The organism is Shewanella sp. 0m-8 (assembly GCF_052977265.1).
In genome coordinates, this window is record NZ_JBRIMB010000013.1 from 1 (window position 1) to 57671 (window position 57671).

At 43.0% G+C, this 57671-nt stretch carries 50 protein-coding genes and 1 other RNA gene; 21 read left to right on the forward strand and 30 right to left on the reverse strand.

Features of this window, described 5'->3' with window-relative positions:
- Window positions 1-321 precede the first annotated feature (321 nt).
- Window positions 322-1095 carry a TSUP family transporter gene (locus tag ACVBIO_RS08685; RefSeq protein ID WP_447164104.1) on the reverse strand — a complete coding sequence of 258 codons (774 nt, stop codon included), beginning with the start codon at window positions 1093-1095 and terminating at the stop codon, window positions 322-324.
- 120 nt (window positions 1096-1215) lie between these two features.
- Between ACVBIO_RS08685 and gcvA the strand changes: the two genes are divergently transcribed.
- Window positions 1216-2106, forward strand: coding sequence for a transcriptional regulator GcvA (gene gcvA / locus ACVBIO_RS08690; RefSeq protein WP_447164105.1), 891 nt, complete (start codon window positions 1216-1218; stop codon window positions 2104-2106).
- Window positions 2107-2129: 23 nt separating this feature from the next.
- Here gcvA and ACVBIO_RS08695 read toward each other — a convergent pair whose 3' ends face one another.
- The 6 genes from ACVBIO_RS08695 to ACVBIO_RS08720 form a co-directional block, all read right to left on the reverse strand.
- Window positions 2130-4106: an NERD domain-containing protein gene (locus tag ACVBIO_RS08695; RefSeq protein ID WP_447172419.1), complete on the reverse strand. Its 1977-nt coding sequence runs from the start codon at window positions 4104-4106 to the stop codon at window positions 2130-2132.
- Between the two features lie 117 nt (window positions 4107-4223).
- A complete protein-coding gene (locus ACVBIO_RS08700; protein WP_447161240.1) occupies window positions 4224-4610 on the reverse strand; it encodes a ribonuclease E inhibitor RraB in 387 nt (128 codons plus the stop codon).
- 19 nt (window positions 4611-4629) lie between these two features.
- Window positions 4630-4860, reverse strand: a complete 231-nt coding sequence (locus ACVBIO_RS08705) for an RNA-binding S4 domain-containing protein (RefSeq protein ID WP_447161239.1) — start codon at window positions 4858-4860, stop codon at window positions 4630-4632.
- A 78-nt stretch (window positions 4861-4938) separates the two neighbouring features.
- Window positions 4939-5472 carry a GNAT family N-acetyltransferase gene (locus ACVBIO_RS08710; protein ID WP_447172420.1) on the reverse strand — a complete coding sequence of 178 codons (534 nt, stop codon included), beginning with the start codon at window positions 5470-5472 and terminating at the stop codon, window positions 4939-4941.
- A gap of 31 nt (window positions 5473-5503) precedes the next feature.
- Window positions 5504-5782 carry a peptidylprolyl isomerase gene (locus ACVBIO_RS08715; protein WP_447161237.1) on the reverse strand — a complete coding sequence of 93 codons (279 nt, stop codon included), beginning with the start codon at window positions 5780-5782 and terminating at the stop codon, window positions 5504-5506.
- A 131-nt stretch (window positions 5783-5913) separates the two neighbouring features.
- A complete protein-coding gene (locus tag ACVBIO_RS08720) occupies window positions 5914-7746 on the reverse strand; it encodes a DUF885 domain-containing protein (RefSeq protein WP_447172421.1) in 1833 nt (610 codons plus the stop codon).
- 65 nt (window positions 7747-7811) lie between these two features.
- Here ACVBIO_RS08720 and ACVBIO_RS08725 point away from each other — a divergent pair, with 65 nt between their 5' ends.
- Window positions 7812-8318 (forward strand): GGDEF domain-containing protein, encoded by a 507-nt coding sequence (locus ACVBIO_RS08725; RefSeq protein WP_447161235.1) that lies wholly within the window; start codon window positions 7812-7814, stop codon window positions 8316-8318.
- 60 nt (window positions 8319-8378) lie between these two features.
- Here the strand turns inward: ACVBIO_RS08725 and ACVBIO_RS08730 are convergent, their stop codons facing one another.
- From ACVBIO_RS08730 to ACVBIO_RS08780, 11 genes are all read right to left on the reverse strand, one after another.
- Window positions 8379-9626, reverse strand: a complete 1248-nt coding sequence (locus ACVBIO_RS08730; RefSeq protein WP_447161234.1) for a tetratricopeptide repeat protein — start codon at window positions 9624-9626, stop codon at window positions 8379-8381.
- A 2-nt stretch (window positions 9627-9628) separates the two neighbouring features.
- Complete coding sequence (locus ACVBIO_RS08735) at window positions 9629-10249, reverse strand: energy transducer TonB (protein WP_447172422.1); 621 nt, start codon at window positions 10247-10249, stop codon at window positions 9629-9631.
- 1 nt (window position 10250) lies between these two features.
- On the reverse strand, window positions 10251-10655 hold the full coding sequence (locus ACVBIO_RS08740; RefSeq protein WP_220759443.1) for an ExbD/TolR family protein: 405 nt from the start codon (window positions 10653-10655) through the stop codon (window positions 10251-10253).
- Window positions 10656-10668: 13 nt separating this feature from the next.
- Window positions 10669-11193 (reverse strand): MotA/TolQ/ExbB proton channel family protein, encoded by a 525-nt coding sequence (locus tag ACVBIO_RS08745; RefSeq protein ID WP_447161232.1) that lies wholly within the window; start codon window positions 11191-11193, stop codon window positions 10669-10671.
- On the reverse strand, window positions 11193-12548 hold the full coding sequence (locus ACVBIO_RS08750; RefSeq protein WP_447161231.1) for a MotA/TolQ/ExbB proton channel family protein: 1356 nt from the start codon (window positions 12546-12548) through the stop codon (window positions 11193-11195). The genes ACVBIO_RS08745 and ACVBIO_RS08750 overlap by 1 nt, the downstream gene beginning before the upstream one ends.
- Complete coding sequence (locus tag ACVBIO_RS08755) at window positions 12548-13330, reverse strand: DUF3450 domain-containing protein (protein ID WP_447161230.1); 783 nt, start codon at window positions 13328-13330, stop codon at window positions 12548-12550. Before ACVBIO_RS08755 ends, ACVBIO_RS08750 begins: the two co-directional genes overlap by 1 nt.
- An 824-nt stretch (window positions 13331-14154) precedes the next feature.
- Window positions 14155-14685: a hypothetical protein gene (locus ACVBIO_RS08760; RefSeq protein ID WP_447161229.1), complete on the reverse strand. Its 531-nt coding sequence runs from the start codon at window positions 14683-14685 to the stop codon at window positions 14155-14157.
- Window positions 14618-15130: a TonB-dependent receptor gene (locus tag ACVBIO_RS08765; RefSeq protein ID WP_447161228.1), complete on the reverse strand. Its 513-nt coding sequence runs from the start codon at window positions 15128-15130 to the stop codon at window positions 14618-14620. The genes ACVBIO_RS08760 and ACVBIO_RS08765 overlap by 68 nt, the downstream gene beginning before the upstream one ends.
- 122 nt (window positions 15131-15252) lie before the next feature.
- The gene (locus ACVBIO_RS08770; protein ID WP_447161227.1) at window positions 15253-18222 is read right to left on the reverse strand and encodes a TonB-dependent receptor domain-containing protein; all 2970 of its coding nucleotides are present in this window, start codon (window positions 18220-18222) and stop codon (window positions 15253-15255) included.
- An 878-nt stretch (window positions 18223-19100) separates the two neighbouring features.
- Window positions 19101-20315: a porin gene (locus ACVBIO_RS08775; RefSeq protein WP_447161226.1), complete on the reverse strand. Its 1215-nt coding sequence runs from the start codon at window positions 20313-20315 to the stop codon at window positions 19101-19103.
- A gap of 234 nt (window positions 20316-20549) precedes the next feature.
- Window positions 20550-22985 carry a DNA polymerase II gene (locus tag ACVBIO_RS08780; RefSeq protein ID WP_447161225.1) on the reverse strand — a complete coding sequence of 812 codons (2436 nt, stop codon included), beginning with the start codon at window positions 22983-22985 and terminating at the stop codon, window positions 20550-20552.
- Between the two features lie 100 nt (window positions 22986-23085).
- Between ACVBIO_RS08780 and dinG the strand changes: the two genes are divergently transcribed.
- The 11 genes from dinG (at window position 23086) to ACVBIO_RS08835 (ending at window position 34726) form a co-directional block, all read left to right on the forward strand.
- Window positions 23086-25158: an ATP-dependent DNA helicase DinG gene (gene dinG, locus ACVBIO_RS08785; RefSeq protein ID WP_447164111.1), complete on the forward strand. Its 2073-nt coding sequence runs from the start codon at window positions 23086-23088 to the stop codon at window positions 25156-25158.
- An 8-nt stretch (window positions 25159-25166) separates the two neighbouring features.
- Window positions 25167-25940 carry a sulfite exporter TauE/SafE family protein gene (locus ACVBIO_RS08790; RefSeq protein ID WP_447161223.1) on the forward strand — a complete coding sequence of 258 codons (774 nt, stop codon included), beginning with the start codon at window positions 25167-25169 and terminating at the stop codon, window positions 25938-25940.
- The gene (locus tag ACVBIO_RS08795; protein ID WP_447161222.1) at window positions 25937-26599 is read left to right on the forward strand and encodes a primosomal replication protein; all 663 of its coding nucleotides are present in this window, start codon (window positions 25937-25939) and stop codon (window positions 26597-26599) included. Before ACVBIO_RS08790 ends, ACVBIO_RS08795 begins: the two co-directional genes overlap by 4 nt.
- Before the next feature lie 9 nt (window positions 26600-26608).
- Window positions 26609-27310: a DUF2057 domain-containing protein gene (locus ACVBIO_RS08800; protein ID WP_447161221.1), complete on the forward strand. Its 702-nt coding sequence runs from the start codon at window positions 26609-26611 to the stop codon at window positions 27308-27310.
- Window positions 27311-27335: 25 nt separating this feature from the next.
- A complete protein-coding gene (locus tag ACVBIO_RS08805; RefSeq protein WP_447161220.1) occupies window positions 27336-28238 on the forward strand; it encodes a histone deacetylase family protein in 903 nt (300 codons plus the stop codon).
- Window positions 28239-28285: 47 nt separating this feature from the next.
- The gene (locus ACVBIO_RS08810) at window positions 28286-28546 is read left to right on the forward strand and encodes a late competence development ComFB family protein (RefSeq protein ID WP_447161219.1); all 261 of its coding nucleotides are present in this window, start codon (window positions 28286-28288) and stop codon (window positions 28544-28546) included.
- Window positions 28547-29586: 1040 nt separating this feature from the next.
- Entirely contained in the window at window positions 29587-30426 is an 840-nt protein-coding gene (locus tag ACVBIO_RS08815) for a hypothetical protein (RefSeq protein WP_447172423.1), read from the forward strand.
- Window positions 30427-30750: 324 nt separating this feature from the next.
- The gene (locus tag ACVBIO_RS08820; protein WP_447164113.1) at window positions 30751-31302 is read left to right on the forward strand and encodes a recombinase family protein; all 552 of its coding nucleotides are present in this window, start codon (window positions 30751-30753) and stop codon (window positions 31300-31302) included.
- Between the two features lie 936 nt (window positions 31303-32238).
- Window positions 32239-33504 carry a DEAD/DEAH box helicase family protein gene (locus tag ACVBIO_RS08825; RefSeq protein WP_447172424.1) on the forward strand — a complete coding sequence of 422 codons (1266 nt, stop codon included), beginning with the start codon at window positions 32239-32241 and terminating at the stop codon, window positions 33502-33504.
- A 200-nt stretch (window positions 33505-33704) separates the two neighbouring features.
- Window positions 33705-34007: a hypothetical protein gene (locus tag ACVBIO_RS08830; RefSeq protein WP_447172425.1), complete on the forward strand. Its 303-nt coding sequence runs from the start codon at window positions 33705-33707 to the stop codon at window positions 34005-34007.
- Between the two features lie 53 nt (window positions 34008-34060).
- Window positions 34061-34726, forward strand: a complete 666-nt coding sequence (locus ACVBIO_RS08835) for a KilA-N domain-containing protein (protein ID WP_447172426.1) — start codon at window positions 34061-34063, stop codon at window positions 34724-34726.
- A gap of 13 nt (window positions 34727-34739) precedes the next feature.
- On the opposite strand, the gene ACVBIO_RS08840 is transcribed toward ACVBIO_RS08835, so the two are convergent.
- The 3 genes from ACVBIO_RS08840 to ACVBIO_RS08850 form a co-directional block, all read right to left on the reverse strand.
- Window positions 34740-35990 carry a tyrosine-type recombinase/integrase gene (locus tag ACVBIO_RS08840; RefSeq protein WP_447172427.1) on the reverse strand — a complete coding sequence of 417 codons (1251 nt, stop codon included), beginning with the start codon at window positions 35988-35990 and terminating at the stop codon, window positions 34740-34742.
- 73 nt (window positions 35991-36063) lie between these two features.
- Window positions 36064-36160, reverse strand: an RNA gene (ffs, locus tag ACVBIO_RS08845) — signal recognition particle sRNA small type.
- A 212-nt stretch (window positions 36161-36372) separates the two neighbouring features.
- Entirely contained in the window at window positions 36373-36687 is a 315-nt protein-coding gene (locus ACVBIO_RS08850) for a ComEA family DNA-binding protein (protein WP_447161218.1), read from the reverse strand.
- Window positions 36688-37074: 387 nt separating this feature from the next.
- On the opposite strand from ACVBIO_RS08850, the gene ACVBIO_RS08855 reads away from it, so the two are divergent.
- Entirely contained in the window at window positions 37075-38469 is a 1395-nt protein-coding gene (locus ACVBIO_RS08855) for an SLC13 family permease (protein WP_447161217.1), read from the forward strand.
- A gap of 86 nt (window positions 38470-38555) precedes the next feature.
- Here ACVBIO_RS08855 and ACVBIO_RS08860 read toward each other — a convergent pair whose 3' ends face one another.
- From ACVBIO_RS08860 to pspA, 6 genes are all read right to left on the reverse strand, one after another.
- Window positions 38556-39737 carry a trans-sulfuration enzyme family protein gene (locus ACVBIO_RS08860; protein WP_447164117.1) on the reverse strand — a complete coding sequence of 394 codons (1182 nt, stop codon included), beginning with the start codon at window positions 39735-39737 and terminating at the stop codon, window positions 38556-38558.
- Between the two features lie 351 nt (window positions 39738-40088).
- Window positions 40089-41204 carry a TIGR01620 family protein gene (locus tag ACVBIO_RS08865; protein ID WP_447161215.1) on the reverse strand — a complete coding sequence of 372 codons (1116 nt, stop codon included), beginning with the start codon at window positions 41202-41204 and terminating at the stop codon, window positions 40089-40091.
- 43 nt (window positions 41205-41247) lie between these two features.
- Window positions 41248-42693, reverse strand: a complete 1446-nt coding sequence (locus tag ACVBIO_RS08870) for a YcjX family protein (protein ID WP_447161214.1) — start codon at window positions 42691-42693, stop codon at window positions 41248-41250.
- A 105-nt stretch (window positions 42694-42798) separates the two neighbouring features.
- Window positions 42799-43191 (reverse strand): envelope stress response membrane protein PspC, encoded by a 393-nt coding sequence (pspC, locus tag ACVBIO_RS08875; RefSeq protein ID WP_447170344.1) that lies wholly within the window; start codon window positions 43189-43191, stop codon window positions 42799-42801.
- Window positions 43192-43256: 65 nt separating this feature from the next.
- The gene (gene pspB, locus ACVBIO_RS08880) at window positions 43257-43490 is read right to left on the reverse strand and encodes an envelope stress response membrane protein PspB (RefSeq protein WP_447161212.1); all 234 of its coding nucleotides are present in this window, start codon (window positions 43488-43490) and stop codon (window positions 43257-43259) included.
- Between the two features lie 21 nt (window positions 43491-43511).
- Window positions 43512-44189, reverse strand: coding sequence for a phage shock protein PspA (gene pspA, locus ACVBIO_RS08885; protein WP_447161211.1), 678 nt, complete (start codon window positions 44187-44189; stop codon window positions 43512-43514).
- A 177-nt stretch (window positions 44190-44366) separates the two neighbouring features.
- Between pspA and pspF the strand changes: the two genes are divergently transcribed.
- The 7 genes from pspF to fabV all read left to right on the forward strand — a co-directional run bounded on the left by pspF (window position 44367) and on the right by fabV (window position 52200).
- Complete coding sequence (gene pspF / locus ACVBIO_RS08890; protein WP_447161210.1) at window positions 44367-45440, forward strand: phage shock protein operon transcriptional activator; 1074 nt, start codon at window positions 44367-44369, stop codon at window positions 45438-45440.
- A gap of 64 nt (window positions 45441-45504) precedes the next feature.
- A complete protein-coding gene (locus ACVBIO_RS08895) occupies window positions 45505-47133 on the forward strand; it encodes an ABC transporter substrate-binding protein (protein WP_447161209.1) in 1629 nt (542 codons plus the stop codon).
- Window positions 47133-48164: an ABC transporter permease subunit gene (locus ACVBIO_RS08900; protein ID WP_447172428.1), complete on the forward strand. Its 1032-nt coding sequence runs from the start codon at window positions 47133-47135 to the stop codon at window positions 48162-48164. Before ACVBIO_RS08895 ends, ACVBIO_RS08900 begins: the two co-directional genes overlap by 1 nt.
- Window positions 48151-49041, forward strand: a complete 891-nt coding sequence (locus tag ACVBIO_RS08905; protein WP_447161207.1) for an ABC transporter permease subunit — start codon at window positions 48151-48153, stop codon at window positions 49039-49041. Before ACVBIO_RS08900 ends, ACVBIO_RS08905 begins: the two co-directional genes overlap by 14 nt.
- A 4-nt stretch (window positions 49042-49045) precedes the next feature.
- Entirely contained in the window at window positions 49046-50053 is a 1008-nt protein-coding gene (locus tag ACVBIO_RS08910; RefSeq protein WP_447161206.1) for a peptide ABC transporter ATP-binding protein, read from the forward strand.
- On the forward strand, window positions 50034-50819 hold the full coding sequence (locus tag ACVBIO_RS08915) for a peptide ABC transporter ATP-binding protein (protein WP_447161205.1): 786 nt from the start codon (window positions 50034-50036) through the stop codon (window positions 50817-50819). The genes ACVBIO_RS08910 and ACVBIO_RS08915 overlap by 20 nt, the downstream gene beginning before the upstream one ends.
- A 178-nt stretch (window positions 50820-50997) precedes the next feature.
- Window positions 50998-52200: an enoyl-ACP reductase FabV gene (gene fabV, locus ACVBIO_RS08920; protein WP_447172429.1), complete on the forward strand. Its 1203-nt coding sequence runs from the start codon at window positions 50998-51000 to the stop codon at window positions 52198-52200.
- Between the two features lie 492 nt (window positions 52201-52692).
- Here the strand turns inward: fabV and ACVBIO_RS08925 are convergent, their stop codons facing one another.
- From ACVBIO_RS08925 to lon, 3 genes are all read right to left on the reverse strand, one after another.
- Window positions 52693-54558, reverse strand: a complete 1866-nt coding sequence (locus tag ACVBIO_RS08925; protein ID WP_447172430.1) for a SurA N-terminal domain-containing protein — start codon at window positions 54556-54558, stop codon at window positions 52693-52695.
- A 214-nt stretch (window positions 54559-54772) separates the two neighbouring features.
- The gene (locus tag ACVBIO_RS08930; protein WP_447161596.1) at window positions 54773-55045 is read right to left on the reverse strand and encodes an HU family DNA-binding protein; all 273 of its coding nucleotides are present in this window, start codon (window positions 55043-55045) and stop codon (window positions 54773-54775) included.
- Window positions 55046-55301: 256 nt separating this feature from the next.
- Entirely contained in the window at window positions 55302-57659 is a 2358-nt protein-coding gene (gene lon / locus ACVBIO_RS08935) for an endopeptidase La (RefSeq protein WP_447172431.1), read from the reverse strand.
- Window positions 57660-57671 lie beyond the last annotated feature (12 nt).

Genomic DNA, 57671 nt, shown 5'->3' on the forward strand with positions numbered 1-57671 from the left:
TTTATTATTGAGTTTGAAGACAGACTTGTGAAACATATTAACTAAAACTGCAGTTACACAGAATCTGTTACACCCTCGAGCACCTATTGAGTATGGCTGGCATAACAACCTTTACTGCCAGCTTTTTTAAATCAAACCCCATTACACTTAGCAAACGTTTTTTCCTTAAGTTTCTCTTCTCTTACCACTTAGACAATACCACCTAGACCATACTATCTAGGCAACACCGCTCAAAACAATTACCATCGTGTGTCTTGTTACCGGGTCTCTTGTTGTCGGGTCTATAACTACCTTCTCTAGACCCATCTGAACCATCTAGAATCAGGCAAACCAGTCATACTGCGCCGATAACAGCTTAACGCTCATCGCTATCGACATCACTACCACGAGTGGCTTAATGATTTTGGTGCCTTTTGTTAATACTAAGCGAGAACCCAGTGTTGCTCCTATCGCTTGACCAATTAACATCACGCCGCCTAGCATCCAAAAGACTTTACCACCAATGGCGAAGAAAATAAGCGATGCGATGTTGGTAGAAAAGTTTAAAATTTTTGCATGCGCGGTGGCTTTTGCCAGCCCATAACCCGCGAGCGATACAAACGCTAGCGCAAAGAAGCTGCCTGTTCCTGGGCCAAAAAATCCGTCATAAAAACCGACACCTAAGGCTGCAGTAAAAGCAAATACACCCGGAGTGAGTACTTGCAACTTATCCTCTTCACTGATTTTTTTCGAAAATAGAAAGTAACCTCCGATGGCTAACATCAAGAAAGGTAAAAACACCTCTAAGAATGCGGGATCGATCATCTGAACTGCAATCGTGCCTAACGCTGCACCAACAAATGCAAACGCGATACTCAACTTCATATCACTGAGCTTCACCATGCCCTTGCGCACAAAGTAAAAGCTCGCAAAAAAACTACCACCACACGCTTGCAGTTTGTTGGTCGCCAATGCAACTGTAGGAGGCAAGCCCGCCCACATTAAAGCAGGTATGGTTAACAGCCCGCCTCCCCCCGCAATAGCGTCAATAAAGCCCGCCAACATAGCCACAAAAAATAACAGTGTAATAAGCTCAACAGTAAGATCTAGAGTCATGATTTAATAACAAATAATTAGAGTGGTGTTATTAGACGTGGTTTGCAGTTAAAACACAAAGGAGTTATTGTTCATTATAAGTGAGTTTATCTCACACTAAAGACAAATAAGGCCCACCTAATGTACCTACACCTTCCTCCTTTAAATGCACTTCGAGCCTTTGAAGCCTCAGCTCGGTTAATGAGTTTTACGCTGGCAGGCAAAGAGCTATTTGTTACACATGGTGCTATTAGCAAGCAGGTTAAACTACTGGAAGAGTTTGTGGGGATGCCGCTGTTTATTAGGCAACATAGAAGTCTTAAATTAACAGATGAAGGTGAACGCTACTTTATTAATGCACAAGCTGCCCTACAAACTATTAATAATGCAACTAGCGACTTAATGACTCAACCTCTTAGAACCCAAACCCTAGCGATTAATGTTTTACCTAGCCTGACTATCAGTTGGCTTATCCCAAGAATGGAAGAGTTTAAGTCACGCTATCCTCATCTCTATGTTGACTTATCAATCGGAGATTTTGAGGTCGACTTTAACAAGGCAAACTTTGACATAGCCATACGCAGTAGCACCACCGTGCCCAAAGCGGCCAATGTATTAACCTTGATGGATGAAGATTTGTGTCTAGTCTGCTCACCAGAGTTAGCCCTTACTCTCACCAACCTTAACGACATCAACAATATGACGCTGCTGCAGCATACGACTCGACCGGGTTTATGGCAGTTGTGGGCACAAAGTGTTGGTATTACCCTCACCACAGAAAAGAAATTTGGTGTGGAACATTTCTATATGCTGAGCCAAGCTGCTGCTAGTGGTATGGGAGTGGCTCTTATTCCACGCTTTTTTATTGAAGATGAGCTTAAAAGCGGCAAACTGGTGATCCCATTTAAAGCAGATTTCACCAGTCCTTATCGCTATTACTTATTAACGCCAAAATCGAGCAACCTGCCGTTAAAAGTACAATCTTTTATCGACTGGCTACTCGAGCTTTTTAGCCCTTACCGGCAGCACTAACCCTGTTTGATAATAACCTTAACCTATTGAGTAACATTATTTTCAGCTAAATCAAACATCTCTAAGTAATTCATACCGGCATGAACACTCAAGTCGAAGTTAAGCACTTTATGACAAACATCATACAGTGCTTCGCCAAACCACTGCCTATCAAACGCTTCCAGTGCTTTAATGATGCCAGCATGGCCTAAATCCCCTTTCAAACTCTCCGGTGCCATGGCATCAACAAAGCTTGCGACTAAGCCATAAAGATCTCTCTCAGCTTCGCCTTCAACTTCCCACAGCCTTGGGTCTGCATACTGAGATGCATAATGACTCGCCGCAATATCTAGGCCAATACCAAAATTAACCAATATCGCTTTATTTGGATTACAAATGATGTTCTTAGGACAGATTGCGCCGTGATAAATATCCATTTGATGCATGTATTGCAGACCAGTTAGCAACTGAGTAAACCACATTAAGGGTTGCCCAAGACGGATCTCTTCAAGCTCGTCGATAGATACGCCATATTCCCACGCACGGGCAATAAATAGGTTTTCACTTTGGGGCAATTGACCAAAGGCCAATACTTTTTCAATATGAGGGTGATAAACCTTAGCAAGTGTGCGATAGATATTGCTCAGCATCGGCCAGTTAGCTTGCACTTTACTGTAGATTGACACACCGCACTGATATTGGCCTTGCAGATGCGTGGCGCGCCAGAACTGACTGGTTTCTTTAGCCGTAATAAACTGCTCTAGCTTAAAGTGGTGATCAATAATCGCACCAGCAGTGATGTCAACTTTCTCAGGAACAGTGTCGCATACCCCATGATCGATCAATGCCGACAAGTCACTACGCAGGGCATCTAAGTCGGTTGTGCTGCCAGCTATTGCCTCGCGATACCATTGATAAATCCGAGGTTGTTGCGTTTGCTCTGCAATCGTAAGGAAACCTTCTGCATAGGCTTTAATGTCTTCGTTATTGCTAACATTATCTTTGATGTCGATAAACTCGACGTCCCCCATATCAGAGACAAAAATACAATTACTGGTCCAACCGCCTACGGTAAAGCCTCTGCGATGGATCTGTTGCAGTCCAGTTACGCTGCGCCGCAGTATTTCAAGTAATTGATAGGTGGTCATCTGCTCAGACTGGAGCACATTAAGTGGCACACCACGTGGCATACGGATAGGAAGCACTAACTGCTCACCGTCTTGGATCAGTGGTGCACAATAGGGAACACCACAACATCCAGATAGAGATTGCAGACGCAAGAACTCACTTCTGAGTTGTGCTTCATGCGCCTCTGATTGATTGCTGTCAGTAAATTGGGTGGGGATAAGCACTTTTAGTAACCAGGGGGCAGTCCATTCACCGGGATTATATTCAGCTTGCCAGACTTCGAGCCCACTTTGTATAAACAAGCATTTAAGTTTAGTGAAGTCGTGAATTTGATTATTACGTTTCTCTACCACTGCAACTTGGCCAATGGTTTCCAATACCAGCTCTTTTTGGGTATCGGTTACTTGATGCTTCCTTGGCGCAGTTAGCCCCCACTCCTTGGTTAACGCGTCGACAATTTGCTTAGGGGTATAAATACTGAGCGAGCCCTGCTGTTTTTCAAGCTCAATTTCTTCACCTTTACGGCCGGTGACAAATACCATGCCTTGGCACCAAGGCGCATATACGCCAACGGGAATTTTGTGCTTGACGTTACCCGCTAAAACACGTGCAACGTAGTTAGCTTTGGCTAAGCTGTTATCCACTTCTCGGCCATCTAATGACCATGCATGTAAACCGGCATCTAAACGGCCGATATAGCCCTTTACGTCGACCACATACACGCCCCACTCGCCAATCACCAGCGCATCAACTTCCATTGCTTGACCCGATTTGGCAGGGATCTCAACATTTGTCAGTAGGATATAATCTTCAGGGAGCTCATCAGCTAACAACGAAAAAGCCCAACGTTCCGCATCGTTAACTGGGGTTCCAAAACTTATCATTCTTGCCATTCTTGTCTCCTTCTGTGGCAATTATTTTATTTTTCTATTGGCTTCATTTTCATCTGATAGGCACAAAAAAGCCACTAATATAAGTGGCTTAATTTAAATTTGATTGTGCAGCTTGATTTAGTGTTTACAACCATCACCGCACTCATGTGCGTCATCGGCAAAATCGTCATCGCCTTCTTGATGTTGCATCACTCCCCAACCGTCGGTAATACCACCAAACTCTTGGGCAAATTCATGTAGATTCAACTCTTGCTCTACAATAGTGTCATAGGTTGGCACCATGTTTAGGCAAACGATCAGCTCCCACTTACCTGAATCATCATTCAGCAGTAGTTCAATTTCACCTTCAAGATCAGATTTACCTAGCTCTTCAAGTGCTGACTCTGCATCACGTTGATCTTCAAAAACTAAGAAGAAGTCGACATCAAGTGCTACCGATAAGTCGATACCGGCATCAGCCATGGCTTCAAGCATTTTGCCATTATCATCATCTGGAAATTGCATGTTATTCCTCTCTTGTCACTTACTCAGCGATAATTTTAACGCTTTCGCCGTTAAAACTCACAACTTCACCAGCAATCACTTTTTTACGCTTGCGGGTTTCAACTTCGCCATTTACTGTCACGAGTCCTTCAGAAATCACGTGCTTAGCTTCGCCGCCAGCACTTAACATTCCTTGAACTTTCAACACCTTGTATAATTCTATGTATTCTTCGCCTGACTTTAATGTCAACGTTGGAGTATCTGAACTCACGGTATTTCGCCTTAAATAATCAAAACTGTCAGCATTATAGCACCCTATTGAGATGCCTATGCATGCTTTCGAGTGTCGTTAAACTCTTTCTGCTGCTAAGAGTCCATAAACGCAATCATCAAACCATTGCTCACCGATTTTACAATTCTCTCGCAACAGGCCTTCACGCTTAAAGCCGCACTTTTCCAGTACCTTGATTGAAGCAATATTTTGCTCTATACAATAAGCGATAAACTTGTGGGGCCCGTAGGACAGACATGCCCAATCAACAATGGCTTTTAAGCTCTCACAGGCATAACCTCGCCCATGAGCACTTGGATGCATCATATACCCAACCTCTATTTGTCCCATTTCTGCATCACTATTATGCAGCCCAATGAAACCAATAAAGTCTTGTGTATGCACATCTTCGATAATAGTGAGTAACCACTCGCCTACATCGAAATCATTTGCTTTTAATACACGCTCGAACTTATCTCGTATAACGGCTTCAGCCTGAGGTTTACGAACATATTCATTTAGTTGTTCACTTGAATGAGTATATAAAAAACTATCCCAATCGCTTGAGATAACCGTTCTTAACCTGAGCCTATCGGTATACAGTTCGAGCATGCTAATTCCTCTAAAACAAGCTAAGCAGTATTTAGCCTCTGCTTGTTACTTCTAGAAGGTGGTAGCCAAACTGAGTCTTTACAGGGCCTTGAACTTCGTTCAATGGCGCGCTGAAAACCACTTCGTCAAACTCTTTTACCATCATGCCTGGGCCAAATGAGCCTAAGTCACCACCTTGGGCAGAAGATGGGCAAGAAGAGTTTGCTTTAGCTACATCACCAAAATCAGCACCATCAAGGATCTGTTGCTTAAGTTCTAAACATTGTGCTTCATTATCAACTAGTAGATGTCTTGCAGTCGCTTGTACCATGGTTTACTCCAATAAAATAAATGTCATTGCCATTTAGGCAAAATAAAACCCTGTCAGTATATACCATTATTTATAGCCAAACGACTTGCAAATAATGACCATACCAACAGGGTTATCGCATCAGTATTAACTTACTTTTGCGCAGCTATCCAATCGTTTACTTTTAGTTCCATCACTTCCATCGGCAAAGAACCTGAAGTGAGGATTTGGTCATGGTAAGCTTTTAAGTCAAACTTATCGCCAAGCTCTTTTTCTGCCTGTGCACGCAGTGACAAAATCTTTAACTGACCGACTTTGTAACTTAGTGCTTGACCTGGAATTGCCATATAACGCTCAACCTCAGCGATAATATCTGATTCCGCCATTGGCGAATTGTCTTTCATATACTGAATCGCTTGCTCACGAGTCCAGCCTTTAGCGTGCAGACCAGTATCAACCACTAAACGCATGGCTCGCAGCATTTCATCTGAAAGCTTACCAAAGTATTGGTACGGGTCATTAAACAGCCCCATCTCAATCCCTAAGTACTCAGCATAAAGTGCCCAGCCTTCTTCAAATGCCGTATAACCGCCAAAACGTTGAAATTCAGGTACACCGGTTAACTCTTGCTTGATAGCAATCTGGAAGTGGTGCCCTGGCGCCGCCTCATGCAATGATAGAGTGGTCATGCCCCACTTAGGCTGCGCCTTAAGGTTATAGGTATTAATATAAAATACACCTGGGCGAGAGCCATCAACCGCTGGCGCATCGTATGAGGCACCCGCTGCCGATTGCTCTCTAAACCTCTCCACTGGCTTAACCACATAATCAGCTTTAGGCATGACGTTGAAATACTCTGGCATCTGACGATTGATTTGCTCTTTTAGCTCCATATAGCCATCAATCAAACCTTGGCGTTCTGTAAAGAAGTACTGCGGCTCTGATGATAATGATGCAAAAAACTCAGTTAAGTCACCTTCGAAGCCAACTTGAACACGCACTTTATCCATTTCAGATAAAATTCGCGCCACCTCGTCTAAACCAATCTTATGGATTTCATCGACAGGCATAGTCGTTGTTGTGTGAGAGTTAGCAAGGTGTTGATACCACACTTTACCGTTTGGTAGCCCCCACCAACCGTCTGTTGCGCGAGATGATTTAATATAAGTATTTTGAAAGTAATCACGAAGCACTGTAAGCTCTGGCAACAGCTGCCCTGCAATTAACGCTGTATACTCTTGAGTCAGTGCTTGCTTGTCCGCATCTGAAAATGACTCTGGCATCAAAGTGATCGGTGTATAGAACAAGCTATCAGTCACGTTATCGACAAGCTGGGCGCTCAATTGCGGAATAATACGCTCAACCAGCACTCGTGGCAGTACTACTTTGCTCTCGATACCTTCATCCATACGCACTTGAGCAAGCTTAAGCCACTCAATAAAACCTTGAAGTCGTTTCTCCCAGTTGCGGTAGTCTTCTACAGTCTTAAAGGGCTGCGCACTTTCACCACTACCTAGCTGAACCATGCTAATCACAGTGCTATAAAACTGGTTCATCGGCATAAAGTGATTTGGGAATGTCTCATCGGCTAAAGCTACGTTACGATCATAATTAAACATGTCATAACTAAGCTTCAACTCGTTTGAGAGCTGACTGCGGTCTATTTTCTTTACCTCTTTTAAATAACGCGTATTGAGCTCGTGACGCTGCGTTAAATAGGCATCAGACAAACCATCGCCAAATTGTTCGTTATAGTCATTCACACCAACAAATGTGGCGTAGATAGGTTCGAGCTTCAACAAATCATTAAAGTAATTATCCACTAACAATAGATAAGCTTGTTCAGCTGACTGTATTTGAGCAGCCTGCTCTGCTGTTTTTTGTGCTGTAATCTCTGATTGCTGTGCCTGTTTACTTTCGCTTTCACCGCAGCCTGTTAAGCCTAAAATTGCGCCAATTGACAGCGCGAGTACCGCCTTCCTCATTTTTTATTCCTTTTTATTTATTGTTCTTTTCTATACTTAAACCAGAGGTACATAAGGAGTCTTCAATGATCTATTCATTTAGTAACTCTGGTTTTAGGGATCCTGAAACAGGTGTTTATAACCAAACCTATTTTATGGAAGTTTTCAATCGCGAATGGCATCGCCATATGCGCGACCGTCAAGGTCTTGCCTTATTGTATCTATGCCCACACATTCATGAAACTATTTCTCAACCACAATTGTTAGAATTATTCATGAAGCAAGTACAACAAGCTCTGCAACGAGCTACCGATTTAGTCGCTAGACTTGATAATCAGGCTTTTGCATTAGGTCTTTTTGAAGTGGATGCTACTGGTGCTAACGTGGTGATTAAGCGATTAGAGCTTGCAATCGCAGAGTTTAATCACAATTTGAAGTCGCAGCGCCATAATCAAATTGAGTATGAATTGGGTGGCTGTGTATGTCAGCCAAACAAAGATATTTATTTAGAAACTCTATTTAGCACTGTTGAAAAACACACCAAGCACATGAAAGAGTCCTTGGCTGATAAACATATCATTATTAACCTCTAAGAGTAGATAAGCTGAAAATAAAAAAGCCCCTAAAAAGGGGCTTTTATACAGAAGCTTAAATTAAAGAGCGACGTTATGAACGCGCGCTTTTTCTTTAATGTAAGAGATATAGCTCTTAGCTGAACGCGCAGTCTTCTTATCATTAGCAGCAAGCTTGGCATACTTATATGCTGTCTTGTACTGCTTTTGATTTAAGTAAGCAAGGGCAAGTTCGAACTGAACTTCACCAGGGCTTTTAACCCCCGCATCCAACGCTTTCTTAAGTGCTGTAATAGCAGCTTTATGCTGACCATCTAGCGACAAAATACGGCCTTGTCTGAGGTAAAGCTTACCAGCGTTATTGATTGCAGCCGCTTTACCATAAGTTTGAGCAGCATTTTTCAGCTCCTTAGCATTATGATAAAAACCAGCAAGAGTCGTTAAGCTCTTTTCATCTTCCTTAATTAACCCAGACTTCATATGCTTAGCGTAGATCTGCGATGCATTAAATGGCGCGCCATTTTGTGCAAGCAGTTGAGTCAAACGCGTAATATTACCCGCCGTCTCCAAAAATCCATTTTTATAAGCTAAGTCATATGTAGCAAGTGACTTAGTGAAGTCTTCGGTCATTAGATAAAACTGAGCTAACTGAACCCAAAGGCGCTTGTCGTCTGGAAATAATGGCACCATGACTTCAAGCACATTAACCGCTTGCTTATACTGCTTCTTGTTAAAGTAAGCAGTCAGCTTCATCTGATATAAGCCTTTATCAGGCTTATCAGACAGGGTTAAGCCTTTATCTGCAACCGCAATCACCTTGTCCCACTGCTTCTGCTCAGAATATGCAATACCTATACGCTTATAGACTTGTGCATCTTCTTTACAGGTAAACTCCATCCACTTGTAATACATTGGGATAGACTCTTTGAACTGCTTCTCTCCAATCAGGAGGTCTGCATAGAGTCTTAGAGTTTGCGCGTGATCCGTGCCGCCTAAGATATCAGCTTCAACCGCAGACTTAAGGTGCTTAGTCGCCCTACCCATCTGTCCTTTTTCCGCATAGAAGTTACCTAACATACGGTCGATATAAGCTTTATCAAAATCGTTATTAACATTGGCCTCTAGAAGAATGGCAATAGCTTCATCAAGATTACCTTCGGTATAGGCTTGAAAAGACTTTTGCACTTTCTTAGAGGCACTTTGGCCAACGGCTTTCGATTTACGCTTCTCAATCGGGCACTTCTCGGCAGCATAAGCAACCGGTGCTAGCGCGATACTTCCACCTAAACAAAGTAATAAAGCGGCAGCAATCGAATTAACTTTACGCATAATTATCTACCTCCTTTATCTAGAGTGAAATCAAGTTGGACCGTCATGCCAGTTTGTTTAAGGGCTTTACCGTCAACAATCTTTGGCTTGTACTTCCACTTTTTAAGTGCACGGCGCGCTTCTTTATCAAATAAACGCTTTGGCTCGGCTTTGATGACTTTAACGTCTTCAACACCACCTAGCTCATTAATGGTAAAGCTAAGTTGTACCCAACCTTCTTTTCCATCACGTGCTGCAGCAATTGGATACTGAGGCTCGATTCTCACGATAGGTGTAGCATCACCATCTCGTGTCATCATATTGCCTAGTTTAAATCCAGTGTTTGCACCACCGGCATCAACCCCACCCATGTTAAATGACATATTTGTATCAATGTCAGATGAACTATCTGGTGGCGTAGTATCCGGTTTTGGCGGCTGCTCTGGGGGTGTTGGCGGTTTAGGCTTAACCCTTGGCTTTTTCTGCGCTGATGCATCATCTTTGTTCATGGTGATTTCTATGACAGGTGTTTCTGTCGAGGAATCGTGGCGGGTTGGACCGCCACCTACCAAAAATGCCATGAAGACAAACAAAGCAAAAGTCACAGCAGCACCAATTATCAGTGATACTATTCCTCTCAGCATATTATTCGTTCCCCGCCGATACAGATATCTTATCGATACCCGCAGCTTTAACGTTATCAAGAACCTTAACCACTAAACCATGTCTAGCTTCTTGGTCTGCTTGAATCAATACTGCAGCCTCTGGTGCTTCTGCAAGCATACGCTCTACGTTTGCAGTTACACGTTCGATATCAACTTGACGGTTTTCCATCATGATGACACCCGTTTTGCTCACACCGATAAAGATGTTAGCTGAAGGCTTCTTCGTCGCTTGTGACGCTTCAGGCTTGTTATAGTCAAGGCCTGATGGCTTTACAAACGATGTTGTTACAATAAAGAAGATAAGCATGATGAACACGATGTCGAGCATCGGGGTCATATCAATCTCAGCTTCTTCTTCTACGCTTGAATGCTTTCTACGTGCCATGTTCAATCTCTCTCTAGTGGTGAGGCATGCTGTCTTTTAGCTTTGCTAAACTGATTTTCATTTTTGCATCAAGGCGAGTACTGAAGAATACTCCCGATAATGCTGCCACCATTCCCGCCATTGTCGGCATGGTCGCCATTGAAATACCAGCTGCCATCATACGAGCATTACTCGTCCCATGAACTGCCATCACATCGAATACTGAAATCATACCGGTTACGGTACCTAGTAGACCTATCATTGGACAGATTGCTACTAACGTTTTGATAATCAGCATACGTGCCGTTAAATCTTGCTTCGCTTGGGATACCCAAGCTTCACGGATGCGGTGTGCATACCAAGAGGTTGAATCCTCTCGTGCTTCCCATGCAGCAATGATTGCTTTGTGCTCTTTTGGTGATATCCAATTTAGATACCAGTAGCGTTCAAGCATCAATACCCACATAACAAACAATACAGCTGCCACTAACCAGAGGACGTCGCCTCCGGAGGCCATGAAGCCCCTGACGGAATCCCAGATATCCATCAGGAATAACATTAGGCTTTCCTCTTCTCAGCGTGTGAAGCAACAATACCCGCACTTTGCTCTTCAAGTACTTGAACAATTGTCTTGCTACGTGCAACTACGATTGCATGCATAAGCATTAGCGGTAGTGCAGCAACTAGACCTTGAACTGTCGTCATAAGTGCCATAGAGATACCACCAGCCATTAGCTTAGGATCGCCAGTACCGAATAACTGGATGCTTTGGAAGGTTGCAATCATACCGGTTACTGTACCTAGTAGACCCATCATAGGTGCAATAGCTGCTAGAACCTTGATGATAGAGATGCGAGTTTCTAACGCTGGTGTTTCTTTCAGAATTGCTTCGTCAAGTTTCAGCTCTAGTGTTTCAACGTCAACATCTTTGTTGTCTTGGTATGCTTTAAGTACGCGGCCAAGCGGGTTGTTACCTGGGTTATCTAGGTTCTTACGCTGCGCCTTAACTTTAGCACCAACAACTCCTAGCGTGATTAGACGCTCGATAGAGATGATTGCACCAAGAACAAGTAAAGCGATAATGATGTAACCGATAGTTCCACCCGCTTCAATACGCTCTTCAATCGTTGCTTTTTGCGTAAAGATGTTTAGAAGAACACCACGAACAGGGTCGATATAAAGATTAGCTGTACCTGACGTTGTATTTTCGAAAGCGGCAGCAGATTTAACTTGATAACCATCAGGTTGCTGTGACAGCTCCTGGATTAGGCCAAGATCGGCGTTGTAAACAACATACTGACCATCGGCAATAAGGTTATATGCACCAACTCGAGTAATAGTCGTGTCATTCACGCTACCGTCGATACCAGTAACAGTGCCTTCAAACTTAACAACCTTTCCAGATTCAGCCATTTCAAACAGCTGCTCTTCCCAGAAACGCTCTAGCTCGTCAATCTTTGGCAGTTGTTTGCGTGCACCAAGGTCTGCAATAAATACGTCACGACCAGGGTACTGTGCAGAGATATTAGAACCCGCTAGCTTACCAGCGAAATCACCCGCATCACCTTTAACAACACCAAACATCTCACCCAAGTCACCTTGAGCCGTTTTTAAGTCTTCTTCTAACTGACCGATTTTACGCTCGTTATCCAAAAACGCTTGGTTTAAGTCTTTACCGCGTTGGCGCTCTGCAGCTAAAGCATTTTTTTCACGCTTTAGTAGTTGAGCTTTATCGCCACGCTCATTTTTAAATTCTTGCTCACGCTTTACGTTAGTCTTAGATGCATTAGCACGATCAACTTTTACTTGATTAAGTAATTGGTCGATTGTTTTAGGCGCATCTGCAGCGCTAGCTATACCGGCCGTTAAAGACAGGCTCGCAGCAACGATTGCTGTAGTGATAAACTTCTTCATTATTGTGCAGCCTCCGCAGCAGGAATTGGTAACGAGAATAGATCCGGTGCACCCTGTTTACGTGCAATTCGAATACCTTTGGTTAGCTCACGAAGCGTACCATCTTCTAACTGATCCCAACCTTTAGTTTCATCGTTATACATCCAAGCTGTTTTACCGTCTAAGCTCATCGCATACAGTGAAACACGACCAAAGTTAAAGAAGTCTACTAACACTTCCTTGCCATCAAGATCTAGCTTGCCGGTTTTTACAGTTAATGTTGTACCGTATTCACGCTCGATTGAGTATGCATCTAAAATTAGACGATACTTTTCAGCAAGCGTTACTTCAGCACTGTTTAGGAGGTTCTTGAGGTTTTCAACGCGCTCTACACGAACTTCCTTATTAAATGGAAGATCTAAAGCCACAAACTGCTCTAATGCGTCAACCATCTTAAACATCAATGGCACTACGCCTTGACGTAATGAATCAACGCCGTTGATGTCATTCTGAATAGATTTCATAGTAGCTTCTTGGTCTGCAACCAGACCTGCTACGTAGTCGTTATAAGATTTTAGTGATTCACGTTCATCAGCAACTGAACCGTACTCGAACAACATGTCCTGAGCCTGGTCAAAATACTTATCAACTTTCTTCTGAGACGTTGCTGCTTCAGCGTGAATTTTAGCGTCAGCTTTCTGAACATCAGAAAGAGGATCGGCCATCACTAAGTTGCTGCCTGCTAAGGCTAGTGCGCCAATGAGCGCTGTAGCGATTTTTGTTTTATTGCTTACCTTGGACATAGTTCCCAACCAATTTGAAGTGATTAAAAAAGCTTTAACTTATCGACAACAGGGTGCGTGCGCTTATTTTGCTTTAGTTCCCTATTGCCTAAGCCCGTCTTTCTATTGTGATTGTTAATTATTATCTTCCCTTTTCTACATCTTCGAGGATGTAGACCCGCTGGCATCATTTCACAAAATGTTGACCTGTGTCAACATTTCGAAAGGCCTAAAACTGCTGGAAAACGAGCTTAGAAGATGGAAAACAATCAAAAGAGGCTTTTTCCATAAACGAGTGTTAAATATAATAATTTTAAAAAAATTGCAAATGCACAGGCACACCTGCAAATAGCTGATTAATAAGACTTATAACATTACCAGTAACGAGACCATAATTAACATTTTATTAACACACGCTAGTAAAACCTGTAAAAGATTTGCGTGAAATGGATGCAATATAAGCCTAGTCTTTCAAAACTAGCAGGTAAAAACGCTAGACTGGTAGTCAAATTATTAGATAGTAAGCCCTGTGGCAGGTTTTAAGTTATTAGCAATAACTTATAAGGTTATTGTATAAAGTTTGGCGCTAAGAGATAGATGGAACAAGTCTGTACACACTCAAATCGTGACTAAATTTACACTTCGGTGCTAAATAGAAAATCATTCAAAAAATAAAATTTGATACCAGGCAAAACTAGCTCATTAACTCGATATAGCCCCCCAATCAGCTGGCTTGCCATCAAGTAAAACAGGTGAAAACTAAATGTTATGGAAATAAAAAACCGCCAACAAGAGAACTTGTCAGCGGCTTTAGCTTAGAGAACTAACTTTACGTTAGCGAATCATTAGAACTTTTGCGTTAGACGCAATGAGTATGAACTACCAAACATACGGTATGTTGATGGATCAGTACTCGCGTTAAATCCATTATCGATATACGGTGGTTTTTCATTTGAAATATTAGTGAAATTCAAAGAAACACGTGTACCCGTCTCGAAAGAATATGCAAACGCTAAATCATGATATAGCTGAGAATCGATTTTCTGAAGGTAGCCTTCTTCCCAGAACGCTGTCGCAGCAGTTGTAGCACCAATGTACTCTGCGGCATAACTTACAGATAGATCATTCCAGTAATAATCTAGGTTGAAATTAACTTTATCTTCAGCAAACGTCTCACCAAGACTGAAGTCAAATGTTCCAACCATTTCACGAGCTTCTGCACCAACATAGTCTGTATCTTCACGCTTCAATAAGTGAGTCCAGCCAATAAATGCTTTGAAATCACCAATAGACGTATCAAAGTTATAACTAAACTCTGAGTCGATACCTGATGCAGTACGAGAAGCTAAGTTTCGGTTTGCAGCAAAAAATTGCATTAATCGTTCCATCAGGGTTACGAGTAATCTGCTGACATTCATTAGTATTTAAATCGTCATAACATAGGTTAAGAACGTTCGTTGCAGACAATGAGTCGATGACGTTGTCTAACTTAATATCCCAGTAATCAACAGTTACGTTGAAGCCTTCTAAAAACTCAGGTGAATATGAGATACCGACAGTAACAGTATCACCTTCTTCAGGTTTCAAGTCTGGGTTACCACCAACACGAGCACGCAACTGTGAATCAGATTGTGTTGCACCGCCAGCTGGAACAGCTTGTGCTAAACATAGCGCTTGGCCTTCTGCAGATAAATAACCAAAACCTTTAGTATTACAAGGGTCTTGATCTGTTGGGAAGCTGTCAGACTGACCAGCATATAGTTCGCCAACGGTTGGAGCACGATACACCACCAGGGACAACCGGTAAGCTGAAGTGCACATAAGATTAAACGTACGTTTTCGACATGCAATCGAGCAACTATATAAAGCTTAACTTTTTGTATGGAATAAATTAAGCCCTCTTAAGTTTTGGCTTAAGAGGGCTTTAGGTTATTGATTAATAATTAGAACTTCAACCTTACACCAGCATAATAACGACGTCCGACAGCATCGTATGTTCCTGCATCAGTCTCAGTACCTGTATTACTTCCAGGAAGACCTGTAATAATTGGAGGTGGTGCTTGGTCAAACAAGTTATTTACGCCAACATAGAATTCAGCCATATCCCAAGGTTGGTACGCAATATTCATGTCATGATAAGTAACAGACCCAATACCTACAGATTCAGGTGCTAAGTCATAACCAGATAGCCAATCATCATCTAGGTAAGACTCACCGATAAATGTAGTGCTCCAAGAAACGGTTAAATCTTCATAATTGTAACCAAGGGTTAAATACCACTTATTCTCAGGTGCACCAATTTCACCTTTGAATGTATCTTTATCAGAACCAGGAAGCGGATTTGTATAACCTTCGATTACATGAGTATAAGCCAGTCGAGCATTCACTTGCCCAGCTAGATTATAATCCTCGAAGTCTTTAGCATAACTAACAACTAAATCTACGCCTTCTGTAACGTAACCACCACTGTTTGTATCTCCTGAATCAATATACTCAAGAGAACCAGCACTATTCGAGCCAACATCTTGTGGGCGACGAGTCACAAAAGAACACAAAGATGCATCACCACCGTAACATTGGTCAAGGATGAATTGACGCGGAGTTGATACGATTGCATCTTCAATTTCAATATCAAAGTAATCTATATTGAAGTCAAAATCTTCAATAATTGCTAGACCTTCAGGTGAAATAGCGACACCGAATGTCGTAGATTTACCTTTTTCAGGGCCCAATTCTTGGTTGCCGCGGTTAAAGCCACTAACGCCCTGCAGATCTGCCTGGTTAAGAGTAAACTCTCCGTTTGCAGCAATGTTAGCCATAACACCAGCATCGGCTCGACATGCTTCTGCTTGCGCGCCACTCGTTGTTGCCGTAACCCCTAGACATGGGTCTGTGAGGCCTGTAGGGAAAGTCTGACTAGGTGGTGAGTATAATTCATTAATATTAGGCGCTCGAGTAGATATTGCTCTAATAGCTCTAAAGCGTACCTCTTCAATTGGAGCCCAATCTAGCGCCACATTCCAGCTATCTGTGTTACCTACAGTTGAGTAATCAGAGTAACGATATGCACCACGTAAATTTAGCTGCTCAGCCATAAATACGCCATCTAAAAGAGGAACGTTAACTTCAGCAAAGTATTCAATAACATCAAATTCACCTTCTGTACGAGGAATTGCGTTACCACCGTTCAAACCTGATTGCTGAAGCGCGTCGAACTCACTACGGGAGTACTCTTCACGATACTCTGTACCTACAGAAAGCCCCACGATACCAGCAGGCATTTCGAATAAGTCACCAGAAAGATTTAAACCAGCGGTTTTTTGCGATGTAAACGTTGCTAATAAACCTGGCGCTTGGATGTAGTTTGCACCTGCAGCAGTAATTGAGTTTGCACCAAATACGCTTACAGGCACACAACCTTCAGCACGGGCATCGGCGTCACGACAAACGATGTCGCCATTTTCATCCTCAACAGCCTCTAAAGCAGAACGGAAGTTTAATGAATTAAACTGACCGCTAGAAACTTGAGATTCTAATGTTTGTCCATACCCATAATGTGCATTGACATACCAACCTTCAGTCAACTCACCATCAACTCCAGCAACAATTTGGAATGTACCACGATCAGCGACATTTCCTCGTGCTGCGACATCGGCTAGACGACGAGTGAAGAAAATATCACGTAAACCGTCGCCATCTGTATCTGTTGCTGAATTGAAAATGGCATCTGGTACAAACGCATTTCTAACAATCGTACGCTCGTACTCACCAGGATTCATTGCACTTTCAATAAATGTTTCATATTCAAGTGGCATTTGTCCGCCAGAAGCAGAAAAAACATCATCTGAAGCCATTGGGAATGGTTCTAACTGGGTCGTAGCTTGAGTTGCCGCATAAGTTCCTTCTAGGAAGGCATTCCAGCCATCTGCAAACTCATATTTGCCAGTAGCGGCTAACAAGTAACGCTCTGTAGGGATTGCAATGGTACGGTATGCACTACGATTGAAACCATTAGCTTCTTGAGTATCGCTGCCGTTAGTCGACCAACCGTTAATTAAATTACCATTACTATCGTAAGTATACTCCTCATCGCCAGCCCAGAAGTGTCCTTGTGGCGCATAGCTAGAGTAGAATGGGCGGTTAGGGGTGAAAAAATCATCAGGATCACCAGTCCACCATGCACCTAGAGACGCCTGGTCGACAGCCGAGCGGTCACGGTCACGAGAATAAACAGCTCCTTGCTTAGTGTAAGCGCCATGAACCATGACGTTACCTTTACCATCGCTAGAGTTTGTTCCCATAGTAAATTGAATTTGATCTTCTTTTGAATCACTTTCTTGGCTTTGACCAGTCTGAACATCAAATTCAATGCCTTCAAAGTCTTTCTTGTAAATAATATTAACAACACCAGCTACCGCATCAGAACCATATACAGCTGATGCACCACCGGTCATGATTTCTATACGCTCAATAAATTGAGTCGGAATTGCATTTAAATCAACAGCCGATGAACCTGGTACACCAGAAACAAAGCGGCGGCCGTTAACAAGTACTAAAGTACGTGCACTCCCCAAATTTCTTAAGTCAACAGTCGCAACACCAGCACTAGCTGTGGAAAAATTTGAGTTAGTACGACTAATACCTGGAGTACCAAATGCCGGATTTTTAAGTAATAGTTCCTGAATATTTGCAACACTTGACGTATCAATTTCTGACGCATCAATAACCTGAACAGGTGTAAACCCTTGCATATCAGTTGTACGAAGTCGTGACCCTGTCACCTCAATTTTTTCAATTGTTTCTAATTCAGACTCTTCAGCTGCGAATACTGCTGGAGCGGTAAAAGCTGCTGTCATTGCACCACTAACTAGTGCTAAACGCACTGAGTTAGATAGAAAGTTATTCTTATACATTGTAAATCTCCCTGGACTCTCTTTTATTTTTTTAGCAATTCACATCAATTAACGAAAAGTTACGTAAATGAGAATTTGCACACAAATAAAAACACACTGGAAACATATTTACAACATCTGCATCTCATCAAGCTTTTTTCGATACAATTACAAAGAGATAACCTCTTAAACACTAAGCAGCTAAATTATCTTTAACGAATACTTACTGGATTACTTGATTGTTCTGAGAGGCTTTAAGTTTTACTCAACAGCCAGACCCTACTTTATAAAAATACAAATCAACTTACACAAATGACTGAAAGTCAAAGAAATAATAGAGGTGTGACATTTTTAAACAATGAAAAAACTTCACCCCGAACTGATTTTTTTTGGTTATTTTTAACGCAGGTAACACAAAAGTACTGCCCACCGATTTTGATTGCTTTGCAAATAAACCAGCAGTATTTAAAGGGGGGAATAACACTAAAGACAGTTGATACGCATTATGTGTAAACAATTCATTCCAGACAGTTCGACCATTACAAACACCGAGAGTGGAACGCAAAACCCTGATAAAAAAGAAATAAATTACTAGAAGGGGAAATTAAATCTATTGAAAAATAAAAAACATGGAAATGTGCTAACTGAGTGTTTTTCAGACAGAAAGAGAGCGCCTGCCGTTAACAATATGAATAATCATACTCATTACCTAGATTGACACCACCTCAAACCACTCCAAACCACTCCAAACCACTCCAAACCACTCCAAACCACTCCAAACACCGAACCGTAAAATACAACTTTTATAATATTTATAACTAAATAGCATAACCAGCCAATATTAAAGCAAAAAAAAGCGCCCTTAATAAGGCGCTTTGTTCACTTTCGTGTTTTACACATTAAAGCGTGTAACGGATACCTATTGCGATACCGTCATCTTCTGATTTAGCCATTGCTGCAGCATTTACACCAGTGAAGTCGCTATAGTCTTTACGACCTTCTAGATAAAGCACGGTATTGGTATCCCAAACATAGTGAACACCAGCAACCACAAACTGACGCTTAAATACATCACCATCATATGCCGCTTCGTATTCACTGCCCGCATCTAGGATGTTGTAAGAGATGAAAGTACGAATGCCGTTTTCAAACTTGTAAGATGCTAGAGACTCTAGACCCTTAGCTTCAGGCATCATACGGCCTAGGTTATCAGTATCGTGGTACTCTTGCTTGTTTACGTTAAATGCTGCGTAAACACCTTCTGCGTCCCAGTTACCCCAAGTTGCACCGACACCATAGATAGAATCAGTTTCAGTTAGACGCTTACCTGCTGAAGTAGTTGCTTCAAACTCGCCTAGGTTGAAACCTGCAGTCAACGTTAGCATATCAGTTACATTATACGTAGCTGCGCCACCGTAGGTGTAGTTGTACTCAACAGTTGTCACTGAGCTCTTAATATTTACACCAGCAGCTTTAACTGACATAAAATCAGCTGTAGGGAAAATTGGATTAGAAGCGTTTGGCACTTCATCCACTTCAAACGTATCTTGCTTTAGCTGTGCTTGCAAAGCGAAGCTGAAATCACCAAACGCATTACGGTATTGAACCGTTTTATCACCGCGACCAGTACCGTTAATCGCACCGTCTGCTTTATTATATGTGTAAGTACCTGATGCATTACCATCCCATACGAAACCGTAGTTAGTGTTGTAAACTACGTCGTACCATGCGCCCCACTGCTTACCGATAGTGATAGAACCGTAAGTATCGTGGCTAAGACCCACGTAACCTAAACGGTTATTAAGAAAATCACCACTTTCAGACTCAAAAGTACTGTTGCTATTGTAAACAATTTTACTGTCACCGAATGGGTTTACGCCCCACTCTAACTTGGTGTAGGCTTTCCAGCCATCGCTCATCTGACGGGTAAAACCGAAATTAATACGTGAAGCGCCGTTAACTACTTCCGTAGCACCCTGTGTATTGATGATGCGAGCATCGACAAAACCACCGATTTCTACTGCATTTTTATCATCTTTATAGATTTCAATCGCTGATGCTGTTGGCACAAATATAACTGCTGCCAAAGCTGATGCTACTAGAGTCTTTTTCATTTAATTTGCCTAACCTTAATGTTGTTCAGTCTGCTTCATTCAAATCGTCTTCCATTCCGTTGTTTTCTTTCTATCCTGATTACAAATGAGATTATCAAAAGATCTGCAACCACTCAAAGACGAACATCACACTATTCGCTAGATTTTGCACTTAATTAACTAGCAAACACAGAAACGACGAAGGAAAGAACCATTTGTTAACATTTTTTTAGCAGCCCATTAATGCAGTGCAAACTAAATTAACGACATTTGATTTGTGGTAACCTCAGTGAAACTGGTTTTCATAATTGAAAGTATTGGTTCAGCAATAGGCTCTAGTTGCCGAGAAAGGTAGTAATTATAATCAATTAATGCGGATGTATGTGACACTGGTTCAGCCCCATTTAATGTCATCACATATTCAATTCTGGCCCCACGCTTACCGTACTGAGGATCCCCTGTTGTTTCACATAGTTTACGTGCTGCTTTTAAATGGGGAGCAGACTTGGCGGTGTACTCGCTTAGATCTCGTCTAAGCTGTTTTGTAAAAATGAGCTCATTATCGAGTTCACCACGATTCAACTTCTCTGCAGTGTCTCTGAGGTAAGACTCGACAGCTTGTTGCTGAAATAGTCTCTCATAGAGTTCATATTGAACTCGCCTTGCCAACGGCGACCAATCACTACGGACCTGTTCCATTCCTTTAAATATCAACTCGGAATCACCTAAGCTGTTGCGCTTAGTGCCAACATAACGTTTTTTTGAGCCCTCTATGGAGCCCCTTAGTGTGGGCATAAAAAACTGTTCAAAATGAGTTTCAAACTCCAACTCTAGAAAACTCTCTAGCTCAAAATCACTGTTAAGCTTGCTGCTCCATAATTGATTCACTTTTTCTGCTAGCGATTTGCCGGTTTGTTGGACTTGTGCCAGTTCAAAGTCATTTCCCAGCCAAACAAAGGTAGAATCAGTATCACCGTAAATGACCTCATAGCCTTCAGCTTCGATCCAGAGCCGCGTTTGTTTCATGATTTCATGACCACGCATGGTAATTGAACTCGCAAGCCTTGCGTCGTGAAAAACACAGCCGCGCGAACCGAGCACACCATATAAAGAATTCATGATGATCTTTATCGCTTGTGACAAGGGGGCATTATTATGTAACTTTGCGTCTTCTCGTGCCGATGAAAGGTGCTCGATTAACCTAGGTAAAATGGGCTGCTCACGGCTAAACCATGCGCCTAAGAAGCCTTGAACGGCTTTGTCTTGCTGTTGATGACTTGCAAGATTTAGCCCCTCAACCAAGCCTTTAGGATCTATAAGGAAGGTGCGAATAATTGAAGGGTATAAGCTTTTAAAATCGAGCACTAAAATATGGCGGTACAGACCCGGTACCGAGTCCATCACATAACCACCAGGGCTTTCTATGCCATCACTAACAGGTTTACTCGGCGCAACAAAGCCCGATCTATGCAAATGAGGAAGGTATAGATTGTTAAATGCCGCGACAGATGCACCAACACGGCCAAGCTCTAAACCTGTAAGTTTGGCGCGCTCAATGACAAAATCAAATAACTGGGTCTTCTGAAAAATATCCCAAACTAAGCGGCTATCAGTTAGATTATAATGCGCCAACGCGGGCTTATCATTTAAAAATAGATCGTTGATTTCATCAATACGATTATCAACATTATGAATCGCTTTACCTTCATCCAGCAGTTGCTGCGCTACAAACTCCAATGAATAGCGATCAAATTGATAAAAAGCGGCCTTAAGCCAATCAATACCATCTAATACGACACGGCCAGGAAGCGACAAGGTTTCGGGTCTAAACTTATCTTCGACCTTCCAACTAAGAGTGTGGTTATCACGGCCAATATTAAGGGTGATGTTATGGTGTTTCGCTCGGCGATAAAGCAAGGCCAAATCAAAAGTGACCACTGACCAACCAATAATAATGTCGGGATCATATTCATTAAACCAGGCAATTAAGCGATGTATTAAATCGGCTTCAGTTTGTGCCCATTCAATATAATCTTGCTCACAAGCTTGGCTCTGTCCGACCATAATGACCTTTTGGTAGACGATACCCTCGACCGTTTGCCCATACAGACCAACTGAGTAGAGTTCGCCGCTAAAGCTGCACTCAAAATCTAAAGAAATTGCTTTGAGGCTTATGCTTGATTCAGTCTTACGCGCGCGGCTTGCAATAAACAGTGGTTGATGTTTAACCGGATCTAAGTCCTCAGCTGCAACTTGTTGTTTGTCTATAAAATGCTCTTGGAACTGTCCCTGAAACTCTGCATCTAATGCAATAAAGCGTTCAATTAAAAATCGATGTTCAGCTTTAACATCGGCTTCAAACAGCTCAATATCGAGATCTTTTGCAGCTCTCACTAACGTGCGTAACTGCCTAGCATCGCTACAATAAAGTCCTGATACGGGGATATTTTGAAAGCTCTTAAGTGAGAGTTCACGACGGCGGATCCCTCTGAGACCAGCGCAGTGTAATAAGCGAGATGCATCAGTCGAATGTATAAAGCAAACATGCTCCTGATGAGGGATTTCAACTGTTATAGGGCCCGTTTGGGTTTGAATAAAATACTGTAAAATAAGGCTGCCCTGCCGGTGGATGGCATGGCGAGTCAATACTCTACCTTTAATCACTTGCTGCATGCTCAACCTTGAATTCATACTTTATACTCAATTAAATACACTATTAATCACTAAACGCTTCTTAGGCTAAGTAATCACTGTTATTATGTACAGCACTATTTATTAGCTCAGTGCATTCATGTTATCCGCAGACGTTAAAACTCAAATTCGTACTATATATAAGGGCATTTCTGCATCCTTGCCTAACTTTCGTCCTCGTCGGGAGCAAAACTATATTGTTGCGGAAATATCAAAAACGCTTGCTGGAGAATATGACAAGAACCGCCGTATTATCGTGGTAGAAGCTGGCACGGGTATTGGTAAATCACTGGCTTATATTCTGGGCTCAATTCCACTGGCATTGGCCAGTAAGAAAAAGGTCTGTATTGCAACGGCGACAGTCGCACTGCAAGAGCAGCTGCTGCATAAAGACCTGCCTTTTTTTCTGCAACAATCAGGGCTCGACTTTACTTTTGGTTTAGTCAAAGGCCGTCAACGCTATGTATGTTTATCTAAGTTAGAAATGTTAGTTGGCCCAGATAACAGCACCCAAATGGCAATGTGGCAAACCAAGCCAGACCAAAGCCAAGTCGACATGTTAGAAGGTTTATTAAAAGACTATCAAGCAGGCACTTGGAATGGTGAACGCGATACGTTAACTAAGCCACTACCAGATCACCTATGGCAACAGATAGCATGCGATAAACATAGCTGTCATCGCCAACTTGCTAACCATAGAAACTGTCCTTTTCATAAGGCACGTGAAGATATCGATACGTGGGATGTGCTGATTGCTAACCATAGCTTGCTATTTGCTGATCTAGAGCTCGGTGGTGGCGTAATTTTGCCTGATCCCGAAGATCTATATTACATCATCGATGAAGCGCACCACCTACCTATTGTCGCCAGAGACTTTAGTAGCGCACAGTCGACCGTGCGCGGCGCAACTGACTGGCTTGATAAACTGAGCAAGACCACCAGCAAACTGCAAAACCAGATTAAAAGCAACTATATTATCGCGCCCGCGCAGTCGATGCTCGACCATATCGGTGATATTGCGGGTCTACTTAATCAAGTGGCGCAGTTTTGTGACGCGCAATCAGCAAAATTTGATAACCCAGAAAATCGCTTCCGGTTCGAACACGGTAAATTGCCTTCTGCATTATCGGTTCAAGCTGAAAATCTAGCAACGGCATCCAATTTGGCACTAAAGCAATTTAATAAAATGCTTAGCCTGCTAAACGAAGCAATAAAAGATGGCGAGATCCCCAAGCATCAATCAGAAGCATTACTATCTGAAACAGGCTTTATGCTGCAACGGCTTGAGAATTCACAAAAGCTGTGGAAGATGATGGCCAAAGAAGACAGCCCGAAAGGTGCACCTATGGCACGTTGGATTGAGCAACTAACGGGTAAGCAAGCCGATTACCTCTTTAGCGCCTCGCCAATAGAGGTCGGATTTATGCTAGAAAACCTGTTATGGAATAAGGCCGCTGGTGTCGTACTTTGTAGTGCCACATTGCGCGCGTTAAACAACTTCAATCACTTTACTCATCAAGTCGGGCTATCGATTAATGACGGCAGTCGCTATTTAGCTTTAGACTCGCCTTTTGATTTTGAGCAAAACGCGACCCTATTTTTACCTAGAATGGACTGCGAGCCAACGGATGACAAGTATACCGATGAGTTAGCCAAGCATATCATCGCACTGGTCGAAGACGAGATGGCAAGCTTAGTCTTGTTCGCCTCTTATTGGCAGATGGAAAAAGTCGCCGACTTAGTCGAAAGTAAAATTAAAACAGGACTACTGATCCAAGGAACCCTGCCAAGACAAGAAATTCTGAAGCAGCATAAGGCCCGATGTGATGAAGGCAAACCAAGCATTATATTTGGCACAGGCAGCTTTTCTGAGGGTCTCGATCTGCCAGGCGACTATTTAACTAACCTTATTATTACCAAGCTTCCTTTTGCCGTGCCGACCTCTCCCGTAGAGCAAGCACACTCAGAATACATCAAGATTAAGGGTGGTAACCCATTTCTGCAGCTTACGATCCCAGATGCTTCACGCAAACTGGTGCAAAGCTGTGGTAGATTGTTACGTAAAGAACAGGATTATGGCCGGATTTCAATCTTAGACAGACGTTTAGTGACTAAACGCTACGGAAAATCTCTGCTCGACGCCCTGCCACCTTTTCGCCGTGTAATTGAATAGGACGACCATTGGATTTATTTCTCGACCCAAGTAGTTGGGCCATACTCGCATTAGTCGGTTTTATTGCCGGGTTTATCGACGCTGTTTCAGGCGGCGGCGGACTGTTGTCGATCCCGGCATTGCTAACCATGGGCGTGTCACCCCATATGGCACTAGGTACCAATAAGCTAGCCGCGAGTTTTGGCTCCTCAATGGCAGCTTACACCTACTATAAGCAACGCCTATTTTCACCATCATTGTGGTATCACACTTTTATTGCCACCTTTATAGGCGCAGTAATCGGTACCTTTATCGTCTATTTAATAGATAATCAATGGCTTGAAAAATGGCTGCCTATCATGATTATCGCTATCGCGCTTTATACCCTATTTCAGCCTAATGCCATGGGCGATAACAACCACAAGATCCCGACTAAAGCTAAGAGTAAACTAAAACAATGGCTACAAGGCTTGCCATTAGGCTTTTACGATGGTTTTGCAGGTCCTGGTATTGGCGCTTTTTGGACAGTATCAAGCACTGGTCTGCACAAATTGCCTCTACTCTATAGCTGTGGACTCGCCAGAGCCATGACCTTTACCAGTAACCTCACCTCACTGATTATTTTTATTATGTTAGGCAAGGTTCACTTGGTCATAGGTTTATCTATGGGGCTGTGTATGATGGTAGGCTCATATATCGGCGCGCACTCAGCCATTAAATTTGGCCTGCCGTTTATCCGCCCTGTTTTTATCACCGTTATACTCTTAATAGCGGCGCAGTTAGTTTGGAGTGCTTGGTTATGACCACAGATGAGCTCATCAAAAAACTCAAGTTACAGCTAAAACAGTTGGAGCAAGAGGTATTACAGCATGATTCTCGCCTGCCACCAGGGCAGCGTAAAATGATGCAAGATATTGAACGTTTTAATAACGAACTATTTATTCAAGCGGGTGGCCAACTCCAGCCCTGTATCGATCAACTTTCAAAAAGCATTGCCCAACTTGAACAGCTATTAAAAGCGAAGCGCTCGCCTCAAACGATTGTCTCTAGCTGCGAGAAAATTCAAGATAGATTTAGTGCACTCAGACGTGCGCTATTAACAACCGGTATTAATGTTAAGTCAATTGAACAGCAAAAACGCAGCCGAAGAGCTTATGCCATTAAGCGAGGAATTCAGTCCCACAATCAAAGTGGCTTTAGCTGGATAGCCTCAAATGTGATGCAAAATAGCCATCAACTCTATGAAGAACTTAACAAACATTTGAACTGGGCTAAGATTATTGAACAAAAAATTGAAAATTTGCAATCTTCACTTGAAAACTGTCATAGTGCTGACAAAATCAAGCTGCAGAATGAGATCCTTTCGCTGCACAGTCGGCTAGGAAAATGTCGACAAGCTACGAGTTATATCGAAGATCGCATCCAATTATTCGAGCGACCTTTTAAGAGTCAAAATCGTTAAGGAACAAAAATGAAACCACGTCTAACCATTACCGCACTTCTTGCTCTCTGTGGTTCTTCAGCAGCTTTTGCCGCTGACTTCAACATCCCAATGGCTTTTGAATACATCGCAGTTGATGGACAAGAGATAAAGAGTAGCCTATTTAATCATAAGTCAGAGATTGAACTTGATAAAGGCACTCACAAAATCGCTATTCGCTATAACGACTTAGTTGAAGATGATTTTAGCGACAGTGAATCTAATATTAAATCAAATGCATTTATCGTCACGATTGATGTGGATGGTGATTACAGCTACCAATTAAAACCAGCCGATGGTGAGTTTGTTAAAAACCCAAAAAGCTTTGCGAAAGCGCCACAAGTCATTATTACTCGTGAAGACAAAGGCAATGTGAGTTACAAAGTCACTCAAACCGACATCACCGAAGAATCATTCGTGTCCCGATTTTTTAGTGGTAACGACGCCACAGACATAGACGCTGAAGCGGCGATAGTAACGAGTGCCGCGGTAGCCGTCGCATCAACACCTAGCGCCCCAGTTAGCAAACCATCTCCAGCTGCCACGGCAACAATGCCAGCAGTTGTAGGCGCTGCACCAGCGACTTCAGCAGAAGACGCCGCTAAAGCAGAGCAAATGCTACAATACTGGTGGCTACATGCTGATGAACAAACACGTAAAGAGTTCATGAGCTGGGCCATTAAACAGCTTTAACCTTGGTTTTGATCCTACATTGAGTATGATCCCATTGGTATATCACGCCAGCTACTCTAAGCTGGCGTTGCCATCACAGCATCAATTTCCTATTACCAAATACGGCGCTTTATACGAGTACCTACTCAATCAGGGAATTGCAGCACCAGCGCAATTTAACTCACCAACAAAAGCCGATTTCAAATATCTCACGCAATTACACCATCAAAGCTATGTTAAAGACTTTATTTCAGGTGAACTAGACAGCAAACTGATGCGTCGCATCGGCTTTCCGTGGAGCAATTCTTTAGTTGAACGCACCCTCTACTCCGTTGCAGGAACCGCACTTACTTGTAAGCTCGCGATAGAGCACGGCTGCGCAATACATCTAAGTGGAGGTTACCATCATGCCCACCAGCAATTTGGTAGTGGATACTGTATTTTTAATGATCTGACTTTAGCTGCTAATGCTAGCTTACAGCTGGACAATATTGAGACCGTGCTTATTTTTGACTGTGATGTGCACCAGGGTGATGGCACAGCCACTATGGCTCAATCATCAAGCCAGATAATCACTTGCTCTATTCACTGCCAAGAGAATTTTCCAGCACGCAAACAATCGTCCGACTATGACGTAGAGCTCCCCCGCGGCGCGCAAGATAAGCAATACCTAGAAACCGTCAACCAAACACTTGCTTACCTTATACGGCTACATAAACCCGATCTCATTATTTACGACGCTGGCGTTGATATACATAGTGATGACAATCTCGGCCATTTAAATATCAGCATCGATGGCATTTACGCGCGAGACAAAGAAGTTATTGCTCAAGCTAAAACAGCACAAATTCCCATTGCTTGTGTCATCGGTGGCGGCTACAGTAAAGAACCACAACAGCTTAACCTTCGTCATAGTCAGCTATTTATTGCCGCTAATACAATGTGGTAATGTCAGGGTTATCAAGATTCAAATCTGTTTAACACAAGGGGTGTTATATGCAATTAGAAATAAGAAACTACTATGAAGTCTTATTGCTCGAACTATTGTCAGATGAAGGTCTATTGGATGAACTCCCCGAAGATTATCTCGCCGATCTCTGCTGTATTACACTCAATCAACTTCCAGTACGTTATATCAGACACTTAGTCGATACCTACTTTTTTGAAGATTACAACGAACTACAACAGATGAAGGCTGAAATACAGCAAGCGCTAGAAAAGTCGCGGGTGTTTTTAAAAGAGTCTAATAAGCAGTAGTCGCTTCGCAGAGTTTAAGTCACGACTATTCGCACGTATCAAAATATCACAAAATTATCTGAGGTCTTTTAATAATAAGGCCTCAGCGAGTTTCCCCCCAGCCCCCTCAAATACAACACAAAGACAAACCTTTAGCTTTAGCCCTATTCCTTTAACCTGTGAACATAAACACTAAAGCAACCAAAGCCAAGCCCTAAGAATCATTAGGCTCATCAAACCACCGTTAGATGACACCATCGTAAGTGACCAGCCAGTATCAACAAATTACCCATTGGCTTTAGTAAGCCTCATTATCGTTCATGACGTTTTATAAAAGGCAGGCTATTACAGCTCAATAAGGAGCAGCTAGATATTGAACGAGCAAGACTCTGCAGCATGGATGCTGTTGTTAAGCCCTCAGGGATGAGTTCATGGCGTCTTGTGGAGTCAATATCCAGCAGCTAGAACATTCAGAGCCTAATCCAGATACAGGGTCAGGGTCAGGGTCAGGGTCAGGACAAGCTAATCCGATTTTTTACATGAGGTGGTACACACGAATTGTACAAGTAGGGAGTCTAATATAAAAAAGGCGCAATAGAACTGATAACGTTAGTTGGATTAGCACTAAAAAAAGTATGAAAACAAATAGTTATTTCTTAGGTGTTACAAAAAGCGGGGAGTTTTGGAGGCTCCCCTAGAGCCGCACTCCGGCACATGAGTCACTTGCTGCGGTTGCTCCCTTCCAGAGAGAGACCACTCACACAAGCCACCGTTGCAGGAGACACGAGGTAAGCATCCATTAACTAGTTCAGAAATGACCCAAGCTGGGTTAAGTCGTTAATGTCACACTTAGTGTATCACTGAATACACTCCACCAGCTAGCTGAAGTCACGCCAATAATATTCTCTCCACTATAAAGCTTCATCCCTACTAAATAACCGCAATGAAAGTCATTAGTTTTCATCTAAATAACTTTATACTTATCAATTTATAACTTCTGGCAAAACAGACTGTTATCACATAATATGCTTACTCAAGTTTAATACATTAAGACCGAGATTATGAGTTGGTTTAATTCCCTTTTCATTAGGAAGTTAAAAGAAGTTTTAGACAAGCCTAGCTTAACCCGAATACCTAGAAGTGGTCCTGAAGGTGAGAAAGTGGACTGCTTCTCTGTATATGTGACAGATAGGGATGGAAGCTACTTAGCTGAGAAGGTCGAGGGGAACTTCTTAATTGGCCAAAGATGGGATGAAGAAAAAAGAAGTCATGTAGCAAAGAACCCTAAGAAGATAGACCTAACTGACTTAGATAGTCTTAACTTTGACATAAGCCATTTCCATGGTCTTGTTACTTATAATTATAAGACGCCTTTGGGGTTCCTTTTAAATGAAGTCACTTCCTTCTATGTTGTCCGCTCGAAGTACATCTTATGGAAATATAACATCCCTAAGTTTTTCTACAACAAAAGAAGACTAAAAAGACCTGATAGACTAAAGGCTTTAGCTGCTACCATTAAGCTAACTGAAGATAACCATAATATGAAGTTCGATAGTATGCGTTTGGTCGGTAGCATGTTTGGTACATTTACAATACTCCACCCTCAATTCCCAACTCTAAAGCAAGGGACTCAATTAGTGTTAATGTCCTTAGCTGAATCAGGCGAGCTAGAAAAAGTTGACCCTTACAACTTTAGGATTACAGGTAAAGCACTCTCAAGTTATGAACACCTCCTTGAAGAGAAAAATAAGGAGAGACGCTCAAGGTGGCAGTCGCGTTCGATGTTGTCCCTAACAGTAGTGCTAGCCCTTACTGCTGCATTTCAATCCAAGTTGCTTAGAACTACCTATTACACAGATATTGACCCGTGGATTAAATTTGTTTTAGATAAATTTAGCTAGTCCTCACATTCCTCTAGAACACCTTGGATCTCCAAAGTCTAAAACATCACAAAATTGTCTGAGGTCTTTTAATAAGAAGGCCTCAGCTAGATTCCCCCCTACCCCCCCTCATTACCTAACCTCTAGTCTCATCAGCCAAAGCATTAGACAACTTATGGGCAAGCGAACTCAGCGTTCTCTCTAAGCACATGCTTTTACTTCTCCTTAGGGTAATCTCTAAAGAGAAACCAGACTGACATCTCATTTCTTTCTCGTTAGGGTGGTATTTAAATGAGAAACACATATTCTCATTGGTTCTAGAGTCTAACGAGAGCCAGAAGTCCCATGACCACATACATTTATGCTCGTGTTTCTACCAATGAACAGAATGTCCACCAGCAAGTAGACTACTTACAGGCTAAGTACCCTAAGACAGACTTTGTGGTAACAGAGAAAGCTAGCGGCAAGACCCTAGATCGTCCTGAATATAAGAAGTTGGTTGCTCATTTAGTCGAAGGAGACACGCTCATTGTCAAGTCTGTTGACCGTCTTGGGCGTGATGCTTTGGCAGTACAGCAACAGGCTGATGAACTGTGCAAACGTGGGGTTAACGTAGTCGTTAGTGACTTGGATGGTACAAACCTGAATAGCACCGCAGGCAGAATCATTCTAGCAGTCATGGCACAGATAGCTCAGGCTGAGAGGGAAACACTTTTGGAACGCCAAAGGATTGGTATTGATAGAGCCAAGGCCGAGGGCAAGTACAAAGGAAGAACCGCGACCCCTGATGCCACGGTAGCAAGAGCAAAGGAGTTGAGAACCAAAGGATTGTCTATGGCTGAGACTGCCAAGACTATTGGTGTCGGGGTATCCACACTGTATAGGCTACTGAAATGAGGCCCTACAACCCCTCTAAATAATCCGTAGAGGCACGTTAGACCTAGCTTAGTAAATGGTAGCCATGAGGCATATGAGCAGCTCTAGATCATTCAAGAGTCTTAAAGCTTATCTGTCTCTGACTACCTGTTTTAGTCGACCGCCAATAAAGATGACTTAACCACAGCATTGGTAAGACAATCAAATCTACACTCTCAAAGCGGACTATAGAACTAAGCAGCTACTCATTGCAGCCCTCACAACTTAAGGCTAACCTGAATCTCTTCTGTAGACACAATCTTGAAACCCAAACCTATCAGATTTTCCTTGTCACGGTCTCCCTTCTACAAGACTTCTCAGAGCAATGCCTCAGTAATGATGCCTACTTAGATAATGATATTTTATCCACCTAAGTCACTTAAGAGTGAAACCTAAAGCAGTCATAAGCTTTAACCTTAAGGATTTGAGTCGTAAATGAGGTCGTTACTTATATTGTCTTTACTCTTGTATGCCTATTAATTTTCAAAACAAGCATAAGGATGATGTAACTAACTGTTTTATAGTAACTAAAAGACTTCTATCGTTAAGAGAGCTTGAGACTTAGGTCAGACATCTTAGGATATGACTTAGCGGAGCTGTCAATATTAGAATCCTCTAATCAACTTTCATCATCCTAGAGATAAAGTAAATATCGAGATACAAAAACCGCCCCTCAAAGCGGACTAATGGAATGAAAGTCGTTCTGCCTCAATCTGAGTCAATTTAATCCCTGTTGTCGTGCCCTCAAACCATGGCAACTTCAACCAACACCAAGGTCACCCAAGGCCTATAACCCAAACAGCATTTAATTAAGCGCATTCACTCGAGACCACACTTAGGAAGTATCCTTTGCTGTTTGGCCTTTGTGTGGATGGGACTTGATGAGTGCCCTTACTTAAACTCAATGGATACAACCATATGAAAACTAATACAACACAATATAAAGTTAACTTAAAAGTCGTCGATGCGATGATGGGAGCAGGAAAGAGCACCGCCATTCAGCAATATATGAAGGATAACGCGCCAAACTCAAAGTTTGTGTATGTCTCCCCTCTTCTATCTGAACTCGAACGCTTTCAACAAGATTGCCCCGAGTTAAACTTTCAGCAGCCCACATCTATGGGTCGAAGCAAAAAGGACTCGTTCATGGATCTAATCCTTAACGGGTACAATATTGTCACTACACACGCAACACTCCAGAACCTCAATCATTCTGATGCTAACGAGATTAATGCTGCTGGATACGTCCTAATCATTGATGAAGCAGTGGAGGCAATCAAAGTCCCCCCACCTCTTGGACGCCATCGACTTAGAACCTTGATAGAGTCGGAAGCCTTATCTGTAGCAGCTGACGGCCTTATAACTTGGAACTGTGCGAGCTTCCCTATTGCAGCTATTGATGACGCAAGAGAGAAAGCACTTGCAGAGGACTGTTGTAACCAAAGCTTGTACTTGATCGGTGGTGAAACCCTCATACACCAGTATCCAATCAGTATCCTATCTTCCTTTGAAGAAGTTATCTGTATGACCTACCTATGGGAAGGCACCATCTTTTCCCATTACTGTCGTATTCATGACATCAAGCCACTGGATATTACCCATGAGCTTGCCTTAATGCGCAATGAGACTGAACTCAAGCAGATAGCCCGTGACAACATCAAACTGTTTGAACCCAAAAAGGACACTCGAGCTTCTTTAACTCAAGTTTGGTGGAGTAAAGCTAGACCAGCAGTCATCAAGCCACTTTCCGCTCTGATTACAAGCTTCGTGACCAACAGAAAGCTAACGTCTGAAAATATTCTCATTACTTGCCCAAAGGCAAACTGGGATTATAAGGATGAAAATGGTCAGCGTATCAAGTCAGGAAAAGCACAAGCCAAAGGAGCAAAGTACACCAACGCACTTTGGGTCGCTTCAACTTGCCGAGCAACTAACAAGCATGCCGACAAGACAGCTGTGGTCTATGCGCTTAGCAAGTTTGAGAACCCTGCTATTTACAACCACTGTAAGAACAAAGGAGTGACATTCAACAAAGACAAGTATGCCTTAGCTGAAATGCTCCAGCTTATATGGCGTGGCAGTGTTCGAAAAGGTGACCCCATGCACTTGTTTATTGTATGCCCTCGTATGCGTAAGCTGTTTAAAGCATGGCTGCATGAAAGGCAAACTCGACAGCTTGCGTAAACCACAACCGATCAAGTACTACGCACCTATTCCCTTAGGGCATTACAAAACGTTCAAAACCAATCCCCACTAACCGTAGCTCTACCCAGTCTTGTTACAAGGCTCGTGTTGAGATGCTTACACAAATACCGACAGGCTTTAAAACAATCAACAAGCCTGACTTCAAACACAAAACATCACGTAATTTAAGGAACATTAATATGCAAAACACTATTCAATTAACTTTCAATCAGGTCACTGCAACTATCACTTCTAACGAGGACGGCATGTTTGACCTTAACAATGTATGGCGCACATTTGGGCTAACCGAGGATCTTCGCCCAAGCGAGTGGCTAAAAGAAACTCCAGAAGCTGCAGAGTACTTCAACATCGAGACTGAGACAGGCGTATTCGGTCCTCAAAAAGCACTTCATGCCTATGCAATGTGGTTCGATGTGGATTATTGCTTACAGGCAATCGCAGAGTTCACCGCACTAGTCAACGGCCAATATGGGAAGCACTAAGACTCTCTCTACTCAACTTTTAAACATTAAGTAATTCACACGAGAAAACACTCATGAAAACTATCCAACTAACTTTCAATCAGGTCACAGCGACTATCACTTCTAATGAAGACGGCATGTACGACCTTAACGACATCCACAGAGCCTTTGGTCTAGCCGAGAAACAACGTCCTAGCGAGTGGCGTAATACCAATCGTGCACATTATGAACAAACCGCAAAATTGCGGGTTGCCAATAAAGGACGCTTACGTCAGACACTAGCGACTCAATCAGCACTTTATGCCTATGCCATGTGGTGTGACGTTGAGTTCTATGAAGCAGTGGTCGAAGCATTCACAGCAGTAACCAATGGTGACATCCCCAAGGCTATCTCTATAGCTCGTTCTGTAGCTGACGTCCAAGGTGAACGTGCCTCTGAGTTATACGGTAAGTGCTGCAAAGGCGGCTTCGCAATGCGTACAGCTCTGGAGTCTTTAGACCACGACATGGCCGCAATGAAAGACCTGATTGATGAAGTCGCATCGACCCTCCTGATTAAGAAAGCTCGAGACGCCTACTGGACATCAGTCATCCGTATCATCGAAGAGCTGCATGACGAGTTCGCCAAGACAAATGGTCGCCGTATGAACCTACGCACCTACGAGGGCTACACAGACCTGACGTTACACTGTATCAAGCGACAGAAACGTATCGCTCAAACCCGTTTAACCCGTTTGTAAAACTCTATTTGAGCTATTCCCAATCCAGCGCCTTAACTAACTTCAACATGTTCTCTATCTTGTACTCTTTGCCATAGCGGTCAAAGGTTATCGAGCCATGAGAATGACCAAGCAAACCTGCGACCATATCTGAGCTGTACTCTTTATGTTTGAGCTGAGTAGCCACTGCATGACGAATGCCATGTAAGGTGTCTCGCTCACCCCAACCTAACTTAGGCTTAAAGGTGTAGAACCATTTAGAGACCTGATGTGAATAACCACGAGTCGATATCTTCCTAAGTTCTGGGAATAGTCGCTCGTGGCCGCAGGCCTGTTGCTTATCGACAAACTTAAGGAAACCCATAGCGATTAGCTTAGGGTGAATAGGGATGACACGTTCACTGGTCGCGGTCTTGATAGACTGATCTGGATGTGTCGCTCTAATGTGAATGCAGGGGTAACCATCAATAACGGTAAAGTCATCTATATATAGTTGAGCTAACTCCCCTAACCTCGCGCCAGTATAAGCAGCAAGCCTTGGCAACCATGCACGATAAGGCATCTTATGTTCAGTAGTCGGTGGAATTTCCCTAAATAGCTGTTTGATTTTGGTCTCGCTCAAGGCATCTCGTGCCTTAGAGGCTTTAACCTTTGCCGACACCTTAATACTTAAGCCTGTCATAGGGTTGCTAGTGCCGTAATGGAGAGCTGCCCACTGTAATAGTGAAGAGACTCGGGTCAGTCGCTTATTAACTGTTGATACAGCAAGGTCTGCTTTGGATGAGAAGTGTCGTTTGTATTCTAATGCTTTAGCTAAGGTGAACTGTTCAAGACGTATATCGCCTATAAGACTAATCATGTCTTTAAAGGTCTGGCGGTTAACCTGCTCACTGTGTGGTGACCATGCGCCTTGCTTGCGTTTCTCTTGGCAAAACTCTTCTACAACTTGGCTGAGTCTTGGGAGCTTAGGATGACTGTTGTTGCTTTGGGCGGTAATAGTGGGAGCAGAGACATTGGCTGGTCTTAAGGCCTCTTGCGTACAGGCTTGAGTATGAACCGCCTCAGTAGTGCCTTGAGTATCACCATCAGCAACACTGCGTAACTGGCTCAACACTTGCCAAGACTTACGAACGGCTTCAAGACGGTCTCTAGTCGCTAAGGACTTTCTGATTTCACGTTTACCAAGGGAGCTTTGCTGAGCTTCGGGTACGACTATTCGCGCATACCAAATGCCATGACGAGATTGAAACAAATATGGGGGAGTTTTAGCTAAACTATTTCTCATCGAGTGTACCACCAAGTGTATCACCTGAGGTATTTCTGAGATAAGCCTTTGATTAGACTTTAGTTTGGAGGCTCCCCTAGAGCCGCACTCCGGCACATGAGTCACTTGCTGCGGTTGCTCCCTTCCAGGCCTGGCCGAGTTCACAAGTTATCATTGCGGAGGGACCCTAGGGTCACCATCGATTTCTTTAAGAGCGTTACTCCAAAGAACGGCTGCATTATCTATCATGCATCACCAGCAATCAAGTGATTATCACCCAAGTTTACCCAATTTGGGTTTAATCGACGATTCTATAAACAAAAGCCCTTAAATAAGGGCTTTTTCACACTATAAACTAGAGCTTATCGCGTAAGGGGTTGGTTATCAGTTTAACTGTAGGTAGCTATAAACTAAGTTTGCTGCGGTTTTTCTCGATTAGCTTTTCACCAATCCCTTTCACTTCGGTGAGTTGTTCAATTGAATTAAAATTTCCATGCTGTTGACGATACTCAACAATTGCAGCGGCTTTAGCCTCACCGATACCACTTAATGCGGATAGCTGAGCAATTGTTGCGCTATTAATTTTAATCAACTCGGATTTAGCTTTAGATTGTTTTGCTTGCTGTGACGTGGGTGCTTCTGCAACTTTCGTTGCCGATACTGCAGGAAATATTAATAAACTCGATAGGCATAAAATAGACAAAATGACTTTATACATAGAAAACTCCTTTTATTTATCCATAAATGTGTGGCCGCAATCCTTTTTCCATCGCCACAACTAAAAGATAGATCACTGTCTCGAATTTAGCCAGTCAGCGCGCACCGTCACACCAACGCCAACACGAAAGAGATCTCGATCACGCTAAAGGTATAATGGCTAACTTTCAGTAACTTGTATTGCACATACAAAAAATGCCTGTTTGATGAATAAATGTCGAATTAACAGAACAACTTTAAGTGACAGTAATCTCAAATACGCTATTTTCGTGAGAGCTCACACGCTTTTTATATGCCAAATCTGTAAGTTTTTAACGCCATGCCAGATTTTGAACTTAGCTAAAGCTGAACTAGAGTGAGTCAACCTAAAATAATAATGGACATGACAATGTCATTTGAATCAACAAAAGTACCCGATAATACCGATGGCATGATGTCAAAACAGCAGAAAAAGTTAATCATTTTGGCTGCTGATATCATACTGTTATTTTTGATGTATAACTTCCTTCCCTTCGAACAAGGCGTTAATACGGGTTTAGCCTTGCTGGTATTTACAGCAATTCTGTGGTTAACAGAAGCCATTCATATCAGTGTCACAGCAATTCTAATTCCAATTTTGGCCGTTCTATTTGGTGTGTTCGAAACACAATCGGCAATGAGTCACTTTGCGAACCCTATCATTTATCTATTCTTTGGTGGTTTTGTGCTAGCTGCTGCGTTAAACCACCAAGGTATTGATAGGTTGATTGCCCAGAAAGTGCTTGGCGCTTCGAAAGGTCGCCTTTCAGTAGCCTGTGTGATGCTATTTGGGATCACCGCGGGTCTATCTATGTGGATCAGTAATACCGCCACAACCGCAATGATGTTACCTCTTGCTCTTGGTATTTTGCATCAAATCGATATCGCTAAACATAAAAGCACCTACCTGTTTGTGTTGCTAGGTATCGCCTACTCGGCCAACATCGGCGGGATAGGTACCTTAGTGGGCAGCCCGCCTAATGCGATTGCGGCTGCTCAAGTAGGACTATCTTTTGCCGATTGGCTTGAGTTTGGTCTTATTACTGTCGCAATTATGCTGCCAATGATGCTGATTGCACTTTATTTGTACTTAAAGCCCGATCTTTCGATGATCTGTGAAGTGAAAGCCGAGCAGCAGTCATTGAACTTCCAAGGTAAATTAACCCTACTTATTTTCATTTCAACAGTGTGCTGCTGGATTTTCAGTAAACCTCTTTCACAAGCCTTAGGCGGCATCGCTAAATTCGATACAATTGTAGCCCTGAGTGCGGTTGTACTATTGGCAGGTCTTGGGTTAGTCCAATGGAAAAAAATTGAAACCACAACAGATTGGGGCGTACTTATCCTATTCGGTGGCGGCTTAACCTTAAGTGCTGTACTTAAAGCAACGGGCACAAGTGTATTTCTAGCCCATTGGATCACCGATATTTTTGGTAATACCCACATGGCGCTATTTACATTTGCAGTAATAGCCTTTGTGGTCATGTTAACTGAATTTGCCAGTAATACGGCCAGTGCAGCATTATTGGTTCCGGTGTTTGCTGCCATAGCCGAAGCTTTAGGGCTGTCACCTGTTATGCTGTCAGTATTAATTGGTATCGCTGCATCTTGTGCCTTTATGCTACCTGTTGCCACACCACCAAACGCTATCGTTTATGGCTCCGGTTATATTAAGCAGTCTGAAATGATGAAGGCTGGTGTGATTATCAACTTTATCAGTATGGTAGTGCTTTATATCATCGCGCATACTTTCTGGGATATTTAACCCAACACAAAAGAGCCCAACCTTAGGTCGGGCTCTTATTATTCATTGTAAAAATCAGCAAGTATTAACCTCACACGAATTGGTTATTACCCCAGCTTATCTAAGCCCGCCTCAAGTGCCTGAATAATATCTTCTACCGATTCTAGTCCCACCGAGATCCGCAGCAAATTATCCGTGATCCCCGCTCGACTTCGCTCTTCATCTGTATAAGGAGAATGTGTCATTGAAGCTGGGTGCTGGATAAGCGATTCAGCATCGCCAAGACTGACCGCAATAGAAAATAACGGCAACTGATTAATAAAGCTTATCGATTCCTCAAGGCTGGCATCAAGCTCAAACGCTATTACGCCGCCCGCTCTTCGCATCTGCGTTCCAAGCAATTTATGACCAGGATGGCTTTTAAGTGCTGGGTAGTACACCTTAGATATTTTCGGGTGGTACTCAAGGTAACTAGCGATTTTTTCAGCATTATCACAATGCCTTTCAAGGCGAACATCTAAGGTTTTTAATCCTCGCAGGATGAGCCATGCATCATGGGGAGAAAGCACTGCGCCAACATCTTTGAGCACTTCATATTTAATCACCTCCATCTGCTGATGACTCGCGCAGATCAGCCCGGCAATAACATCACCATGACCATTGAGGTATTTAGTGGCGCTGTGAATAACAATATCGATCCCATGCTTGATGGGTTGCTGCAATAAAGGCGTCATAAAGGTGTTGTCCACCACACTCACCAAATTGTGCTGCTTAGCGATACCAGCTATCAAATCCAGGTTATACACATCTAAATGTGGATTTACCGGTGTCTCGCAAAAAATTACTTTGGTATTAGGCTTTACTGCGGCCTTAATTTCCGCTTCGTCATTGAAATTAACTAATGATACTTCAATGCCGAACCTCACTAACAGCGAAGTCATTAACGAAAAAGTACATCCATAAACTGCATTAGATGCGACTAAATGATCACCATGACTTAAGTTTGCCAATAATGCTGCCGATACCGCCGCCATGCCAGAAGCCGTCGCAGCCGCCGCTTCGCTGCCTTCTAGTGCAGCAATTTTGCGCTCAAGCTCTGCTGTCGTCGGGTTTCCTAAACGCGTGTAAATATAACCTTGTTCAGCTCCCGAAAATCTCGCTCCGCCCTGCTCTGCGCTATCAAACACAAAAGTAGCACTTTGGCATAATGGCGTCACCAGCGCACCGACGGGGTTACTCTCACGTCCAGCATGGATTACTTTTGTGGCGAGTTTCCATCTATCTTGCATATTGCTCTCCCAACTAATTTACACTGACTTTTTAATCGTTGTGAATGTCAGTTAACTCTCTTCAAGCTCAAATGAATTTACCAACCCATTAAATCTAAAAATCAAACAACAGGGCTAACTCTTATGCGCTCAACATGAACTACTCAGGCTAAAGATCATACTATTTGGGAGGAATTTGACTTAAGCAGCATGTAAATTGAATGTTACAGCCAACGGAAAATGTGAGGAGGCAAGTGGGATTATCAACGATGTTTTAGTGAGTGGCTAACTTATAAGTGTTTGCTAAATAGCACTTATAAGTTAGCGCGAAGCCTCAGTCGCGAGCATCATCAAATCGTTTAACATAACAAACTAGTCTTTATGGACCGTTGTCTTCTCTGCTTTAACGCTTTTAGACAATACGCTCGCCGATAGCTCTTTTAGACTGAGTAGCAGTTCTTTATGGATCCCTGAAAGCTTAGGCTTAGATTGCGCAGTAAACTCAAGCGGACGACATAATGCCATTGCTTGGTAACCGAGCCTTGCCGTTAGCAGTCCGCCACCTAGCCCTTGAGCGAGTCTGGCAGATAATTTACCTGACATCTCTACCGACAACAATTGAGTGCCTAAGTCGGTAATAATCTCGCTCGAGCCGGCGTAGATAATATTGCCTATAATGCTGCGGATCAGTTTTATGCGACTCCAATAACCCAGCTCAACGCCATAACAAGCTGCAAGCTTATTAATCATGCTCTGGTTACGCCAAAGAATAATCGCCATATCTAACATCGCTAAAGGACTCGCAGCCAGTAATAAAGCCGATTCTTGAGCAAAACGTCGCACAATTTTTTTAGCGGCTAAATCACGCTCACTCAATACCAGTGAATCGAACAATATGAGTTTTTCAGCGTCGTTATGTTCCGCTGTAACACTTTGCTGATATCGACTAACCTGCACGGTTTTAGGGAGTTTCTCAATGATCTCATCAATAAATGGATCGGCCTCTCCCATCTGCATGCTGTGCACTAAACGGTTACCAACACTTTGACTGTCTTCGATAGCCTTTAAGGCTTTTAGCTTTCGCCATTCAACAAAGGTCATCTTACCAGCCCATAATGTCACAAGAACGGTGACACTGGCATAAAGGCCAAATAACCAACTACTCTGTAAAAAAGCCGCTTGTAGGCTAAGAACGGCTTCTACAACCACGACCACAGCGATACCGACTAGGCACAACCTCCCCAACCAACTGCGTTTACGCGTTAAGTGCGGATCTTTTGTCGTTTCTTGCGCTAACGGATCAAACGCCGCTAAACGCTCGTCAACTAGGGTTTCAAGCTCTGACTCTGAGAAGCTAGCGGTTTCGATAAACTCGAGCTGTGGATCAAAGCTAGTCGCTGCAGCTAGCTTTATATCTGTCTCATTGCTATCAGAGTCACTATTGTCGAATCGTTGTTGTTTTTTAATGGAATTATCACCTTGTGACATACACACTCACTCGTCTAACGTTTACCTAAAGACTGATCTAGTATTATTTCAACTTGTCACCGAGCAAATACTGTAAAACATGATCTAAACGTATGTGCTCAAAATCGGCGTTACTGCGCTGCGGATGTTGATTCACTGCTGGCGCAAAATTGACAAACTCAAAGCCCTGATTATCCCAAAAATCAGCAGAGGGTAAAGACTTAGGCACCTCTCCTGGAAACAGGGTCACAGGCTCTTGCTCGCTAAGCTCGGTGCCACGTACCACTTCTATTTCGCGTCCATCTTGTTTGACCATGCCATGGCTAGTTGATTTAATCGCACTGATCGCCATGGTTTCAACCTCACAACCCTCAAACTTAGCGTGTTGCTGACTTTGATGAACCAATTGAGTCAATAAAGATAAAACATTGCCTTGCTGATCACGAGTAACATGGTCAACTTTACTGGCTGCAAACAACAGTTTATCTATTTTTGGCGAGAAAAGTCTTTTGAGTAAGCTCGACTGGCCAAATTGAAAGCTTTCCATCACCGCATGGATTGCTGATTTCATGTCATCAAATTGAGCACGGCCACGGTTTAGTGGGGTAAAGCAATCGACAAGTAATAGCTGCCTATCAAATTTGGCAAAGTAATCATGATAAAAAGGTTTAACGACCCGACTGACATACTCTTTATAGCGCTGCTTTAGCGTGTGATAAAAGCTGTTAGAGGCCGATTGCTCAAGTGTTTGAAAGCCTAACTCATCAATATCAAGCAGCGGAAACAATGCCAAAACAGGCGTGCCATCTAACTCACCCGGTAACAATAATCGCCCCGGCTGAGCATAATAAAATCCATGATTCGTCACGCAGTCTTGCAGTAGCTTTTGGTAACTGTCTGCAATTTGCTGCAGCTTAAGTTCATCAGCTTCGCTGGCCAAATCAATGCTATTAAGTAATTGAGTAAATTCAGCATAATAAGTCGAACACTGAAAAACGGCCTTTCTTTCTACTTGCGTATTTGACCACTGCTGAAATGACAGTTTTAGCATGGGCAGATCGAGTAGCCATTCACCCGGATAGTCGACAATATCTAAATATAAGGTGGCACTATCGGTAAGCTTTGACAGTAAACCTTTAGCTGGACGATATTTTATGGCGAGTCTGAGCTCGCTGATACTACGGGTAGATATTGGCCAGACCCGAGGTTCAGTCGTTAACGACTTCATCGCCCCGTCATAATTAAAACTTGGAATAGTTAAATCAGGTTGCATATCGCGTTTTACGCCATACAAGCGACCATCACGCGCGACTTGCCATAAGGGTAAGTGTGAGCTTGTTTCTGCAATACCGGAATGCAGCAGTTGATTAACAAGGCCAGTAATAAACGCTGTTTTACCCGCCCCAGCCAAGCCTGTAACCGCTAGGCGTAGATTTCTATCGGTTGTTCTAAGCGCAACGGCTTGGGTATTCTTAGTGAGCTTTTTGAGAGAGCGTTTAAGACTTGCCATAAAATGAAGTAAAACTCGTTTTGAGAAAGTTCTAGGGCAGTATAGCCTGCCCCGTCATTGAACTATAGATCATTGCTTATAGATCATTGGCTACAGATGATTCATCTATAAATTATTGATTTGATCTTTAAGATCGTAATTGTCAGAAGTGACGTGACGTTCTAGATTTTGTAGCCTCACTTCTAAAGTTCTAAACTGGCTATTCACATCCCTTAGGGCCATTTTAGCTGGCTCTCCTGATTGCCAAAACTTTTTCTTCAATTCAATCTCTTTGCTTGCAAACTCGTTCTTTCCTGTGCCAGGTTTAATATCCAAGATCATCCAAAGCAACACGTAGATGATCAGCACAATCCCTGAGCCACCCAACAAGAAGATTGAAGCGGCAAGTACTCTAACTAACCAAGTTTCAAAATTGAAGTAATCAGCAATACCGGCACACACACCCGCTATTTTACCTGACTGAGGAATCCGATATAACGTTCGTTTACCATCGTTCATCCTGACTTCCTCCTTGTTATTTAATTAAATAGTGGCGCAGTTCTACAGTAATGAGTCGAGGTTGTTTAATCATTTCGACTCCTCCACTGTGGTGCCTCACTGTCTAAGATTGCTTCTAACGTTTCAATGCGGTGTGACATTTTGTCAGCTTTGGCAATCAGCTCATTAAGCTGGTTAAACTCTTCTTCAGTAAGGCCTTGGCTAACCTGTCTCTTACTGCGGTAATGCAGTATTAACCATATTGGAGCCACGACTACCATAAAAATAATAATCGGGGCCATTAAAATATCCGGGTCCATAACTCACCTCCTTTTAGGTTATTACTTAGTTTTAGTTTTACTGCCCTTCATTTTCGCTTTAAGCGCTTCAAGCTCGGCGTTAACTGAATCTTCAGCTTCTAGCGCAGCGAATTCATCGTTCAGCGTGCGCTTATTACCCAAATCGTATGAATCAACTTGAGATTCTAAATTTTCTACACGACGCTCATATTGATCAAACTTACTCATGGCATTATCAATTTTACTTGAATCAAGCTGCTTCTTTACTTCTAAGCGTGATGAAGCTGTCTGCTTGCGCATGATGATAGTCTTTTGACGTGCTTTAGCATCGGCTAGCTTATCTTGTAGCAAGTTAACTTCTTCTTTAAGACGCAAGATATGCTCTTCAACAACCACTAATTCAGCAGCAAGTGTTTGCGCTAGGTCATTCGCTTTTTGTTTTTCAACTAAAGCCGCTTTCGCAAGATCTTCACGGTCTTTCGATAAAGCAAGTTCAGCCTTATTTTCCCAATCTTGTACCTGCTCTTGTACTTTAGCGATGCGGCGAATGATCTCTTTTTTCTCAGCCAATACTTTGGCAGAGGTAGAGCGCACTTCAACTAACGTGTCTTCCATCTCCTGAATGATAAGACGAACCATTTTCTCTGGATCTTCAGCCTTATCAAGTAATGAACTGATATTCGAGTTTATGATGTCTGCAAAGCGTGAAAAGATTCCCATAATAATTTCCTCTAATTAACGTTGGATTCGATAAATATAATCCACATTCCGTGCCAACTTTCTATTTGCCCAACAATACAACGACTTAAACAATTATTTAACTTTTACTTTCATTTATAAACTGACCGTCATATTATTATTTTCACCACTTATTAGCGTGAAAGACTAAAAATTACTGTGAGAAAGCAATTTCAGCAAGATAACCTGATCGGACAATCCAATGCTTTACTGGAAGTCCTTGAACATATTTCACAAGTAGCGCCTTTATCTAAGCCGGTACTCATTATTGGTGAACGCGGTACAGGTAAAGAGCTTATCGCTGAGCGTTTGCACTATTTATCAAAACGCTGGGATCAAAGCTTTATCAAGCTCAACTGCTCATCGTTAAGTGAAAACTTACTCGAAAGTGAGTTGTTTGGCCATGACTCCGGTGCATTTACCGGAGCGAATAAAAAACATGAAGGCCGTTTTGAACGCGCCGATGGCGGCACCTTGTTTTTAGATGAGCTTGCCAATACTTCAGGGCTAATTCAAGAAAAGTTATTACGCGTAATTGAATACGGCGAATTTGAACGCGTCGGTGGAAGCAAAACGGTACAAACCGATGTGCGCCTTATTTGTGCCGCCAACGAAGATCTTCCCTCTCTTGCTGAAGCGGGTGAATTTAGACCAGATCTACTCGACAGACTCGCTTTTGATGTGATCACTTTGCCCCCCTTAAGACACAGAACAGAAGATATCATGCCACTTGCAGAGTATTTTGCGGTCGGTATGGCAAGACAGTTAAAGCTTGAGCTATTTGAAGGCTTTAGCCCAAATGCAACTAAGCAGCTTATGGAGTATCAGTGGCCTGGTAATATTCGCGAGCTTAAAAACGTTGTTGAACGTAGCGTTTATCGCAATGCCGATACCAACATCGCCATTGATCAGATCATTATTGACCCCTTTGCTTCCCCCTATCGACCAACAAAGCGCGTTAAAACAAAAGAGCGTCAGCAAAGTGTGTCTCCTGAAAACGTTAATTTCACTAACAATGGCACAGAAGTAAGTGCTAACCCAATAACAAAGGTCGACAATACGGTTAACTTCCCTATCGACTTCAAAACACACTGTGAGCAAAACGAAGTAGCTATTCTTAAACTCGCGTTAGAAGCGGGCCAATTTAACCAAAAGAAGACCGCTGAATTGCTCGACCTTAGTTACCATCAACTTCGCGGGATCTTAAAGAAATACAACTTGCTGGATAAATAATTGCTGTTAGCTAGCGGGCACTGTTAAAATGGCTGACAATGTTCAGCTAAAAAATGATTGCTTAATGAAACAGCTGCTAAAGAGAATAAAGTTGATCACCGGGATCGTTGCGATTAACTTGTTACTCATCGCCTGTGGGCCACAGCAAGTTCCCGCGGGTTTAGTCTACTGCTCGGAAGGCAACCCTGAGACGTTTAATCCTCAGTTAGTGACCTCAGGAACGACAATTGACGCCACTTCACAACAAATTTACGACAGTTTAGTCGATTATGACCCGATTTCGGGTGAAATAGTGCCTTCTCTTGCGACCTCATGGGACACCTCTGAAGATGGGCTAAGCTATCGCTTTAAGTTACGATCAGGTGTCAAATTTCATCATACCCCTTGGTTTACACCGACTCGCGAATTAAACGCCGATGATGTGCTGTTTTCTTTTAATCGCATCATAGATAGCAGCAACCCTTACCATCAAGTATCAAAAAGTGGTTACCCTTTCTTTCAAAGTATCGGTTTTAATCAAACTGTCGCCAATATAGAAAAAGTGGCTGATGACGAAGTGATTTTTCACCTGAATCAAAGTGATGCATCATTTCTTGCCAATTTAGCAACCGGTTTCTCTGTTATTTTGTCTAAAGAGTACGCCGATAACCTCATCAACCAAGGAACCCCTGAGCTGCTGGACAGAAACCCTGTCGGTACGGGTCCGTTTAAGTTGGTCAAATATGTCAAAAATGAGCTTATTCGTTACCACCGAAATGATGATTTTTGGCGCACTTTACCTGAATTGGAACAGCTTGTTTTTAATATTACCCCACAAAGTAGTGCCAGATTAACCAAGCTCATCACGGGTGATTGTAGTGTATCTGCGCTCCCTAAAGCTGGCGAGCTACCTGTGATTAAGCGCCACCCTAGCCTTGAGCTTGATACCCAACTTGGTTTCAATGTCGCATTTTGGGCTTTCAACACCCAAAAGAAACCTTTTGATGATGTTCGTGTTCGTCAGGCATTGGCCTACGCCGTCGATAAAAACAACATCCTAAGGGTGGTTTACCAAGAAACAGCGATAAAAGCGACGGGAATGCTGCCCCCCCAGTCTTGGGCCTACCATTACAATAAGAGCCGCTATCAATATAATCCTGAAAAGGCACGCGCCTTGTTAAAGGATGCTGGAATAACCAACCTAAGCATTGATATCTGGGCGATGCCCGTTGCACGTATTTATAACCCTAATGCGCTTAAAACAGCCGAACTAATCCAGGCCGACTTGGCCAATATCGGTGTTAAGGTCAATATTGTCACTTACGATTGGAGTGTATTTAATCAAAAACTTAATCGTAACGACTATGACTCAGTGTTAATTGGTTGGAATGCTGATAATAGCGATCCTGATAATTTCTTTTCACCTATTATGAGTTGTGACTCTCTCGACTCGTCGAGTAACCGTGCCCAATGGTGTAATTTAGAAATGGATAGCATCTTAGCAAAGGCCAAAGCCACGACATCAGAACCCGAACGAAAAATACTTTATCAGCAAGCTGAAGCGTTATTTATCGAACATGTGCCTATGATGACATTTGCCCACGCTACCCAGTTGACCTTTAAAAACAGAAACGTCAAACAAACACAGCTTACTCCTTTTGGCGGGATTTCATTTGAACGAGCCAAAAATATAGCGCCTGAGGGAGACTTATAATGGGTCGATATCTTTTACGCAGATTAAACCTATTTTTTGCCACAACGCTTGTATTAGTTGGCGTGTTGTTTGTGACGACTGAAAATTTCCCCGTTAATAAGGCATTTGCTTTAAGCGGAATAGCGGCCCCGAACGCAGAGCAATTACAGCAAATAGAAGAGACTTATCAGTTAAACGGCAATCAACTAGAGCAGTTTATTGCCTATGCAAAGACGCGTTTGAGTGGCGATTTAGGCTTATCTATCACCTCTCAACGTCCAGTTATTGAAGAATTAACCCAAGCATTGCCTGCTTCATTTGAGCTAGCAACGGTTGCAGGGCTAATTGCAGTACTACTGGGCGTTCCATTAGGGATATTCGCCTCATTAAGTAAGAATAAAATCACCCAACACAGTATTATGGCGATCACCTTAACCGGTTATTCAATTCCGGTATTTTGGTTAGGCCTCACCTTATCACTCTGGTTTGGTGTCGAACTTGGTTGGCTTCCAGTATCAGGGCGGATTAACCTATTATATGAAATCGAGCCAAAGACCGGATTTATGCTAATCGATACCCTCTTCTCTGACTCGGTATACCGTTTCTCCGCATTTAAAGATGCCCTGTTTCATATTATATTACCCTCGATAACCCTAGCCGTATTGCCTTTTACAGTGGTGGTACGAATTACCCGCGCCGCCATGTTAAACATTATGGACCAACCTTACATTAAGGCAGCTGAAGCTCGCGGATTACATACTGGAACAATTGTGCTACGCCATGCGCTGCCAAATGCGCTTATTCCCGTGCTAAAAAACTTGGGGTTAATGCTGGGGACTTTTGCAAGTTACGCCATGATTGTTGAAGTTATCTTCTCCTGGCCCGGAGTCGGCAACTGGTTAGTATCGGGTATTTATCAGCGTGATTACACAGTGATCCAAGGTGGCGTGTTAGGCGTTGCACTTATCATCATTTTTTTAAGCATCTTAATTGAAGTACTTCATAACGCTTATAATCCGCTAAGCAGGAAAGAACTTTATGCCGCGAATTAGAATTTATCAAGAAGACCATATCCCTTCGCCAATGCAAAAGGTGTGGCAGGCATTTGCTGATAACCCGTTCGCATTAATAGGGCTTTGGGCTGTATGTTGTTTACTTATAGTGGCAATTTTTGGCCCATGGATAGCGCCATTTTCACCAGAGCAACAGGATCCATTGGCACTGCTTTTACCGCCGTCTTGGGATGCGAGTGGCACGGTTGAGCACTTTCTCGGGACCGATGATTTAGGCCGAGATATCTTTAGTCGCTTGCTTCACGGTGCGCACCTTACGTTTGGCATGGCGCTGGCTATTGTACTGGCGTCCTTGTTAGTCGGTTTCATCATTGGCTCAATTTCTGGCATGATGAAGGGGCTAAAATCATCAATTTTAAGCCACCTTCTCGACGCGCTGTTATCCATTCCATCTTTATTAATGGCAATATTGGTTGTAGCGGTTATGGGGCCAGGATTAGATAACGTATTTTGGGCTGTGGGTATAGCCCTAACGCCACAGTTTGTAAGGGCAATTCACCAAGCTGTGCACGAAGAACTGCAAAAAGATTACGTGACAGCGGCCAAGTTAGACGGCGCTAACTCAGTACAGGTTTTTTGGTATGTCATTATGCCAAACGTATGGGAAACCGTGATAATCCAAACGACGCTGGCCATTTCAGCTGCGATTTTGGATATTGCAGCACTGGGATTCTTAAACCTTGGAGCGCAAGCCCCAAGCCCTGAATGGGGCGCTATGGTGTCTCAAGGATTAGATAACTTATTGACCGCACCTTGGACTGTAACCATCCCAGGTGTTGCTATTTTATGTAGCGTGCTTGCTATTAACTTAGTCGGTGATGGTTTGAGATCGGCGTTATCGCCCATCAGAAATTAATACTATGCCTTTACTTGATATACGTAACCTCACCATTGAACTTGATACGCCTCAAGGGCGAGTCAAGGCTCTGGAGCGCGTTAGCTTAACCATAAACCCCGGCGAATTACACGGCCTTGTGGGTGAGTCAGGCTCAGGTCGTACTCTACTCGCTCGCGCGATTTTAGGGGTGCCTGGCCATAACTGGACCATTACTGCTGATCGTATGATGTGGGATGGCCAAAACCTAATGGACATGTCTACCAAGCAGCGCCGCAATTTAATGGGCAGTGAAATCGCAGTCATATTCCAAGATCCTACAGGTAGCCTAGATCCAGCGATTACAGTGGGTAGTCAGCTCGTTGAAGCCATGCCTCAAGATAAACAAGTTTCATTTTGGAAACGCAATAAAGCGCGTAAAGCAACGGCGCAAAAATGGTTGCATAAGGTTGGTATTAAAAACACTGAAGAGGTCATGAGCAGTTATGCTTGGGAGCTCTCTGCAGGTGAGTGTCAGAAAGTGATGATAGCAATGGCCATTGCCAATCAGCCACGCCTATTGATTGCAGATGAGCCCACAGACTCGATGGAGATCAGCACTCAAGCGCAGATATTTAGACTTTTAAGTAAACTTAATCAACTACACAATGTATCCATTTTACTTATCAGCCATGAATTAGAAACCTTATCGGGCTGGTGCGATCAGCTGACCGTACTCTATTGCGGTCAAGTGATGGAATCGGGCCCGACATCCGAACTCCTCGAGCAACCATTTCATCCTTATACTAAAGCGTTACTCGATAATATGCCCGACTACTCCGGAGTATTGGCCCATAAATCCGTGATGAAAACCTTACCTGGATCGTCGCCAGCATTGCAACATCTGCCTATAGGTTGCCGACTTGGACCGCGCTGCCCGCAGGCGCAGAAACGTTGTGTTAGTAAACCTAGTTTGTGCCATAAAAAAGGCCGCTATTTTGCTTGTCATTTCCCCTACCACAGTGAGCCATGCAATGACGACACCACTTCTTAAAGTTAATGATCTCAGTAAAAGTTATTATGCTGGCTACAAACGTTTTAAGCGTCAATACAACAAGGCGCTTTCACCGGTATCATTTGAGTTAAACCAGGGTGAAACATTAGCCATTGTTGGTGAAGCGGGTTCGGGCAAGAGTACAATAGCTCGAATTTTGGTCGGTGCGGAAATTAGAAGTGGCGGAGAGATTTTCTTCGAAGGGGAACCATTAGATAAACACGATCTAAAACAGCGTTGTCGCCTGATCCGCATGATTTTTCAGGATCCCAATACCTCACTTAACCCAAGGCTGACCATTGGCGAATTGTTGGATGAACCCCTGAAATTTAATACTAAACTGGATAGTCGTGAACGCAAGGCCCAGGTGATTGATAAGCTTAGAAAGGTTGGCCTATTACCGGAGCATATTGAATTTTATCCACATATGATCTCTGAAGGACAAAAACAGCGCGTTGCCGTAGCGAGAGCTTTAATGCTTGACCCAAAAATTATCATTGCTGACGAAGCCTTAACCGCCCTCGATCTATCAGTAAGATCACAGATCTTAAACCTATTGCTCGAACTGCAACAAGATATGGGGCTGTCTTATATATTCGTGTCCCATAATATGAATATTATCCGCCATGTCAGCGATAAAATAATGGTACTTAAAAAAGGGGTGATGGTTGAGAAAGCAACTACAGAACAATTGTTTAATGCACCTCAACATGAATACACCCAAAGGCTGATCCAAGAGCAAAGTTTGTTTACCCGAAAAAAATAACAAGGGTTTGTTTCGCTTTGACTGGGCATAAACTCGTAGGATTAGGCCTCTAAGGCCTCTTTTCCAGTCTGTAAACTGCTCCAACCACTGATAAAAAAGCCGATTTTCAACAAAAACGAGTGCCATTTGATGTCGGTTTAATTATCCTAGAGACAATTTTTTAAGAGAATCAAAAAATATGATCATCAAACCTAGAATCCGTGGTTTTATTTGTACTACGACCCATCCTGTTGGCTGTGAAGCTAATGTTCTTGAGCAAATCAACTTTACCAAAGCTAAAGGCAAAATTGCTAACGGCCCTAAAAAAGTATTAGTCGTTGGCTCATCGAGTGGATACGGTCTGTCTTCACGCATCACAGCCGCTTTTGGTAGCGATGCCGCCACGTTAGGTGTGTTTTTTGAAAAGCCAAGTACTGAAACTAAACCTGGCACAGCGGGCTGGTATAACTCAGCGGCATTTGACAAGTTTGCTAAGGCAGAAGGCCTTTACTCTAAAAGCATCAACTGCGACGCTTTTAGCCACGAAGCAAAGCAAAAAGCGATTGAAATTATCAAGCAAGACCTAGGTCAGGTTGATATGGTGGTCTACTCACTCGCTTCTCCTGTTCGAAAAATGCCTGACAGTGGTGAGCTAATTCGCTCATCTTTAAAGCCAATCGGTGAAACTTATACTGCAACCGCTGTTGATACCAACAAAGACATTATCATCGAAGCAACGGTAGAGCCTGCATCTGAGCAAGAAATTGCCGATACTGTCACAGTAATGGGCGGCGAAGACTGGGAACTATGGATGCAAGCCTTATCTGAAGCTGGCGTGTTAAGCGATAACTGCAAAACCGTTGCTTACAGCTACATCGGCACCGAGCTGACATGGCCTATCTACTGGCATGGTGCACTGGGTAAAGCTAAGATGGACCTCGATAGAGCCGCTCACGCGTTAGATACTAAGCTTTCTGCTACTGGCGGTAGCGCTAACGTTGCAGTACTTAAGAGTGTTGTGACTCAAGCAAGTTCTGCCATCCCTGTTATGCCTCTATATATTGCGATGGTATTTAAGAAAATGCGCGCAGAAGGCTTACACGAAGGCTGTATCGAGCAAATCAACCGTATGTTCAGTGAACGCCTATACAAGGCTGATGGCACTGCGGCTGATGTCGACGATTCAAACCGTCTTCGTTTAGATGACTGGGAGCTTCGTGAAGAGATCCAGCAACATTGCCGTGACATGTGGCCACTAGTGACCACTGAAAACTTAAGCGAGCTGACCGATTACCGTGAATACAAAGAAGAGTTCTTAAAACTGTTCGGTTTCGGTATCGAAGGCATCGATTACGAAGCTGACGCCAACCCAAATGTTGAGTTTGATGTGGTTTCAATTTAACGAGCAACCGCTAGGTTTGGTTCGATAATAAAACGCCGCAATAGTACATTGCGGCGTTTTTTATTGCGCCTTCGCAAGCTCCTTCACCCTACCGCGTGCCTAACTGACTTTGTCGTCAGGCCTATCTCTGAGTACCGTTGAAATTAAATATTGCTTCATCCAAAAAACAACGAGGGCAGTAGAAAAAGCAGTAAGCTTTTAATCTTTATCTTCGTGAAAGCTAACCGCTTCGTGGTAAAAAGTTCTGAATTAAAAATCAATGCGATACACCACGAAGGACATAGAGCGCTGCGCTACACGAAGAAATCCATCGGCAAGATTAACTATAAGATAATAGCTTTGCTTTTTTGCTCTCCTTCGTGATCTCCGTGAAAGCGGAGCGCTTCATAGTGTGGCAGTTTATTCAGCCCATAAAAAAACCGGCCTCAGCCGGTTTTTTAATGCCTCTATGAGGCGCACTGCTATTTATTAGTAGCGCATATTCAGCAATTCTTATTCAGCAACAGGGTATAAAACCTCACCCTTAGCTTTTAGCGTTGCAATCACAGCGCGGTAATCGTTTTCACTGTACTGAGAGCTCAAACGTTGCTTCAGTGCATCAAGCAAAGACGCATCAACGCCTTCAGCCGCATTCACTTGCTTCAACACAACAACTGCATAACCGTTTGCTAGCGCTACAGTATCAACAGATGGCTTATCTGTAGGCTGTGCCATTGCAAAAGCTTTATTCACAATCGCGCCATCTACATCTTGAGCAAAGCGTGCAAGCTTATCTTGAACAACAAAATCAGCAGGTACACCAGACGCTTCCACAGCAGTCATCAGCTCTTGTGCTTGCTTGCGTGCAGCTTCATTAGCTTGCTCTTGCTTTAAGCGGTTAGCAATTGCATTACGCACATCAGCTAAATCCATTGTGCCTGCCGCTTTATGGGTATTGACGCGAATAACCACAACATGGTTCGGCTCAACTTCTAATACATCACTGTTCATACCATCGAGTAGCACATTCGAAGAGAATGCTTCATTGAGCAACTCTGGCTTGCTAAATAGTTCTGGCGGATTAGAACGAGTAAACTCAGCGGTGGTTTGAACTTCAACACCAAGATCCTTCGCCGCTTCAACCAGCGTATCAGGTACTTCGTAACTGCTATCAGCCAATACTTGCTGTAGCTCGTAGAACTTATCTACCGCTTGCTTATCTTGCAGCTGAGCAATAATTTTCTCTTTAACATCAGCAAATGGTGCTTGAGCGCCAGGCTGAATATCAAGCGCCTTAATAATGTGGTAACCAAAGTTTGTTTTCACAACATTTGAGTATTCACCTTTATTAAGTGCAAATAGCGCTTGGTCAAATTCAGGCTCCATTACGCCCGCTTCAAACCAATCTAGTTGACCGCCTTGCTCACCGCTAAAGGTATCTTCAGATTCAGTCTTGGCTATTTCTGCAAAATCCGCACCGTCTTGAAGCTGCTTATAGATTGCTTCTGCTTTAGCTTTCGCTGCAGAATCATCATCACCTAACTGCACTAAAATATGCGCAGCTAAACGCTTCTCTGCTTGAGTATACTGAGCTTGGTGTTCGTCGTAGTAAGCTTGTGCGTCAGCATCTGTTACAGTTACATCGCTAGCTAAGTCTTTTGCATCAAGTTCAATGTAATCAAGACTCACAACTTCTGGGCGAATAAATTGGCCAAGGTTTGAATCGTAATATGTCTTGATCTGCTCATCGGTCACACTGATATCAGCAAGGAACGGTGTTGCATCGATAACTTTGTAATCAATGTCACGAGTTTGACCTTGAAGATCAGCTAAATGCTTAGCTTCACCAGGTAAAACAAATTCAGAGCCTATTAACGTCGCAACAAGTTGGCGGCGAGTCATATCAGTACGCATCATGTCGCGAAAAGAGTTGGCTTGGTAGCCTAGCTGACGCAAAATAGCTTGATAACGGTCATTATCAAAGTGGCCATCAGTTTGGAATGCTGGCTCAGCCTTGATAGCAGCGATAACCTGTGCATCAGATACGCGCAATCCTAACTCTGCTGCGTTTTGATCCAGCAGCTTCTCAGCCACTAAACGCTCCAACACACTTTGCTTAACACTTTGCATATAGTTGTCATCTGCAGACAAGGTGGCAAACATGTCGCCTAACTGTTGCTCCAAACGACTACGTTCGTTTTGATATGCTTGTTCTAAAGCTGAGTTGCTGATCTCTTCACCATTTACGGTAGCAGCTGCAACCTCAGTTGAAGAACCCAAATAACTACTTACACCTGTAAATGCAAATGAAAGTATCACTAGGACTAATATGCTTTTAGCAATGACACCCTGTGAGCCTTCGCGAATCTTTTCTAACATCAGACTTCTCGCTTGTTGCGATTAATAAAATAAAAAGGCGCATCACTGTTTGGATGCGCCTTTTTGTAATTTAAAGGAGGAGAAAATAAAAAACCTTCAGACTCCTGCTGGCAAAATTAAGGTGATACTTAACTTGTGCCCTTTCTATTTGTAAAAAGCACTGACAATCAGTGCTTTCTTCAAAAGCCTTACAAAGGCTGCATTGCTAACTTTATTAGTTAACAGCGTCTTTTAGAGCTTTACCAGCTTTGAACGCTGGAATATTTGCTGCAGCGATTTTGATCTCAGCACCCGTTTGTGGGTTACGACCAGTACGCTCTGCACGTTGACGCACTTCGAAAGTACCGAAACCAACAAGAGCAATCTTATCGCCTTCTTTAAGGCCGTCAGTAATAGCGCCGATGAAAGAGTCTAATGCACGGCCAGCTGCCGCTTTAGAAATGTCAGCACCAGAAGCGATTTTCTCGATTAGTTCAGATTTGTTCATGTCATCCCCTTGAATGTAATTTGTGCGCCGCACCCAAATTCTTGTCTAGAGCGGTCTGCGGAGGCTTTTTATAACAAGCTTAGAACCAAAGTTCAAGCCTTATAGGAAAACCAAATAAATAAATTAGGATACTACTCAAAACCAGTCACTCCAAGGGCTGGAGCGACTGACTCTCCACAGACTTAGGCTACCACAGCTTGATAGCTAGGTAAGCCCTTTTTACTGTTTTTTTAAAGCATTCCTGCAATTTATTGCGTTAGTCCACGTTTTCTACGACTTCGAAGCCTTCAACTGGTCGCTCTAACGCCAACTTAAGTACCTCATCAACCCATTTCACCGGGTAAATTTTCAGATCGGCAATAACGTTTTGAGGAATTTCTTCCAAATCACGCTCATTTTCTTTTGGAATAAGAACAACTTTCGTTCCACCACGATGGGCAGCCAGTAGTTTTTCTTTCAACCCGCCGATAGGTAATACTTCACCGCGAAGAGTAATCTCACCTGTCATTGCTACATCAGCACGCACAGGGTTACCTGTTAAGCTCGATACCAGTGCTGTACACATTGCTGCGCCAGCCGATGGACCATCTTTTGGTGTCGCACCTTCTGGTACGTGCACGTGAATATCACGCTTTTCGTAAAAGTCAGGGTTAATGCCTAGCTGCTCTGCACGCGCACGAACAACTGTCATTGCCGCTTGAATCGACTCTTGCATTACATCGCCAAGTGAACCGGTATAAGTCAGCTTGCCTTTACCGAGCACTGAAGTGGCTTCAATCGTTAGCAAGTCGCCGCCAACTTCAGTCCACGCCAAACCAGTAACTTGTCCGATTTGGTTATTAGACTCAGCTTTACCGTAGTCACAACGCTGTACACCCAGAAATGACTTAAGGTTATCTTGGTTAACTTCAACGTGCTTAATGCTCTTATCCAGCAAAATCTGTTTAACCACTTTACGGCAAATTTTTGATAATTCGCGCTCTAATGCACGTACGCCCGCTTCACGAGTGTAGTAACGAATAATGCCGATAATAGCACTGTCATCTACTGTCACTTCTTTCGCTTTTAGGCCGTTACGCTCAATCTGCTTCGGCAGCAAGTGTTGCTTAGCAATATTGAGCTTTTCATCTTCGGTGTAGCCCGACAAACGAATCACTTCCATACGATCTAATAATGGACCAGGAATATTCATCGAGTTAGATGTCGCCACGAACATCACATCAGATAAGTCATAATCGACTTCCATATAGTGATCACTAAACGTTGAGTTTTGCTCTGGATCTAACACTTCAAGCAATGCAGAAGCCGGGTCACCGCGCATATCACTGCTCATCTTGTCGATTTCATCGAGCAAGAACAGTGGGTTTTTAACGCCCACTTTAGCCATTTTCTGAATAACCTTCCCTGGCATTGAACCAATATAAGTACGACGATGACCACGGATCTCGGCCTCGTCACGCACGCCGCCTAAGGCAACACGTACATACTTACGACCGGTTGCTTTAGCAATTGACTGACCCAGAGAGGTTTTACCTACACCTGGTGGCCCAACTAAACAAAGAATCGGGCCTTTAAGCTGCTTTACTCGGCTTTGAACCGCTAGATACTCAAGAATGCGTTCTTTGACTTTTTCAAGACCAAAGTGGTCTGTATCTAATACATCTTGTGCTTTAGCCAAGTCACGTTTAATTTTTGATCGCTTATGCCAAGGCACTGAGACCATCCATTCAACATAACTTCTCACCACAGTTGCTTCAGCAGACATGGGTGACATCATTTTTAATTTATTCAGTTCAGCAGAGGCTTTTTCTTTTGCCTCTGTAGGCATTTGCGCCTCTTCAATCTTTTTCGCTAAACTTTCAAATTCATCATGAGAATCGTCAATATCACCCAGCTCTTTTTGAATCGCTTTCATTTGCTCATTCAAATAGTACTCGCGCTGACTCTTCTCCATCTGCTTTTTCACACGGCTACGAATGCGTTTCTCAACCTGTAACAGGTCAATTTCAGCTTCCATCATCGCCATCAAATATTCGATACGCTCGCTAACATTAACCATTTCAAGCACAGACTGTTTGTCTTCAAGCTTAAGTGGCATATGGGCAGCCATGGTATCAGCAAGTCGTGCAGCTTCATCGATCCCTGACAACGAGGTCAATACCTCTGGTGGGATCTTCTTATTGAGTTTGATGTAACCTTCAAATTGCCCAACAGCTGTACGAATAAGCACTTCCTCTTCTTTTTCAGACAGAGGTTCTGACTCAAGGTAGTGAGCAGTCGCTTGAAAAATCTCATCTTGCTCAGAGTAGTTGTCGATGCGTGCACGCTGCCCGCCTTCAACCAATACTTTTACCGTGCCATCTGGCAACTTAAGTAACTGTAAAATCGACGCGACTGTACCAACGTCAAAAATATCATCGCTAGTTGGATCGTCTAACTCTGCATCTCGCTGAGCGACTAAAATGATTTGCTTATCTTGCTCCATTGCTTTTTCTAAGCAACGAATAGATTTCTCTCGACCGACGAATAACGGAATTACCATGTGGGGATAAACCACCACATCTCTTAGTGGTAGTACGGGTAGTTCGATTCGCGCATCACGCTCTAGGGTCATAGCTCGATTCCG

Bases quoted from the DNA above. Each gene is read 5' to 3' on its own strand.
- ACVBIO_RS08685 (WP_447164104.1), bottom strand. From the start codon at position 1,095: ATGACTCTAGATCTTACTGTTGAGCTTATTACACTGTTATTTTTTGTG.
- gcvA (WP_447164105.1), top strand. From the start codon at position 1,216: ATGTACCTACACCTTCCTCCTTTAAATGCACTTCGAGCCTTTGAAGCC.
- ACVBIO_RS08695 (WP_447172419.1), bottom strand. From the start codon at position 4,106: ATGGCAAGAATGATAAGTTTTGGAACCCCAGTTAACGATGCGGAACGT.
- ACVBIO_RS08700 (WP_447161240.1), bottom strand. From the start codon at position 4,610: ATGCAATTTCCAGATGATGATAATGGCAAAATGCTTGAAGCCATGGCT.
- ACVBIO_RS08710 (WP_447172420.1), bottom strand. From the start codon at position 5,472: ATGCTCGAACTGTATACCGATAGGCTCAGGTTAAGAACGGTTATCTCA.
- ACVBIO_RS08715 (WP_447161237.1), bottom strand. From the start codon at position 5,782: ATGGTACAAGCGACTGCAAGACATCTACTAGTTGATAATGAAGCACAA.
- ACVBIO_RS08720 (WP_447172421.1), bottom strand. From the start codon at position 7,746: ATGAGGAAGGCGGTACTCGCGCTGTCAATTGGCGCAATTTTAGGCTTA.
- ACVBIO_RS08725 (WP_447161235.1), top strand. From the start codon at position 7,812: ATGATCTATTCATTTAGTAACTCTGGTTTTAGGGATCCTGAAACAGGT.
- ACVBIO_RS08730 (WP_447161234.1), bottom strand. From the start codon at position 9,626: ATGCGTAAAGTTAATTCGATTGCTGCCGCTTTATTACTTTGTTTAGGT.
- ACVBIO_RS08735 (WP_447172422.1), bottom strand. From the start codon at position 10,249: ATGCTGAGAGGAATAGTATCACTGATAATTGGTGCTGCTGTGACTTTT.
- ACVBIO_RS08740 (WP_220759443.1), bottom strand. From the start codon at position 10,655: ATGGCACGTAGAAAGCATTCAAGCGTAGAAGAAGAAGCTGAGATTGAT.
- ACVBIO_RS08745 (WP_447161232.1), bottom strand. From the start codon at position 11,193: ATGTTATTCCTGATGGATATCTGGGATTCCGTCAGGGGCTTCATGGCC.
- ACVBIO_RS08750 (WP_447161231.1), bottom strand. From the start codon at position 12,548: ATGAAGAAGTTTATCACTACAGCAATCGTTGCTGCGAGCCTGTCTTTA.
- ACVBIO_RS08755 (WP_447161230.1), bottom strand. From the start codon at position 13,330: ATGTCCAAGGTAAGCAATAAAACAAAAATCGCTACAGCGCTCATTGGC.
- ACVBIO_RS08760 (WP_447161229.1), bottom strand. From the start codon at position 14,685: ATGCAATTTTTTGCTGCAAACCGAAACTTAGCTTCTCGTACTGCATCA.
- ACVBIO_RS08765 (WP_447161228.1), bottom strand. From the start codon at position 15,130: ATGTGCACTTCAGCTTACCGGTTGTCCCTGGTGGTGTATCGTGCTCCA.
- ACVBIO_RS08770 (WP_447161227.1), bottom strand. From the start codon at position 18,222: ATGTATAAGAATAACTTTCTATCTAACTCAGTGCGTTTAGCACTAGTT.
- ACVBIO_RS08775 (WP_447161226.1), bottom strand. From the start codon at position 20,315: ATGAAAAAGACTCTAGTAGCATCAGCTTTGGCAGCAGTTATATTTGTG.
- ACVBIO_RS08780 (WP_447161225.1), bottom strand. From the start codon at position 22,985: ATGAATTCAAGGTTGAGCATGCAGCAAGTGATTAAAGGTAGAGTATTG.
- dinG (WP_447164111.1), top strand. From the start codon at position 23,086: ATGTTATCCGCAGACGTTAAAACTCAAATTCGTACTATATATAAGGGC.
- ACVBIO_RS08795 (WP_447161222.1), top strand. From the start codon at position 25,937: ATGACCACAGATGAGCTCATCAAAAAACTCAAGTTACAGCTAAAACAG.
- ACVBIO_RS08800 (WP_447161221.1), top strand. From the start codon at position 26,609: ATGAAACCACGTCTAACCATTACCGCACTTCTTGCTCTCTGTGGTTCT.
- ACVBIO_RS08805 (WP_447161220.1), top strand. From the start codon at position 27,336: ATGATCCCATTGGTATATCACGCCAGCTACTCTAAGCTGGCGTTGCCA.
- ACVBIO_RS08810 (WP_447161219.1), top strand. From the start codon at position 28,286: ATGCAATTAGAAATAAGAAACTACTATGAAGTCTTATTGCTCGAACTA.
- ACVBIO_RS08815 (WP_447172423.1), top strand. From the start codon at position 29,587: ATGAGTTGGTTTAATTCCCTTTTCATTAGGAAGTTAAAAGAAGTTTTA.
- ACVBIO_RS08820 (WP_447164113.1), top strand. From the start codon at position 30,751: ATGACCACATACATTTATGCTCGTGTTTCTACCAATGAACAGAATGTC.
- ACVBIO_RS08825 (WP_447172424.1), top strand. From the start codon at position 32,239: ATGAAAACTAATACAACACAATATAAAGTTAACTTAAAAGTCGTCGAT.
- ACVBIO_RS08830 (WP_447172425.1), top strand. From the start codon at position 33,705: ATGCAAAACACTATTCAATTAACTTTCAATCAGGTCACTGCAACTATC.
- ACVBIO_RS08835 (WP_447172426.1), top strand. From the start codon at position 34,061: ATGAAAACTATCCAACTAACTTTCAATCAGGTCACAGCGACTATCACT.
- ACVBIO_RS08840 (WP_447172427.1), bottom strand. From the start codon at position 35,990: ATGAGAAATAGTTTAGCTAAAACTCCCCCATATTTGTTTCAATCTCGT.
- ACVBIO_RS08850 (WP_447161218.1), bottom strand. From the start codon at position 36,687: ATGTATAAAGTCATTTTGTCTATTTTATGCCTATCGAGTTTATTAATA.
- ACVBIO_RS08855 (WP_447161217.1), top strand. From the start codon at position 37,075: ATGTCATTTGAATCAACAAAAGTACCCGATAATACCGATGGCATGATG.
- ACVBIO_RS08860 (WP_447164117.1), bottom strand. From the start codon at position 39,737: ATGCAAGATAGATGGAAACTCGCCACAAAAGTAATCCATGCTGGACGT.
- ACVBIO_RS08865 (WP_447161215.1), bottom strand. From the start codon at position 41,204: ATGTCACAAGGTGATAATTCCATTAAAAAACAACAACGATTCGACAAT.
- ACVBIO_RS08870 (WP_447161214.1), bottom strand. From the start codon at position 42,693: ATGGCAAGTCTTAAACGCTCTCTCAAAAAGCTCACTAAGAATACCCAA.
- pspC (WP_447170344.1), bottom strand. From the start codon at position 43,191: ATGAACGATGGTAAACGAACGTTATATCGGATTCCTCAGTCAGGTAAA.
- pspB (WP_447161212.1), bottom strand. From the start codon at position 43,490: ATGGACCCGGATATTTTAATGGCCCCGATTATTATTTTTATGGTAGTC.
- pspA (WP_447161211.1), bottom strand. From the start codon at position 44,189: ATGGGAATCTTTTCACGCTTTGCAGACATCATAAACTCGAATATCAGT.
- ACVBIO_RS08895 (WP_447161209.1), top strand. From the start codon at position 45,505: ATGAAACAGCTGCTAAAGAGAATAAAGTTGATCACCGGGATCGTTGCG.
- ACVBIO_RS08900 (WP_447172428.1), top strand. From the start codon at position 47,133: ATGGGTCGATATCTTTTACGCAGATTAAACCTATTTTTTGCCACAACG.
- ACVBIO_RS08905 (WP_447161207.1), top strand. From the start codon at position 48,151: ATGCCGCGAATTAGAATTTATCAAGAAGACCATATCCCTTCGCCAATG.
- ACVBIO_RS08910 (WP_447161206.1), top strand. From the start codon at position 49,046: ATGCCTTTACTTGATATACGTAACCTCACCATTGAACTTGATACGCCT.
- ACVBIO_RS08915 (WP_447161205.1), top strand. From the start codon at position 50,034: ATGACGACACCACTTCTTAAAGTTAATGATCTCAGTAAAAGTTATTAT.
- fabV (WP_447172429.1), top strand. From the start codon at position 50,998: ATGATCATCAAACCTAGAATCCGTGGTTTTATTTGTACTACGACCCAT.
- ACVBIO_RS08925 (WP_447172430.1), bottom strand. From the start codon at position 54,558: ATGTTAGAAAAGATTCGCGAAGGCTCACAGGGTGTCATTGCTAAAAGC.
- ACVBIO_RS08930 (WP_447161596.1), bottom strand. From the start codon at position 55,045: ATGAACAAATCTGAACTAATCGAGAAAATCGCTTCTGGTGCTGACATT.
- lon (WP_447172431.1), bottom strand. From the start codon at position 57,659: ATGACCCTAGAGCGTGATGCGCGAATCGAACTACCCGTACTACCACTA.